The organism is Neisseria sp. HMSC070A01 (assembly GCF_001810165.1).
In the GTDB taxonomy this organism is placed as follows: Bacteria; Pseudomonadota; Gammaproteobacteria; order Burkholderiales; family Neisseriaceae; genus Neisseria.
This window is the reverse complement of record NZ_KV800126.1, coordinates 226,638-270,346: the sequence shown is the minus strand read 5'-3', so window position 1 is coordinate 270,346 and position 43,709 is coordinate 226,638. Positions and strand designations below refer to the sequence as shown.

General features: G+C 48.6%; 56 protein-coding genes. 31 read left to right on the top strand and 25 right to left on the bottom strand.

The window, feature by feature from the left end:
- Window positions 1–135: 135 nt before the first annotated feature.
- The 13 genes from HMPREF2711_RS09830 (at window position 136) to HMPREF2711_RS11350 (ending at window position 7,613) form a co-directional block, all read left to right on the top strand.
- On the top strand, window positions 136–615 hold the full coding sequence (locus HMPREF2711_RS09830) for a gp16 family protein (RefSeq protein WP_070616085.1): 480 nt from the start codon (window positions 136–138) through the stop codon (window positions 613–615).
- Window positions 608–952 (top strand): Mor transcription activator family protein, encoded by a 345-nt coding sequence (locus HMPREF2711_RS09825; RefSeq protein ID WP_079453739.1) that lies wholly within the window; start codon window positions 608–610, stop codon window positions 950–952. Before HMPREF2711_RS09830 ends, HMPREF2711_RS09825 begins: the two co-directional genes overlap by 8 nt.
- Window positions 953–1,226: 274 nt before the next feature.
- Window positions 1,227–2,300, top strand: coding sequence for a 2-oxoacid:acceptor oxidoreductase (locus HMPREF2711_RS09820; protein WP_283118266.1), 1,074 nt, complete (start codon window positions 1,227–1,229; stop codon window positions 2,298–2,300).
- Window positions 2,301–2,346: 46 nt separating this feature from the next.
- Complete coding sequence (locus HMPREF2711_RS09815) at window positions 2,347–3,282, top strand: major capsid protein (RefSeq protein ID WP_070616081.1); 936 nt, start codon at window positions 2,347–2,349, stop codon at window positions 3,280–3,282.
- Window positions 3,283–3,327: 45 nt separating this feature from the next.
- Entirely contained in the window at window positions 3,328–3,594 is a 267-nt protein-coding gene (locus HMPREF2711_RS09810; RefSeq protein WP_070616079.1) for a Gp49 family protein, read from the top strand.
- A complete protein-coding gene (locus HMPREF2711_RS09805) occupies window positions 3,595–3,927 on the top strand; it encodes a capsid cement protein (protein ID WP_063068500.1) in 333 nt (110 codons plus the stop codon).
- A 2-nt stretch (window positions 3,928–3,929) separates the two neighbouring features.
- Window positions 3,930–4,196, top strand: coding sequence for a hypothetical protein (locus HMPREF2711_RS09800; protein ID WP_070616077.1), 267 nt, complete (start codon window positions 3,930–3,932; stop codon window positions 4,194–4,196).
- Window positions 4,196–4,624, top strand: coding sequence for a gp436 family protein (locus tag HMPREF2711_RS09795; protein WP_070616075.1), 429 nt, complete (start codon window positions 4,196–4,198; stop codon window positions 4,622–4,624). The genes HMPREF2711_RS09800 and HMPREF2711_RS09795 overlap by 1 nt, the downstream gene beginning before the upstream one ends.
- 2 nt (window positions 4,625–4,626) lie before the next feature.
- Entirely contained in the window at window positions 4,627–5,130 is a 504-nt protein-coding gene (locus HMPREF2711_RS09790) for a Gp37 family protein (RefSeq protein WP_063068638.1), read from the top strand.
- Complete coding sequence (locus tag HMPREF2711_RS09785; RefSeq protein WP_070616073.1) at window positions 5,130–6,524, top strand: phage tail sheath family protein; 1,395 nt, start codon at window positions 5,130–5,132, stop codon at window positions 6,522–6,524. Before HMPREF2711_RS09790 ends, HMPREF2711_RS09785 begins: the two co-directional genes overlap by 1 nt.
- An 11-nt stretch (window positions 6,525–6,535) precedes the next feature.
- The gene (locus HMPREF2711_RS09780) at window positions 6,536–7,051 is read left to right on the top strand and encodes a phage major tail tube protein (protein ID WP_063068503.1); all 516 of its coding nucleotides are present in this window, start codon (window positions 6,536–6,538) and stop codon (window positions 7,049–7,051) included.
- 102 nt (window positions 7,052–7,153) lie between these two features.
- Window positions 7,154–7,450 (top strand): phage tail assembly protein, encoded by a 297-nt coding sequence (locus HMPREF2711_RS09775; protein ID WP_070616071.1) that lies wholly within the window; start codon window positions 7,154–7,156, stop codon window positions 7,448–7,450.
- A 22-nt stretch (window positions 7,451–7,472) separates the two neighbouring features.
- Entirely contained in the window at window positions 7,473–7,613 is a 141-nt protein-coding gene (locus tag HMPREF2711_RS11350; protein ID WP_232445004.1) for a GpE family phage tail protein, read from the top strand.
- On the opposite strand, the gene HMPREF2711_RS09765 is transcribed toward HMPREF2711_RS11350, so the two are convergent.
- Entirely contained in the window at window positions 7,610–7,816 is a 207-nt protein-coding gene (locus tag HMPREF2711_RS09765; RefSeq protein WP_049322395.1) for a hypothetical protein, read from the bottom strand. The genes HMPREF2711_RS11350 and HMPREF2711_RS09765 overlap by 4 nt on opposite strands.
- 37 nt (window positions 7,817–7,853) lie before the next feature.
- On the opposite strand from HMPREF2711_RS09765, the gene HMPREF2711_RS09760 reads away from it, so the two are divergent.
- The 14 genes from HMPREF2711_RS09760 to HMPREF2711_RS09700 all read left to right on the top strand — a co-directional run bounded on the left by HMPREF2711_RS09760 (window position 7,854) and on the right by HMPREF2711_RS09700 (window position 20,398).
- Window positions 7,854–10,124 carry a phage tail tape measure protein gene (locus HMPREF2711_RS09760; RefSeq protein WP_070616069.1) on the top strand — a complete coding sequence of 757 codons (2,271 nt, stop codon included), beginning with the start codon at window positions 7,854–7,856 and terminating at the stop codon, window positions 10,122–10,124.
- On the top strand, window positions 10,124–11,020 hold the full coding sequence (locus HMPREF2711_RS09755; protein ID WP_070616067.1) for a phage tail protein: 897 nt from the start codon (window positions 10,124–10,126) through the stop codon (window positions 11,018–11,020). Before HMPREF2711_RS09760 ends, HMPREF2711_RS09755 begins: the two co-directional genes overlap by 1 nt.
- Window positions 11,017–11,235 carry a tail protein X gene (locus HMPREF2711_RS09750; RefSeq protein ID WP_049332801.1) on the top strand — a complete coding sequence of 73 codons (219 nt, stop codon included), beginning with the start codon at window positions 11,017–11,019 and terminating at the stop codon, window positions 11,233–11,235. The genes HMPREF2711_RS09755 and HMPREF2711_RS09750 overlap by 4 nt, the downstream gene beginning before the upstream one ends.
- Window positions 11,236–11,245: 10 nt before the next feature.
- The gene (locus tag HMPREF2711_RS09745) at window positions 11,246–12,346 is read left to right on the top strand and encodes a phage late control D family protein (protein WP_070616064.1); all 1,101 of its coding nucleotides are present in this window, start codon (window positions 11,246–11,248) and stop codon (window positions 12,344–12,346) included.
- Window positions 12,330–12,938, top strand: coding sequence for a phage baseplate assembly protein V (locus HMPREF2711_RS09740; RefSeq protein ID WP_070616062.1), 609 nt, complete (start codon window positions 12,330–12,332; stop codon window positions 12,936–12,938). The genes HMPREF2711_RS09745 and HMPREF2711_RS09740 overlap by 17 nt, the downstream gene beginning before the upstream one ends.
- 78 nt (window positions 12,939–13,016) lie before the next feature.
- On the top strand, window positions 13,017–13,394 hold the full coding sequence (locus tag HMPREF2711_RS09735) for a GPW/gp25 family protein (protein WP_049322400.1): 378 nt from the start codon (window positions 13,017–13,019) through the stop codon (window positions 13,392–13,394).
- Entirely contained in the window at window positions 13,385–14,551 is a 1,167-nt protein-coding gene (locus HMPREF2711_RS09730) for a baseplate assembly protein (protein WP_070616060.1), read from the top strand. The genes HMPREF2711_RS09735 and HMPREF2711_RS09730 overlap by 10 nt, the downstream gene beginning before the upstream one ends.
- Entirely contained in the window at window positions 14,544–15,122 is a 579-nt protein-coding gene (locus tag HMPREF2711_RS09725; protein WP_049332806.1) for a phage tail protein, read from the top strand. Before HMPREF2711_RS09730 ends, HMPREF2711_RS09725 begins: the two co-directional genes overlap by 8 nt.
- 2 nt (window positions 15,123–15,124) lie before the next feature.
- A complete protein-coding gene (locus HMPREF2711_RS09720; protein WP_070616058.1) occupies window positions 15,125–17,005 on the top strand; it encodes a phosphodiester glycosidase family protein in 1,881 nt (626 codons plus the stop codon).
- 18 nt (window positions 17,006–17,023) lie between these two features.
- Complete coding sequence (locus tag HMPREF2711_RS11345; protein ID WP_283118260.1) at window positions 17,024–17,626, top strand: hypothetical protein; 603 nt, start codon at window positions 17,024–17,026, stop codon at window positions 17,624–17,626.
- 2 nt (window positions 17,627–17,628) lie between these two features.
- Window positions 17,629–18,117, top strand: a complete 489-nt coding sequence (locus HMPREF2711_RS09710) for a hypothetical protein (protein WP_070616056.1) — start codon at window positions 17,629–17,631, stop codon at window positions 18,115–18,117.
- 1 nt (window position 18,118) lies between these two features.
- The gene (locus HMPREF2711_RS11070) at window positions 18,119–19,330 is read left to right on the top strand and encodes a hypothetical protein (RefSeq protein ID WP_070616055.1); all 1,212 of its coding nucleotides are present in this window, start codon (window positions 18,119–18,121) and stop codon (window positions 19,328–19,330) included.
- Window positions 19,331–19,469: 139 nt separating this feature from the next.
- Window positions 19,470–19,577 carry a Com family DNA-binding transcriptional regulator gene (locus tag HMPREF2711_RS11065; protein ID WP_107831888.1) on the top strand — a complete coding sequence of 36 codons (108 nt, stop codon included), beginning with the start codon at window positions 19,470–19,472 and terminating at the stop codon, window positions 19,575–19,577.
- 50 nt (window positions 19,578–19,627) lie between these two features.
- Window positions 19,628–20,398 carry a DNA adenine methylase gene (locus tag HMPREF2711_RS09700; RefSeq protein ID WP_070616054.1) on the top strand — a complete coding sequence of 257 codons (771 nt, stop codon included), beginning with the start codon at window positions 19,628–19,630 and terminating at the stop codon, window positions 20,396–20,398.
- Window positions 20,399–20,565: 167 nt separating this feature from the next.
- Here HMPREF2711_RS09700 and HMPREF2711_RS09695 read toward each other — a convergent pair whose 3' ends face one another.
- Window positions 20,566–21,192 (bottom strand): PAQR family membrane homeostasis protein TrhA, encoded by a 627-nt coding sequence (locus HMPREF2711_RS09695; RefSeq protein WP_036491861.1) that lies wholly within the window; start codon window positions 21,190–21,192, stop codon window positions 20,566–20,568.
- A gap of 197 nt (window positions 21,193–21,389) precedes the next feature.
- On the opposite strand from HMPREF2711_RS09695, the gene cysD reads away from it, so the two are divergent.
- Both cysD and HMPREF2711_RS09685 read left to right on the top strand, forming a co-directional pair.
- Entirely contained in the window at window positions 21,390–22,322 is a 933-nt protein-coding gene (cysD, locus tag HMPREF2711_RS09690; protein ID WP_269208297.1) for a sulfate adenylyltransferase subunit CysD, read from the top strand.
- Between the two features lie 232 nt (window positions 22,323–22,554).
- A complete protein-coding gene (locus HMPREF2711_RS09685) occupies window positions 22,555–23,118 on the top strand; it encodes an RBBP9/YdeN family alpha/beta hydrolase (protein ID WP_049322739.1) in 564 nt (187 codons plus the stop codon).
- 133 nt (window positions 23,119–23,251) lie between these two features.
- On the opposite strand, the gene pyrC is transcribed toward HMPREF2711_RS09685, so the two are convergent.
- From pyrC to HMPREF2711_RS09665, 4 genes are all read right to left on the bottom strand, one after another.
- Window positions 23,252–24,286 (bottom strand): dihydroorotase, encoded by a 1,035-nt coding sequence (gene pyrC / locus HMPREF2711_RS09680; RefSeq protein ID WP_070616052.1) that lies wholly within the window; start codon window positions 24,284–24,286, stop codon window positions 23,252–23,254.
- 96 nt (window positions 24,287–24,382) lie between these two features.
- On the bottom strand, window positions 24,383–24,976 hold the full coding sequence (locus tag HMPREF2711_RS09675; protein WP_003745940.1) for an NMCC_0638 family (lipo)protein: 594 nt from the start codon (window positions 24,974–24,976) through the stop codon (window positions 24,383–24,385).
- A 12-nt stretch (window positions 24,977–24,988) separates the two neighbouring features.
- Entirely contained in the window at window positions 24,989–25,213 is a 225-nt protein-coding gene (locus tag HMPREF2711_RS09670; RefSeq protein ID WP_003745938.1) for a sulfurtransferase TusA family protein, read from the bottom strand.
- Between the two features lie 124 nt (window positions 25,214–25,337).
- On the bottom strand, window positions 25,338–25,892 hold the full coding sequence (locus tag HMPREF2711_RS09665; RefSeq protein ID WP_036493555.1) for a hypothetical protein: 555 nt from the start codon (window positions 25,890–25,892) through the stop codon (window positions 25,338–25,340).
- Between the two features lie 209 nt (window positions 25,893–26,101).
- Here HMPREF2711_RS09665 and HMPREF2711_RS09660 point away from each other — a divergent pair, with 209 nt between their 5' ends.
- Window positions 26,102–26,713 (top strand): CNP1-like family protein, encoded by a 612-nt coding sequence (locus HMPREF2711_RS09660; RefSeq protein ID WP_003745936.1) that lies wholly within the window; start codon window positions 26,102–26,104, stop codon window positions 26,711–26,713.
- 63 nt (window positions 26,714–26,776) lie between these two features.
- Here HMPREF2711_RS09660 and HMPREF2711_RS09655 read toward each other — a convergent pair whose 3' ends face one another.
- The gene (locus HMPREF2711_RS09655; RefSeq protein ID WP_003745934.1) at window positions 26,777–27,892 is read right to left on the bottom strand and encodes a porin; all 1,116 of its coding nucleotides are present in this window, start codon (window positions 27,890–27,892) and stop codon (window positions 26,777–26,779) included.
- A 388-nt stretch (window positions 27,893–28,280) separates the two neighbouring features.
- On the opposite strand from HMPREF2711_RS09655, the gene HMPREF2711_RS09650 reads away from it, so the two are divergent.
- Complete coding sequence (locus tag HMPREF2711_RS09650; protein WP_003745932.1) at window positions 28,281–29,027, top strand: carbonic anhydrase; 747 nt, start codon at window positions 28,281–28,283, stop codon at window positions 29,025–29,027.
- A 62-nt stretch (window positions 29,028–29,089) separates the two neighbouring features.
- Here HMPREF2711_RS09650 and HMPREF2711_RS09645 read toward each other — a convergent pair whose 3' ends face one another.
- The 18 genes from HMPREF2711_RS09645 to HMPREF2711_RS11205 all read right to left on the bottom strand — a co-directional run.
- Window positions 29,090–30,724: a CTP synthase gene (locus HMPREF2711_RS09645; protein ID WP_003745931.1), complete on the bottom strand. Its 1,635-nt coding sequence runs from the start codon at window positions 30,722–30,724 to the stop codon at window positions 29,090–29,092.
- A gap of 124 nt (window positions 30,725–30,848) precedes the next feature.
- Window positions 30,849–32,504, bottom strand: a complete 1,656-nt coding sequence (locus tag HMPREF2711_RS09640) for an AMP-binding protein (RefSeq protein ID WP_003745929.1) — start codon at window positions 32,502–32,504, stop codon at window positions 30,849–30,851.
- A gap of 93 nt (window positions 32,505–32,597) precedes the next feature.
- On the bottom strand, window positions 32,598–33,701 hold the full coding sequence (mnmA, locus tag HMPREF2711_RS09635; RefSeq protein ID WP_070616050.1) for a tRNA 2-thiouridine(34) synthase MnmA: 1,104 nt from the start codon (window positions 33,699–33,701) through the stop codon (window positions 32,598–32,600).
- Between the two features lie 126 nt (window positions 33,702–33,827).
- Window positions 33,828–34,304, bottom strand: a complete 477-nt coding sequence (locus HMPREF2711_RS09630; RefSeq protein WP_003745926.1) for a copper chaperone PCu(A)C — start codon at window positions 34,302–34,304, stop codon at window positions 33,828–33,830.
- A 131-nt stretch (window positions 34,305–34,435) separates the two neighbouring features.
- Window positions 34,436–34,819, bottom strand: a complete 384-nt coding sequence (locus HMPREF2711_RS09625) for a diacylglycerol kinase (RefSeq protein WP_049322731.1) — start codon at window positions 34,817–34,819, stop codon at window positions 34,436–34,438.
- Between the two features lie 68 nt (window positions 34,820–34,887).
- On the bottom strand, window positions 34,888–35,844 hold the full coding sequence (gene gshB, locus HMPREF2711_RS09620; protein ID WP_003745922.1) for a glutathione synthase: 957 nt from the start codon (window positions 35,842–35,844) through the stop codon (window positions 34,888–34,890).
- A 114-nt stretch (window positions 35,845–35,958) separates the two neighbouring features.
- The gene (recN, locus tag HMPREF2711_RS09615) at window positions 35,959–37,620 is read right to left on the bottom strand and encodes a DNA repair protein RecN (protein ID WP_003745920.1); all 1,662 of its coding nucleotides are present in this window, start codon (window positions 37,618–37,620) and stop codon (window positions 35,959–35,961) included.
- 288 nt (window positions 37,621–37,908) lie between these two features.
- The gene (locus tag HMPREF2711_RS09610; protein ID WP_003745916.1) at window positions 37,909–38,517 is read right to left on the bottom strand and encodes an SMC-Scp complex subunit ScpB; all 609 of its coding nucleotides are present in this window, start codon (window positions 38,515–38,517) and stop codon (window positions 37,909–37,911) included.
- 69 nt (window positions 38,518–38,586) lie between these two features.
- Window positions 38,587–38,820: a glutaredoxin family protein gene (locus HMPREF2711_RS09605; RefSeq protein WP_050787142.1), complete on the bottom strand. Its 234-nt coding sequence runs from the start codon at window positions 38,818–38,820 to the stop codon at window positions 38,587–38,589.
- A 130-nt stretch (window positions 38,821–38,950) separates the two neighbouring features.
- On the bottom strand, window positions 38,951–39,151 hold the full coding sequence (locus tag HMPREF2711_RS09600) for a (2Fe-2S)-binding protein (protein ID WP_003681978.1): 201 nt from the start codon (window positions 39,149–39,151) through the stop codon (window positions 38,951–38,953).
- Window positions 39,152–39,378: 227 nt separating this feature from the next.
- Window positions 39,379–40,251 (bottom strand): site-specific tyrosine recombinase XerD, encoded by an 873-nt coding sequence (gene xerD / locus HMPREF2711_RS09595; RefSeq protein WP_049322725.1) that lies wholly within the window; start codon window positions 40,249–40,251, stop codon window positions 39,379–39,381.
- An 80-nt stretch (window positions 40,252–40,331) separates the two neighbouring features.
- On the bottom strand, window positions 40,332–40,775 hold the full coding sequence (locus HMPREF2711_RS09590) for a peroxiredoxin (RefSeq protein WP_003745910.1): 444 nt from the start codon (window positions 40,773–40,775) through the stop codon (window positions 40,332–40,334).
- A gap of 36 nt (window positions 40,776–40,811) precedes the next feature.
- Complete coding sequence (locus HMPREF2711_RS09585) at window positions 40,812–41,447, bottom strand: deoxynucleoside kinase (protein ID WP_003745909.1); 636 nt, start codon at window positions 41,445–41,447, stop codon at window positions 40,812–40,814.
- A gap of 97 nt (window positions 41,448–41,544) precedes the next feature.
- Window positions 41,545–42,033, bottom strand: coding sequence for a 2-amino-4-hydroxy-6-hydroxymethyldihydropteridine diphosphokinase (folK, locus tag HMPREF2711_RS09580; RefSeq protein ID WP_003745907.1), 489 nt, complete (start codon window positions 42,031–42,033; stop codon window positions 41,545–41,547).
- A 15-nt stretch (window positions 42,034–42,048) separates the two neighbouring features.
- A complete protein-coding gene (locus HMPREF2711_RS09575; RefSeq protein ID WP_003745905.1) occupies window positions 42,049–42,423 on the bottom strand; it encodes a SirB2 family protein in 375 nt (124 codons plus the stop codon).
- Between the two features lie 52 nt (window positions 42,424–42,475).
- On the bottom strand, window positions 42,476–43,045 hold the full coding sequence (locus HMPREF2711_RS09570; protein WP_003745903.1) for a tRNA 5-(aminomethyl)-2-thiouridylate-methyltransferase MnmM: 570 nt from the start codon (window positions 43,043–43,045) through the stop codon (window positions 42,476–42,478).
- Window positions 43,046–43,123: 78 nt separating this feature from the next.
- Complete coding sequence (gene hfq, locus HMPREF2711_RS09565) at window positions 43,124–43,420, bottom strand: RNA chaperone Hfq (RefSeq protein ID WP_036493792.1); 297 nt, start codon at window positions 43,418–43,420, stop codon at window positions 43,124–43,126.
- Window positions 43,421–43,518: 98 nt separating this feature from the next.
- The coding region (locus HMPREF2711_RS11205; RefSeq protein WP_210396694.1) for a hypothetical protein at window positions 43,519–43,709 on the bottom strand (191 nt) is incomplete at its 5' end.

Below are 43,709 nucleotides of genomic sequence, written 5' to 3'. Positions count from 1 at the left end.
AAAGGCCGTCTGAAACTTTCAGACGGCCTTTTTTATTTGCCAAATGACTACCGGCAAATGTAGAATCAGGCATAATATATTGATTTATTTAAATATATGAAACAGCGTTTCAGTATGTGAAAAGAAAGGATTAGCATGGAAACGGCAAAAGCGAAAAAACAGCGTTTAATCCGTCTGATTCACGTCGGTAAAACGCAGTTGATGATGGCCGATAGCGAGTACCGTACGCTATTGGCCAATATTTCGCGCGGGAAAACGAGCAGCACTAAGTTGTCGGTCGATGAGTTAGAACTGGTGGTAACGGCTCTGAAGGCGCGTGGTTTTGTAGTAACGACAAAAGCGCAGGCTAAAAGTGACAAGCCGGATATTAAAATCCGGCCTGCCCATCCTGCGGTTGATGGCCAAATTAAAAAAATACGTGCGTTATGGCTTGAGCTACACGATATCGGTGCAGTAAGAAATCCGTCCGAGCTGGCTTTGGGCAGGTTTGTAAAGCGTATGGTCGGCGTTGATTATCATGGCTGGCTTGATATTGATAATGCACAGAAGGTTATTGAACACTTGAAACAATGGTTGTTACGCGAGGAAAGAAAACTGGAGGTGCTAAGTGGCTGATGAACGCGTACCCGAGCTGGTGACCGATTTGGAAGACCAAATGTCTGCCTGTTTATGTTCTGAGCTGCCGATGTTGGATAAAACTCAGGCGAAGGTGGTAAGTAAGAAGGTGGCAAGATTCATTACGGACAACTGGGGAGGTCAATTGATTTATATCCCGAAGAACCATATCGGCAAGGTATCGGAAAGAGACCAACAGGTATATCGGGAATTTAATGGTAAGAATCATGCAGCATTAAGTAAGAAATTTGATTTAACTGTTCAACAAATCTATCGCATTGTGAAGGCAGTCGGAGATGCGGAAAGGTCGAAAAGACAGACTGATTTGTTTGGATAAGTCTTGTAATAAAACGGAATGGCGGTCAGGTTTTATCCTGACCGCTTTTATATTGCGTTTCTCATCTTGGTCGGGGGTTTGCCTACCCTGAGCCATAAACTCGCTAAAAATGCCGTTTTTGCGCATTTTGAGGAAAACATGTTTTAAACCGCATTAAAAGCCGTTTCAGACGGCCTTTGTCAAAATAGCCTCATCAATCCGATGGGGCTTTTTTGTGAAAAAGTTGTTTGAAATTTTTAAATCCGGCACGCGTACTGACAATAACGGCCGAAAAGTGACGATTACCGATGCGGATGTGGCTCAGGCAGCTGCTGCATATGATCCAAAGCTGCATGAAGCACCACTGGTTATCGGCCATCCGAAGACCGATGCTCCGGCCTATGGCTGGGTGGGCAGTCTGCAAGCCGATGGTGGTGTGCTGTCGGCCGATTTTGCGCAAATGGACGATGATTTTGTCAGTCTTGTACAAAGCGGCCGTTACAAAAAAGTGTCGGCCAGTTTCTATCCGCCCGACAGCCCGAGCAATCCGAAGCCAGGCTCTTGGTATCTGCGCCATGTCGGTTTTCTCGGTGCGCAACCACCTGCGGTAAAAGGTTTATCCGCCATTAATTTTGCTGAAGACGATGAGTATGTCGAGTTTTCCGAATATGCACACCGCCGCACGGCCTCGATTTTCCGCCGTCTGCGTGAGTGGCTGATTGAGCAGTACGACGCGGCCACCGCCGATAAAGTAGTTGCCGATTGGGAAATTCGCGACATTGAAGAATCGGCAGACTGGCAGCCCGAACCGCCCACACCGGCATTTGCCGACCCTGTAACCCAAAACGAATCTCAAACCCATGAAAACAAGGAGACCTCTATGTCGCCCGAAGAACAACTGGCAGCCGAAAAAACCGCCCGTGAACAAGCCGAAGCTAAGGCAGCCGCTGCGGAAGCAGAGCTGAAACGCTTGCAAGACGAGCAAGACCAAGCCTTGCGTGAAGGTCAACATGATCAGAATGCCGAATTTGCCGAAGCCTTGGTAAAAGAAGGCCGTCTGAAACCTGCCGATAAGGATTTGGTGGTGCAGGTATTGGACTTCGCAGAATACCCCGAACATACCAGCGTCGATTTTGGCGAAGGCAGCACCATTGGCGAAGCGTTGCGCCAATTCTTGCGCAACCTGCCGGAAGTATTGCCAAGCGGCCACTATACCAAAGGGACTACTCCTATGGCTGCCGCTGGACTGCCGGCCGATTTTGCCGAAGCGGCTAATCCTGATGCGCTGAGCCATCACGAACGTGCTGTGGCTTTGGCAGCTAAAGAAGGCATCAGCTACGAAGAAGCGGCACGCCGTACCGCCGTTTAACCCAAAAGCGACGATGTCGTCGCATTTCAATTTGAAAGGATGAACGATGAGTTCTCATTTGCGCCGCCTTCGCGGTCAGGTCGATCCAGTTTTAACCAATCTGGCAGTCGGTTATAAAAACGCGGAATTTATTGCCGAGAAAATTTTCCCTCAAGTATTCACTGATAAAGAAGGCGTACAGGTGCCGGTGTTCGGTAAAGGCTCTTTTGTCGAATACGACACCAAGCGTGCCGTCGGTGCGGCGTCTAATGTGATTACGTTGGATGCGCCGAACTATCTGCCGATTGTGTTGGAAGAACACGATTTAGCGGCTGGTGTGGATTACCGTGAGCAAGCGGAATCGCTGTTTAACGAGCAAGCCAAAGCTACCCGTCGCGCTACCAAGGGTGTGCAACTGCGCCAAGAAATCGAAACGGCTGCTTTGCTGCAGGCGAAATCTGCTTATCAGAGTGGCCACACTAAAGATTTGGCGGCCACGAAAAAGTGGAGTGCCGATAATTCAGACCCGCTGGCCGATATTGAAAGTGCACGTGAAACCGTCCGTGCAGCTTGCGGTGTGCGCCCCGGCGTATTGGTAGTAGGTGCCAGCGTATTGTCTCAACTCAAGCGCAATAAGACTCTCCTCGCCTCCCTGTCCGCCAATGACCGTAAATCTCTGTTGACTGTCGAGCAGTTGAAAAACCTGCTGGAACTGGATGACATCATTGTCGGTCAGGCTGTTTCATCTGTTGCAACCGGCAAACCCACCAAGGATGTTTGGGGTAAATTTGCCAGCCTGATTGTTCGACCCGATTTGGTTTCAGACGGCAATGACGAAGGCGAACCTGCATTCGGCTATACCTTCCGCCGCCGCGGCATGCCGGTGGTCGACCGTTATGAAGAAGTTGGCGGCAAAGTCGAATATGCTCGTTATACCGATATCCGCAAAGCGGCTGTGGTGGGTAGTGCGTGCGGTTTCTTGTTTGAAAACGCAGTAGATTAATTGACAAGGCCGTCTGGAGTGCCTAGACGGCTAGGGAGAAAAAATATGAGCTTAAAGATTACACCTCAAGAAATCGAAAACAAGATTGATAAGGCTGATTATCACCGTGTGGGTGAGACAACTGCAATCGTTTGCTCGTTGACCCTGAAATCGGGTTTTGTCGTGATTGGTAAGGCGGCTTGTCTTAGCCACGATATTTTTGATGAACAGATGGGCTGTGAATTGGCATACCAAGATGCTATTCGCCATCTGTGGGAATTGGAAGCTTATCGTTTGAAAGAAAATGCAGTTATGCAGAAAGTAGAGGTTTAAATGGCTCAAACCAAACAAGTGGTACTGGTAACTACCATTACCGCGACAGGCGCAATTGTGAAAAACCGCTTTGTTAATTTTAAAGGTGCACAGGCTAAAGCCGGCGAGGCCGTTTTGGGTGTCGCTCCATATGATGTTGAAACTGGTGATACTGCTGCAGTCGACGTGGTCGGTATTGCTGTTGTCGAATCAGGTGGCGCAGTGGCTATCGGTGCCGAAGTAGGTGCAGACGCACAAGGCTGTGCAGTATCCGGTGCAGCAAAAATTGCCGGTACGGCTCTGACTGCTGCAACCGCCGCAGGTGAAACTGTTCGTGTATTGTTGAAAGGTTAATCATGGCTAAGGTTTATATCGCAAACACTGCATTGATTCTTGAAGACGAAGCCGGTAAGCAATTCCGTGTGGAAGCAGGTGAAGCAGTTGAGTTGACACCTGAACAATACGAATCAGTGGCCGCTCATGTGACGCCGACGGCAACTACAGGCGAAGAGCTGGATGCACAACAGGCAGAAGTTCAAGAGAAAACGCCGTCTGAATCTAATCCGACTGAAGATCCTGAGTCCAAAACCAAAACGCAACGCAAAGCAAAGGCGGACGCGTAATGTACTACATCAACGCCGAGAATATGCTCAAGGCTATGAGTAAGCCGGAATTGGTGCAGTTGACCAACGATGAGCCGCGCGCGACTGACCCTGACTGGGATGTGGTCGATGAAGCGATTCGGTATGCCTGTGATTTGGTTGACGGCTACTTGCGCGGACGCTACCCGCTGCCGCTCAAGTCAGTGCCGACGGTGTTGCCGCCATTGTGTATCAACATTGCCCGCCATTTCCTGCACTCGCGCCGCATCAATCGGGCGGATTTTCCGAAGACGTTGGAGACTGCCTACAACGCGACTCTGAAAACGTTGGAAGCCATCCGCGACGGCAAAATCCATATCGGCGTTGATACTTTGGATAAAGAGGCTCAACCGGAGCCAGGTGCGTATCACACGCGTGGCGGTTCGCGTATTGACATGACGGGGTATTGATTGTGAGTGCGACACGTCCTGTTATTGACGCGGTAGTTGAGCATTTGCAGACGGCCATTCCATGGGTCATCGTGGAAGCGTTCCCCGAAAGGCCGTCTGAATACCAGTTTATCCACCCGACCGGTGCGATTTTGGTTGGCTACGGTGGCAGTAAGTTCACTAATTTGGAACATTTGGGCAACATTGCCCAGCAGCGAGACATGACGCTAGTGTTAACCGTTATCGGCAGCAATCTGCACGGCGATGAAGGCACACTGGCAATTTTAGACGAAGCTCGGTTGGCGATTGTCGGCTTCCGCCCTCCAAACTGTCTTCCGTGTCATTTATTGCAAGAGCGTTTTTTAAACGAAGATGCCGGTGCATGGCAGTATGAGCTGACCGTTCAGACGGAAACTCAACAAGTCGAAGTTTGTAAGCCCAATACCAATCCCTTGCTCATTAAGGTGCATGGCCGCTTGAATGGAAATGCATTAAACCCTGATTTAAAAACTAAGGAGAATTCATAATGGCAGCAGCCTATCATCATGGTACGGAGACCATCCGTATTGACGGTGGTTCTAATCCTGTCTATACCGTTGACGGTGCGATTACGGCTATTGTCGGTACTGCACCAGTCGGTGCGGTCAACGAATTGACTGTGTGTCAAACCAAGAAAGACTTTGCACAATTTGGCGGTGAGCTGACCGGTAAAGGCTTTACATTGCCTGACGCGGCCAATATTTGGACACGTTATGCTTCTGGTGTGGCTTATGTGATTAACGTGTGCGATCCCGCACGCCATAAGACCCAAGTACAGGACGAAGTATTGACCGTCGACAGCAATACCTTGACGGCCTATACCGACAAACCTGCACTTCTGATCGGTTATGCCCTGACTGACGGCGCAGCCGCACTGATCGAAGGCCAGCACTACACCATCAACGCGCTAACCGGCGAGATTGTGTATAAAACCAAACCGACCGCCCCGAAAATCAGTTACAGCTACGTAGACCCGACCAAAGTAACAGAGGCCGACATCATCGGTGCATATGTCGCGGCTACCGGACAGCGCACGGGCTTGGAGCTGCTCTCAGAAGGCTACAATCGCCAAGGCGCAGATGCCAAAATCATTATTGTGCCGAATTACGACGAAACGGCTACCGTCGCCGCCAAAATGATTACCGTGGCCGACAACCTGAATGCAATTGCCTATATCAACGCACCTAAAGGCACGACCTTGAGCAAAGCTCTCGAAGGCCGTGGGCCATTGGGTACGATTAATTTTCAGACATCAAGCGACCGTGCCGAGCTGTTTTTCCCGCATGTGATCGGTCTGCTGGGTATGGAATCACTGGCTACCCACGCTGCCGGTCTGCGCATGAAGACTGATGTTGAGCAGGGTTATTGGTTTAGCAAATCCAACCGCGAACTCTTGGGTGTAACCGGCGTGGAAATCGGTCTGACTGCTCGCGCCGACGACCCGCAGTCCGAAACCAACCGCCTCAATGAAAAAGGCATTACTACCGTCTTCAATAGCTATGGTACTGGGTATCGTATGTGGGGCAACCGTCTTGCCTGTTTCCCAACTACTTCTCACATCAAGAACTTTGAGGTAGCCCAACGTACCGGCGACTTGATTGACGAGTCCATCCGTCGCGCTGAGCTGCAATATGTCGACCGCCCGATTGACGAAGCCTTGCTCGACAGCCTGCTGGAAACCGTCCGTACCTACATGAGTACGTTGCCATCCATCGTCGGCTTCTCTCTGAGCTTGGACTACGACTACGATTTAGTCGACGCATTCAGCAAAGGCCAAGTCCCCATCGTATATTCCTACACACCGAAAATCCCGGCCGAACGTCTGACCAATACCTCGGTCATGACCCGAAAATATCTGGCCAACTTGGTCAGCGGCAATTAAGGAGCTGAAACATGGCGCAATTAAATGCAATCTACAATGCCAACGTCTATATCGACGGCAATAATCTGTTGGGCAAGGCCTCTGAAATTACCGCGCCCGAAGTCGAGTACACCATGGATGAAGTCACCGGCTTGGGTCTTTTCGGCACCATCAAGCTGCCTAGCGGCATGGAAGCATTGGAATCCGAAATTAAATGGAACAGCTTCTATCCCGAAGTAGCCGCACGCAGCAAGAATCCGTTTAAAGCGGTGCAGCTGATGATTCGTTCTAACCTGCAAACATTCGACGCAGCAGGTTTGCAGAAAGAAGTGCCGATGGTCACTACTATGACCGGCACATTCGGCAAAGATGCGTTGGGTGGCTTTAAACCAAAAGAAAAGGCAGAGTTTTCCAGCACCTTCCATGTAAATGAAGTCCGCCAAGTCGCTGATGGCCGAGAGCTCTTCTACTACAACTCCTTCAATAATATTCTGCGCGTGGACGGCGTAGATGTATTGGCACAGATGCGTAAAAACATCGGCGCATAAGTATTAAAACACATTAAAAGCCGGTTCAGACGGCCTTTGGCAGAATTGCTGTATCTTTCTTGGGTACAGCAATTTTTTATTGATTTTCAAAAGGATTAAATGATGACTGAAGCGCAAAAACTGCAAGACAACTTGGGTGCAACTAAAACTGTAAAGCTGAAATATCCTGTACGTTTGGCGACGGGCGAAACCCTGACCGAACTGAAACTGCGCCGTCCGCGTGTGGGTGATTTGCGTGCTGTGGCGCACTTGAGCAGCGATGCCGAACAGGAGTTGACGATTTTCGCGCGCATCACAGGTTTGGTGCCTGAAGATTTGGACGAGCTGGATTTGTATGACTACAAACAGGTGCAAGACTGGTTTCGTCGCTCACAAGAAGACGAAGCCGCTGCTGAGTAATAAAGAAGCCGATGAGCAGCTTTTGAATGCTGTTGCTGATTTGGCTTGGTGGTTTGGCTGGAGTGTTCAAGAAGTGTATGCCATGCCGCTTGATGAGTTTGAAGACTGGCAAAAAGAAGCAGCCCGCCAAATCAAGGCGGGCTACAGGAAGTCTTCAATTTAGTTTCGGGTAAAAAATTTATAGAGAATACCCAAAAAGGCGATGAGTAATATTACTGGGATTAAAGTGAGCGGAGCGAAAATGCCGTAAGCAATCCCCATCGCCCAATTTCCTTTAATGCTACCGATTATGAATCCTAGAAGGATTGCTGCTGAAACCAGTTTTTCAGCTGGGAAATCGATAGCAAAATCAAAAAATTTATTCATTTTTAAATCCCTCAATATCTACTTAGGATAATAAATCATGTCCGCAGATTTGGCAATCGGTGTAAAGGTCGGTTTTGCTGCCGGTGCAGCGATTTCAGGTCTGAAAAGTCTTAAAGGTTCAATCAAAAGTCTGAATGACGAACAACAACGCTTGTCTGCACGGCAACGTTTGATTGGTCAGACTTTGCAAAATCCGCTGCGGATGTCACGGCAACGCGTAAATGAATTACGGCGTGAATATACCCAACTTGGCACAGCTATCGATAAAGTTCGTAAAAAACAACTCAAACTTTCCAATATTGATACAAAACTTGGTCATCTGAAAGAACAGCGTGGAAAAATGCGCGAACAGGTAATGTCAGTTGTATCAATTGGTGCGACGGCTGTTGTCCCGGTCAAATTGGCCATGGACTTTGAATCTTCAATGGCTGATGTGAAAAAAGTCGTGGACTTTGATACACCACAGCAATTCAAGCAAATGGGCAATGATATTCTCGCCCTAACCCGCAAAATTCCAATGGCGGCAGAGGAATTGGCCGCTATTGCTGCTTCGGGCGGTCAACTTGGTATAGCTCGGAACGATATTATTGGCTTTACGGAAACGATTGCCAAGATGTCGGTTGCTTTTGATATGTCCGCAGATCAGGCCGGTGAAAGTATGGCTAAGCTGGCCAATGTCTATAAGATTCCTATTGAGCAGATTGGTAAGCTTGGCGATGCAATTAACCATTTATCCAATAATAGCCCCGCAAAAGCTTCAGATATTGTCAATGCATTAGGACGTGTCGGTGGTGTGGCCAAACAGTTTGGATTGACTGAGCTACAGACTGCCTCTTTAGCAAATACTTTTATCAGTTTGGGTAAGTCTCCCGAGGTTGCCGGTACGGCAATTAATGGGATGCTGACCAAGTTGATGACTGCCGACAAACAAGGGAAAAAATTTCAAGCAACCTTGCAGATGATGGGCCTGGAATCAAAAGATTTGAAAAAAGCGATTTCCGAAAATGGGGAGCAAGCTTTACAGGATTTTTTGAAGACGTTGAATAAGCTGCCCAAAGAACAACAAATGGGTGCATTGGTTGATTTATTCGGATTGGAGTACGCGGATGACATCGCAGTCTTGGCTGGTAATGTAGATCTTTACGAGAAATCAATCAGAGCTTTAAAGGATACAGGAAAAGATGGCAAGTTGAGTTTCGAAGGTTCGATGAGTAAAGAGTTTGCTGCTCGCTCAGAGACTACAGCTGCCAATTGGGAAATCTTTAAAAACAGCTTGAAAGAGTTGGGGATTGTTATTGGCTCGACATTACTACCAGCGATTAATTCTTTAATGTCATCTATCGCGCCCATTATTCATAGTATTTCTGATTGGGCGGCTGCCAATCCTACATTGACCCGTACACTGATTGGTTTTATAGGTGGTTTGGCCTTATTTAAAACCACGCTCCTTGGCGGTATGTTTATCGTCAATATCTTCCGCACGGGGATTTTACAGATTACCGGCCTGTTCATGCGTTTAGGCATGTTATTGATGGCCAATCCTATTGGTATTGCTATAGGCTTGTTAGCTGTGGCTGCATATTTGCTTTATGACAATTGGTCTGCTGTCGTTGGTGGTGCAAAGGCATTATGGCAAAGCTTAGTAACATTTTTCAGTGGACTTTGGGCAAAAATCACAGCCTTCTTCAGTAGTGGCATAGGCAATATTGCAGAAACCATTCTCAATTTTTCACCACTCGGTTTGTTCTATCAGGCATTTGCTGGTGTGATGAGCTGGTTTGGAGTAACCCTACCGTCAACCTTTTCCGGCTTTGGTCGGATGCTGATTCAGGGATTGATCAATGGCATTAAATCAGCGGCGGCAGCTGTATATAACACAATTGCATCTATCGGTAATTCGATTAAGGCAAAATTCCAGGCGGTAATGGATATCCATTCTCCAAGTCGTGAATTCCGCCGTTTTGGTGGCTTTATCACTCAAGGTTTGGACATCGGTATCCGTCGCACGGCCAGTCGGCCAATCGGTACTATCGGCACATGGGCTGGCCGTCTGAAAGACAGTTTTACGAACCGTGTCGGTCAGTTACGTGCTGATGTCGCTGCGCGTGTATCCGGTCATCGTGCAGATTTCGAGCAGGCGCGGCAGGCTGCGTCCGCCCCTGGCGGTGTGACCATCCATTTTAATCCGACCATCAACGCGCCAGGTGGTAACCCTGCACAAATTCAAACGGCCTTGCAAATGGGTTTGCGCGAATTTGAAATGCTGTTTCAACGTATGATGGCCGACCGTGAACGGAGGGCTTTCTGATGTATGCAATGTTGGGCGATGTACGGTTTGAAACCTTGCAAAGTTTTTCCAGCTTGGAAGCGCAGCACTCGGCCAAGTTTGCCAAGCATGAAGTGCTTAAGGGAAGACCACGCCTGCAAGCGATGGAAAATGAGCTGACCACGCTGAGATTTGGGTTAAAGCTGCATTGGATGTTGGGGAATCCCGACACGGCCTACAAGGGCTTACTGGCTGCTCTGGAGGCGCAGCAGGCAGTGTCGTTGGTTTATGGTTCAGGGCGATTTGTCGGTTGGTTTGTAATTGAAAGCCTGACCGAGCGCACATTGATTCAGGATAGCAAAGGCCGTACCGCCGCGCGTGAGCTGGATGTGGAGCTGACCGAGTTTGTCGGCGACCCAAATAATCCGCTGCCAACACCAGCGATTATCAGCGGCAAACAAAATCCATTACTGTCCTTGCTGCCCGAGTCGGTTCAGGCACAGGCGTCTGAGGTAATCAAAGCGGTTGAGACAGGAGTAAAAATTTATAGGGCTGCAGAAAGTGGCATTGAACAAGTACGAGGCATTATTACAGCGGCGAAAGAGCTAAAAAATGATCCTACCGGGCTTTTGCACTTGGTCGGTGATGCACTTGGTGTTGCTGCGCCGGTTCTACAAAACTTAAACGGCATTGGAGAAGTGACGGCTGTTGTTGGTGACTTGACGAGCGCAACAAAACTGGCAGAGCAGCTCGGTATGGCTGGAAATGCGCTTGGTAATACGGTTGCAAGCCTAAGATCGGGTTATGAGAGCGGTTCAGTCGGAGGTTGGTTGGATGCCGCCGGCGCATCCATTATGACGGCAACAGAGGCGATGGCGAATGGAGCGTCAGCAGTTGAAACTTTGACTGGATGGCTTGCAACACGGAGTGATTCATGAGTGCAGTTTTACGTTATATAACTAAAGACGGTGACCGCTGGGATTTGATTGCCCATAAGCACTACGGCAACGCGCTACTGATTGACGGCCTTATTGCGGCAAATCCGCATTTGCCGTTGGCGGAAGAGTTTGTCAGCGGCTTGACGGTGTTTGTACCGGTGCTGGAAAGCAAACCAAAAAACAGTCAGGCCGATTTGCCGCCTTGGATGCGCTGAAGGGGTTGAGATGGATATTAAAGGTTTTTTGTCCGGCTTGGCCGCTCAGGGTGGTACGGGTGGCACTCATCCGGTAACCAAGCCGGATTTCACACTGAGCTACGAAAACAAAGACATCACCGGCGACATTGCACCGTATCTGATTTCCTTTGTTTATACAGATTATCTTGAGGGGCAATCTGATGAGCTACAGGTAGAATTTGAAGATACCGACGGCCGCTGGCTGCGTGGCTGGTATCCTGAGCAAGGCGATGCACTTGCGTTGAGTTTGGGCGACCAATTTACCGGTTTGGTGGCATTGGGCAGCTTTGAGATAGCTGAAATTGAGTATAACCATCCTCCGTCAACGGTAAGCATGAAGGCTTTGTCTGCAGGTATCAGTAAAGCAAGCCGTACCTTAAAAGGTCGTGCGTATGAAAATACCACGCTTGCAGAGATTGTTCGTCAAGTGGCAGGCCGTTTGAAATTGCAGCTTACCGGGCAAGTTAAAGACATCAAAATAAAACGCGTAACTCAGTATCAGGAACGCGACGTTGAGTTTTTAAGCCGGTTGGCCAAAGAGTATGGCCACACCTTCAAAATTGTCGGGGATAAGCTGGTGTTTACCGATAATGCTACCCTGAAAGAGCGTGAAGCCGTGGTAGTGTTGAGTCCAGAAGATATGATGAGAATTCGTCTACGTGACTTGATTAAAGGCGTGCCAACCCAGGTTGAGATGCGCGGTTATGACCCGAAAACCAAAAAAACGGTGTCTGCTAAGCGGAAAACAAAACCTTTACGCCCCAAATCTAAACGTGACCACACTGGTGACACCTTGAAAATAGTGCCGAATAAAGGAGAGAGCCAAGCGCAGCTTAATGCTCGTGCCGATGCCAAACTGGCTGACGCACAAGACGATCAATGTGCCGGAAACATCACCTTGTTCGGCAACGCGCTGCTGGTTGCAGGGCAAACCGTTCGGCTGAAAAACATAGGTAAGTTTTCCGGTAAGTATCTGGTGAAGCAAGCGCGGCATGAATATCGCAGCAACAGTGGCTACACGACAGAGCTGGAGATTAAGATGATTGAGTATATTGATGACGAGGAGCAGCAGGATGCAACAAACCCATGATTTCGGGGCAACCCTACAATTCGGCGTGGTATCGGCGGTAGATGAAGCCGGTCACAATCTGCGCGTCAAAATCCCTGCTCTGGAAGACATGGAAACTGACTGGCTGCCGATGGTTACACCGGCTGCTGGTGGCAATCAGTTTTACAGCCTGCCCGACGAAGGTGAGCAAGTTGTCTGCTTGCTGGACGCTCGCGGCGAAAACGGCTGTGTGATTGGCGCAATTTACAGCACGGCCGACAAGCCTCCTGCAAGCAGTAAAGACAAATGGATACGCCGATTTAAAAATGGCACTGTGATTGAGCATGACCGTGCCAGCGGGGATGTTTCTGTTCAGACTGACGGAGTGGTTAAAATTAAAGCTGGAGCCAAAGTGTCTATCGAAACTCCAGAAACGATGGTTAGCGGAAATACGACAGTCAATGGATTGTTGACTTATACAGCTGGTCTGTCAGCAGTTAATTCAGGTGGTGGTGATGCTGCAAATATTGAGGGTACTATGGTAGTGAATGGTGAGATTATCCTCAATGGGATTCCTTTGTCCCAACATAAACATCCCGGGGACTCTGGTGGTAAAACTGGTTTACCTGAATAGTCTTTAATCCGTTTTAAAATCAGTTTTCGACGGCCTTTCATAAAATCCCTGTATTCATTACGGATACAGGGATTTCTTATGCAATTCGACACGCCGATTTCCAAACACTGGCAGCTCGCCCCCGGCGACAGCGGCTTGGCTCAGGGCGTGGACGATATTGATCTGTGTATTCATAACATTTTGTCTACGAGAAAAGGCTCGGATGTAACTCGTCCGGACTTTGGCAGCAACCATTTCGATTACATCGACACGCCGGAAGACGTGTTTGTGCCAAATATCGTACGTGAAGTCGTATTGGCTATTCAGACATGGGAAAAACGCGCCGACGTCGAAGACGTAACCTTTAGCGGCCACGCCCCACACATCACCATGACCGTCCGCTGGCGTGTGGCCGATGATGTATCGGGCGAGGTCTATAGCACGGCTGTGAATTTGGAGAATGCAACGTGGATTTAAGCAATTTAAAGCGTGAAGACGTCAAGGTCGTAGATGATGATTTGCAGACGATTTTGGCCGATACCATTGCTAGATATGAGCGCGACAGTGGCAAAACCTTGCAACCGGCTCATATCGAACGTTTGCTGATTAATGTGTACGCCTACCGTGAAGCATTGACTCGTCAGCAGGTGAATGAAGCCTACCGCCAACAGCACGTGCGCTTTGCGACCGGTTTGATGTTGGATTTGTGTGGCGACGATGTGGCCACGCCACGATTGGAGGCACAACCTGCTCTGACAACATTGCGATTTTCGTGTGATGCCAACTTGTCTGCAGAACAGGTTTTTATACCGGTTGGTACTCAAGTCAGCGTAGGTGAACTGACTTTTAAAACGACCACATCGGCAACTTTGTCATCCAGCCGTAATACGGTCGATTTACCGGCGCAATGCACAATAACCGGAACAGCCGGAAATGGCTGGACAATCGGTCAAATCAATACTTTGGTCAAGCCACTGCATGATGAGATTGACGTTGAGGTCAGCAATATTACTGTATCGTCCGGCGGAGTTGTTATTGAGAGTGACGACTCCTACCGAGAGCGTATTTTGCTTGCCTTTGAAGCATTCTCAGTCGGAGGACCAAGAAAGGCTTACGAGTATTACGCACGCAGGGTTTCACAAGCGATTGTTGGTGTCCACGTCGGCAACGATGTTGATTCTGCCGGAAACGCGATTGGCGGCACGGTAGCCGTTACGTTGCTGACGACTGACGGACTGCCCGGCCAAGAATTGATTGACAAGGTGTCAGCGGCATTGAGCGATGAGACGGTACGTCCACTCTGTGACACTGTGATCGTGCGTGCGCCAGAAGTGGTGGAATACAAAATTGATGCCCGCTTGGTGCTGTTCAAAGGAGCTGATTCAAAATCGGTCTTAGCTGCTGCCAGCGCGGCTTGGTCAGACTATGAAACCGCCCGCTATTCCAAGCTCGGCAAAGATGTTGTGCCTTTAGATATTCAGACGGCCTTGAAGGTAAGCGGCGTGTACAACGTCATTTTGTCCAATCAGTATGGCGAATTGCGCGACAGCGATGTCATTTTGATTGCACCTAATCAATGGGCGCGGTGCGTGTCATTTGGGCTGTCCGTCGATATGGAGCAGCAGGATGGCTAAGCTCAAATATGCCTTAATTATCGACCAAGACCCACGCTTTACGCGTTTGGCTAATCTCAGTAATGGTTACAGACGACTCACACTCACTAAGCTCATGCCACGTTTGCTTGAGCAAGTAGATGATAAACACCTTGAGCTGTTGGCCGAGAGCCGAAGCATGGTTGGCTCAGACGGTTATTGGTTGGCCAAAGACAATAAAACCCGTCGCAAGCTCATTAAAGATGCCGTATTTTTGCACCGCCGCAAAGGTACACCTTGGGCAGTACGTGAAATTTGCCGCCGTTTGGGTTTCGGCGAAATCGGTCTGATTGAAGGGCTAGGTGGCCAAATCTACGACGGCAGTATTAATCACAAAGGCATTTATATGTATGGCGACCACCGTTTGTGGGCGCATTACTCAATTACTTTCAGTCGACCTATTACCAATACAGAAGCCCGTCTGTTGCGGGAAACACTTCCGGCCTTTGCGCCAGCACGCTGCGTGTTGGTGCGTTTGGACTATCAGGACACGCCGCTTTATTACAACGGCAAAGTCAATTTTGACGGCGATTACAATTTCGGAGCAGCTTAAAGATGGCAACAATACAAGAAAATAAAGTCACCCCAGAATGGGTGGACGACTTATATCAAATCGAAATGACCGACCCAGTTATGGGAGGGGCAGATGGTGTAGCGAATCGCCAGGCTAAACAGTTGGGGGCGCGAACACAGTGGTTGAAGAAGAAGTATGAAAATCAAGAAGATGAATTTAATAAATATAAAAAATCCGTTGAATCAGCTACAGAGCTCAACGCAGGGGTTACTAAACTAACTTCTGACATCGTGAGACATAAGGATGATGGTGGTTATGCAGTCACTCCTCAAGCTGTTGTGGATTACCTCGCTTCCCAAAGTGCATCAGTCAAAGATGTAAATGAATTAAGAAACTACGAAAGTAACAGTTTATATGTCAATGTGAGTGGTTATTACGCGTCTACCCCTGGTATTGGTGGTGGGCTGTTTGTCGCAGATAAATCCGACAAAACGAGTACTGACAATGGAGGAACCATTATTGTCAGTAAAAATGGCATACGCTGGAAGCGCGTATCGTCGATGCGAAATTTGGATATTGCTGATTTTGGTGGGCAGTCCGGAGCAGACAAATTTAAATCTTTTTTGGCAGAACATTATATTAATTTACCGTCTTTTAAAACGCGTCAAGACTTTTTAATTAGCCAGCACAATTTAGTTTGGGTGCCGGATGGGCATGTGATTATTGCCCAAGGCTTGCTTTACCGTCGGCATGCCGAAAGCCGGTACATCCCCGACCTGCCCGGCTGGTTGCCGATCAACGAGTCATTCGGGCATTTCGATGATACTTATACTGAATCTAACCTGCCGACAGTTGTTCGATGCCGTTACCGTACTGAGGGTGGGAAGCGTTGGAATATCACGGAAGTCATCAACCCACGCCCGGGTTGTGTGAAGAAAATTCTGCTTGGTGCTCCAGATGAACAGAAAAAAATTAAATTGGAAAAGCTACATGAGTATGTGGGGAGTAGTCGGTCTCGTATTCTGTTGAGTTGCGATGGCTGGACGACTCCGCCGGTTGATGGGATGGCGGCTTTACAAGGCTTGCAGATTGTTGATGGCAAAGTACATCGTGACTGGGATACCTCAGATTATGACACTAATGCAGCAGCAGTTTGGCTGCGCAACGGCAAGTTGAAGGCGGCGAAAAGTAAGGATGGAAAAAGTGCGGCAAAATGGGTTGAAGAAGGTGCAGAGTGGACTGCCAGTTTTGCCCGTGGCCCCGTGCTGGTAGAGGATGGGCGTGTTGTTCCAAATACAGACACTTATTTAAGTGCTCGTGCAGCAATCGGTCAGCGAGCCGACCGCAGCCTTGTATTTCTGAATCTTGAAGGCATTAGTGGCTCTTATGGTGCGACCCTGCAAGAGTCTGCTCAAATTATGGTAGATGAGAAATGTGTTATTGCAATTGCTTTGGATGCAGGCGGCTCATCACAGGTTTGGTATGAGGCTGCTTATGCCTGTCCTTCTTCTGATGGGAGCTTTCAGGAAGGTCGCGCCATCCCATCAGCTATCGAAATTATTGCCGATATTGTTGAGCCATACGATACAGGATGGGTTCCAATCCCCGTTATTGATGGCGTTAAATCGGGTAGTAAAGGGCAAGGAGGTGCCGCCATCGCCTACCGTCAACGAGGCGGCGATGTGGAATTGAGACTTGATACGGTCTATTCATTCAAAGCGAACATCGAAACAATCATTACGACAGAGGAACTCCCGAAGCGTTTCCGTAATCAGGATTACCGGCCGATTCGTGCAATTGCCTGCGGCTTTGGTGGTGCAGTCGTTCCGTGGTGGAGTGGCACATATATCAGTATTCAGCCGCATAAGGATACTCCGTACACATACGGATATACGGAATGGCACATGCCAAACAGCAAATAACAAATAAAGAGAGAAATCATGTTTTATATTTTTAGTCGTGATGGCCATTTTGCCGAGAAAATGAGTGTCGAGCCACCGATTTTGCCGACCGGATACTTTTATTTAGAAGTAGCTGATTCAGAAGAGATGGGAGAGTACCTATTCTCAGATGGCAGCGTCGTCTTGTCGACAGATGTCCCGCCTCCTTCCGGGGATTACATTATCCAAAATGGAGAATGGGTATTGCCTGAAAATCATACCGAGATGATTTTATCGGCTGCAAAAAAACAAAAACTACAAGACCTAAATGATTCTGCTCAAGCTTTTATCGACACAAATTCAGGAGCAAACCTAGTTCCAGACTTTGAGTTTGCAAGCTGGGCAATTCAAGCCGCTGAAGCGAAGGCTTGGCAGGCAGATAAAGCCGCGTCAACGCCGGTGCTTGACGGTATTGCCACAGCCCGTGGTATCCCGGCTGATACGCTTAAGTCTGCTGCTTTACGTAAAACGCTGGCCTATGAGCAACTTGCCGCCCATGTGGCAGGCCAGCGCCAAGCACTGCAAAGCAAGATTGAGGCTGCTAAAAAACAATCTGATTTAAACAAAATCGAGATTACATTCTCCTTGCCGGAGGCTGTCTGAAAATGGCAAAAGTCTATTTGTCTTTATATAAAGGCCGCAAGACGATAAAAACACCCAAGGACTTAGCTTTCCGCATTGTCGAATGGGTAATACGCAAAGTTACCGGCGGTCAATATTCTCACTGTGAAATTGCGGTGCCGGTAGCGTTTTCAGACGGCCTTTTTGACTGCTATTCATCATCTTTTCGTGATGGCGGTGTGCGCTGTAAACGTATGCCGTTGCCTGCTGAAAAATGGGATTTGATTGCGCTGGATAATCAACAAATTGTACTAGAGCGTCTGTTTTCTTTGTGGGGCAACACTAAGGGAAAACGCTATGATTTATTGGGTGTGTTATGCGTGACATCATTTTTCCGTCGTTTTTTGAGGCAGTCTGCAGATAAGTGGTTCTGCTCAGAATGGTGTGGGAAGGCAATTGGAGTAGCGGAGCCGTCATTATGTTCACCGGTTGACTTGGCAGAGTTGTCACAAGGGAAAAGAAAGGCCGTCTGAAATGCAGCCGAAAACGAAAAACTTCACTCTTTATCGCGGCGACACGCACTTGTTTAAAGTGCGGTTGACCGCTGAAGCAACTCCGTTGGATTTATCTCAGACGCATTTTCAAATGGATATCGTGGCTGGGGATGGTTCAGTAGTTCGCCCTGAAATCAAGGTTGCGGACAATTTGGTTGTACTACTATTTCCGGCCGCCTTAACCCGTAGTTTAACCTGGCTCCGTGCATCTTATGACTTACGTGCGGTTTGCGGAAATGTGGTTAAAACCTATCTGCAAGGCGAGATTCAAGTTAAACCGAGTGTAACGAATGTTGTTGTTGATTTGTCGGATGATGAGCCGGCTGCAGAGACAGTTAATGTTGATGTCAGCGGTCAGGCAATCATTGTGTTGCCGTCAGCTGGTAGCACAACTGATTCTGCGGTTATTGACGGTTTGTTGGCCAAAATTCAGCAGCTTGAGGTAGCCGTTAAGGAAGCCGATGAAAGCTCTGAAATCGCAGCATTGTCCGAACAATTGGCCGTTGCTCAAGCGGCAATTAAGTCTGCTGGTTCATTAGAAGGCCGTCTGAAGTTATTGGAAAGTAGCAGTGCGAATATTTCTGAACAGGCGGTGGAACTGGCGAAACAAAAGGCTGAGCTGGATAAGGCATTGAATAAACTGGTTGAGTCTGATGCAACAGTTTCTGCTTTGAAGAGTCAATTGGAGATCTTGCGTATCCAGTTTGATTCAGCCAAGGGCAGTGATGAGATTGAAGCCCTACATCTGAAAATTTCTAAAGTAATGGCCGACTTGGAAGTTGCAAAGCAGTCCGCCGCCGCAGCTGAAGAAAGTGAGGAGTTGGCTGCGTTACAAAAGAAAATCGAAGACCTACAGACATTATCGGAAACACAGAGCAATATTACTGCTGAAATTGCAGAACTCAGAAGACTTCTCGGTTTACGTAAATGTGAAAAGATTCATTTGACCCAAGATTTATGGGCAGATGGCGGATATACATGGTTGGAGGCTAAGTTCAAGAATACTTACAATGATCCAAAGGTATATCTGGCTCTTGAACATAAAACGATGGTCGTCTTGTTCCTCAATCATAACTTTGGGGCAAAAACTGACCGTAGCGTCAGAATTCGCACTAATTATGACAAGCCTAAGATTGACGTTGATTACTCTGTCTTCTTATATGTAGAAGAATGGAGCGATTCAATTAGTTAAAAGAGAAACGGCTGCGCGGCGGTGTCCTACCACCGTTCTCCGCGCCAGCCTCAGCAGTCCAGACCTGCGTTAGCCTTTTTTACCGTACCTCGCGCGAGGCACGGTGATTCTATCACTAACGATAAGGGAACTGTGAAAAATGAAATGCCGTTGCAAAAATTGTTTTAAACTTTTGGCTGTTGGCCGTGGCTGCTTTGAAATTAAGTGCCCACGCTGTAAATTGCTGAATCAATTTAAAACGGAGTAATCCAAATCTGAGTGCCTTTGAGTACCTATACTTATATATAAGGAGTAGTTATGACTCAAAAGCCTCTGCCTATCGTCCCATGGATGGGTGGCAAACGCCGTTTGGCAAAACATTTGTTACCCATGTTCCCCGAGCATACTTGTTACGTTGAGCTGTTTGCCGGTGGTGCAGCATTATTCTTTATGCGACCGCAACCAGCAAAGGTTGAAGTATTGAATGACTTGAATGGTCAACTTATCAATCTATATCGTGTTGTACAGCACCATTTTGATGAATTTGTGCGCCAATTCCAATGGACACTAACCAGCCGAGAAGTATTTGCAAGACTCCAATCAACACCTCCTGACTGCATGACCGATATTCAGCGTGCCGCACGTTTTTTCTATCTGCAACATAATGCCTTTGGAGGCAAAATTTGCGATCAGCACTTTGGAACAGCTACAACTAGTAAGGCATGGAATGCAGCTCAAATTGCAGATAAACTTCAAGTTGCTCGTAATCGGTTGAGTGGCGTATATGTGGAAAATGAATCATGGGAGCGTTGTTTTCAACGGTACGACCGAGAGCATACATTTTTCTACGCAGACCCACCGTATTGGCAAACTGCAGGTTATGATCGTTCATTTGATTGGTCTCAGTATGAGCTGCTGGCCAAAATGATGCGCGAATGCAAGGGTAAAGTCATGCTCTCTATCAACGACCATCCAGATATCCGTGAATTGTTTAAAGGCTTCCGGATAACCGAACTTAACCTGGCATATTCTATTAGCCGAGAAAAGACACAAAAAACAAGTGGAGAACTGGTTATCTGTAATTGGTAAAAAGCGACGGTGTCGGCGCGTATGGGAAAAAATCCTGCCTAAGATTGGCAGGATTTGAAAATAGCTTTCACATTATGAAATAAAACAGCACTTCATTTTTCTCAAAAAATCGTCTTATTTATCTCGGCGCGCTTCATGAGAGGTTTTTTATTTCAGGCCGTCTGAATCTACAACACATAAAAATAAATGCTGATAAATTGCGTCAAACTGCCTGCCAAGACAAACAAGTGCCAAATACCGTGGCCATGGCGGATTTTCGTATCGTTGATAAACCAATAAATCCCCGCGCTATACAATACGCCGCCCAACACCAGCCAAAATAATCCGCCCGCCGAAAGCGATTTTATCAGCGGCCACACCGCCACCACAATCAGCCAGCCCATCAACACATAAATCACCATCGACAGCAGCCGCTTCTCGCTTTTGCGCCCGATCGTCAGCTCCTGAACAATGCCCAGCAAAGCCAGCCCCCACGACACGCCGAAAAGCGACCAGCCCCAGCCGCCCTGCAGGGTAATCAGCGTAAACGGCGTATAGCTGCCTGCAATCAAAAGATAAATCATGCAATGATCGACCTTTTGCAAAATCGCCTTGGCTTTCGGCTGCGGAATACTGTGGTATAAGGTTGAACCCAAATACAGGAGCAGCAGGCAGATTCCGTAAGTCAGTGCACCGGCAATCCGATAGCCGTCCGCCGATTCCACCGCTTTCACCAGCATCAGCACCAACGCCGCCACTGCCAATAAGAAACCGGCCAAATGGCTGTACGCATTAAATCTCTCGCCGTGATACATAAACCATTCTCATTTCTAAAAAACCAAAGTGTACGCGAAGACAGACGCTTCGTCAGAGAAATCGGGTTAAAAATAAGTTAAAGCGCAAAGGCCGTCTGAAAACACACTCGGGCAATATAACAAAAACATCTTTGCAACAAACAAACCATTCTTTCCCTTTTTCAGACGGCCTCACTAAAGTATCGGCTATCGCCAAGATTGCAAAGAGAGAAAAAATGTCCATCCAAAACCACCACCTCGACTGGCTCGAAGCCGAGTCCATCTACATCATCCGCGAAGTGATTGCCAACGCCCAAAACCCGGCCCTGCTGTTTTCCGGCGGCAAAGACTCCGTCGTCCTGCTGGCGCTTGCCGTCAAAGCCTTCCAAATCGAAGGCCGCCCGCTGAAACTGCCTTTCAAACTCCTGCACGTCGATACCGGCCACAACTACCCCGAAGTCATCCAGTTCCGCGACGACACGGTCGCACGCACCGGCGTACAACTTGTGGTCGGCAGCGTAGAAGAGTCCATCCGCAAAGGCAGCGTCGTCTTACGCCGCGAAACCGATTCGCGCAATGCCGCCCAAGCCGTTACACTGGTTGAAACTATCGAAGAACAAGGCTTTGATGCACTGATGGGCGGCGCGCGCCGCGATGAAGAAAAAGCGCGCGCCAAAGAACGCATCTTCTCTTTCCGCGACGAGTTCGGCCAATGGGATCCTAAAAACCAACGTCCTGAATTATGGTCGCTCTACAACACACGCCTGTTCCAAGGCGAAAACATGCGCGTGTTCCCGATTTCCAACTGGACGGAATTAGACATCTGGCAATACATCGCACGCGAAAAACTCGCCCTGCCGCCGATTTATTACACCCATAAGCGCGAAGTTGTCGAACGAAACGGCCTGCTCGTTCCCGTTACCCCGTTGACCCCCAAACGCGAAGGCGAAGTTGCCCAAATCCGCGATGTCCGCTTCCGTACCGTCGGCGATATTTCCTGCACCTGCCCGGTCGCCAGCACCGCCGCCACACCGGAAGACATCATTGCTGAAACCGCCGCCGCGACCATTTCCGAACGCAGTGCCACACGCATGGACGACCGCGTATCTGAAGCGGCAATGGAAGAGCGCAAAAAACAAGGCTATTTCTAAACCGTTTTTTCAGACGGCCCCTATATATTTCAAACCCGAACAACACGGCAAAGCCATCCGCCCCTGCCGTGTTGTTTGCTTTATTATTCTTGCAAATATCATTTAACAACAAAAGCTTAATCAAAAATCCTGACAAAGCGACAAACAATAAAACATAAACAAACATGGTATAATAAACACTTGCAGGCAGAGATTTAGACAAAAGTCTCAGGCCGTCTGAAGGAGGAGAAACATGAACCGACGCGTTTATATCGTACATGGCTTTGAAGGCAACCCGCACGGCAACTGGTTTGACTGGCTTTGCGCCCAAATCAAAAGCACCGGCGCACAAGCAATCTCCCTCGCCATGCCTAATCCCGACAAACCAAGCACGACCGCGTGGCAGTTTACCCTTGACCAGCACATCGGTAAGCCCGATGCCCATACCTTCCTAGTCGGCCACAGCCTCGGTTGCATTACCCTCCTTCACTTCCTCAGCCGCCAACAGCCGCAAAAAATCGGCGGCCTGCTGCTTGCCGCCGGTTTTGCCGATACGCTGCCGCCCTTACCTGCGCTTGATGCCTACATTAAAGCAGCGTCCCCCGATTTCGACATCCTGCGCAAAATCGATATGCCCAAACACTGTCTGGTTTCCGACAATGACACCCATGTTCCGCCCGAACTGACTTTGGACATGGCGGCCAAACTCAAAAGCCCTGTTACCCATATTCCCGAAGGCGGCCATTTGATGGCTTCGGACGGCTTTACCCAACTGCCGCAGGCTTGGGAAGCGCTGAAACCCATGTTGACCGAATAAACACACACTCTAATCCGGTTTTCAGACGGCCTCGTCTGTCTTTCCTCCCCATAACAGGCCGTCTGAACAACCATAAAAAACAACCTGCCCTTTCAAGCAGGTTGTTTCTTTTTATGCCTCATTGACGGCAAATTTAATATTGCACCGTCCATTCAATCTCGCCGCCGGCCCTCATCGGTACAAGTTCGCCATTGCCGTAAGGCACGCTGGCAGGAACGGTTTGCGTTTTTTTGACCAATGTAATGGTATCGGAATTTTCAGGCAGACCGTAGAAACGCGGGCCATTTTTAGAAGCAAAGGCTTCCAGTTTGTCCAACGCGCCTGCTTTCTCAAACACTTCGGCATAAAGCTCGATGGCGGTCATCGCGCTGAACATACCGGCACAACCGCAAGCATTTTCTTTGGCAGTTTTGGCATGTGGCGCAGAGTCCGTACCGAGGAAGAATTTGTGCGCCTTATCGCCGGTAACGGCGGCAACCAAAGCCTGACGGTGGGTTTCGCGTTTGAGTACGGGCAGGCAGAAATGATGAGGGCGCACGCCGCCGACCAAGAGGTCGTTGCGGTTGAGCAGCAAGTGTTGCGGCGTCACGGAGGCGGCAACGTTGTCGCCTGCTTCCAAAACCAGGCGGGCGGCTTCGGCAGTGGTGATGTGTTCGAACACGACTTTAAGATTCGGTACTTGCGCCAAAATGGGCTTCATCACGCGCTCGATAAAGGCGGCTTCGCGGTCGAAAATATCGATTTCAGGATCGGTGACTTCGCCGTGAACCAAGAACAAAATGCCCTGTTTCGCCATTTCTTCCAACAGGGGAATCAGTTTGAACAAGTCGGTCACGCCGGAATCAGAATTGGTGGTCGCGCCTGCAGGATAGAGTTTAAAAGCCACGATACCGGCAGCCTTGGCCTCGCGCACGAGTTCGGGCGTGGCGTTGTCGGTCAAATAAAGCGTCATCAACGGCTCAAACGCGCTGCCTTCAGGCAGGGCGGCCATAATGCGCGCTTTGTAGGCTTGGGCATCGGCAACGCTGACGACGGGCAGTTTGAGGTTGGGCATGATAACCGCGCGGCCCATTTGTCGGGCGGTATAGGGGGCTACGGCTTTGAGCGCGTCGCCGTCGCGCAGGTGCAGGTGCATATCGTCGGGGCGGATGATGGTCAGGGTTTGCATAGCTTACTTTCGAGTGGTTTGGTTTGATAATGTTTCAGACGGCCTTTATTCGGCGGAATGGTTTGTATTGATTTGATATTCCAATCGTCAACCGGTCTAAGGTAAAACGGCGGCCTTATTGTCGTAAGAATGATGGGTCAAATAAAAAACAGCCTGTACCGGAAAATGCTCGGACGACGTTGTTTTGACGGTCAGCAAGGTTTCTTTCGGACTGCCGGACGCGCGCCATGCGTAGGAAATCTGACGCATAGGCAACGGGGCTTCCGACAAATTATCGGCACGCAATTCAGCGTTCAAACCTTGCGGCGGATTTTCTGCTAAAGCCAAAAATTGTTTGAAAATCAGATGATCGTCGGCTTTAGCCGTACGCACGCTACAACTGTCTTCAGTCAGGCTTAAATAATAATCTGCGCCGTTTACCGTTTTCTTCCAAATACTTAATGCCTCCAAATCCATCATTCCGGCAGGCAAATCGGCAATATCTTTTTTCGACAATAAAATCAATTTGTTGGCATTGGCGAACTCGCCGACAAGGGCGGTATCGCCGTCTGCGGCCACACAGCTTTGGCGGAATAAGTCGGTTACATTTTGAGCATAATCGGCAGCGTTCTGCGGCGAAACGCCTTCATTGCCGCATGCACTCAGGCAAACAGCCAATACGACGGCAGACAACGCGACGGCTTTAGACATTTCAGACGGCCTTTATTTGTGTTTCAACACCAGCTTGAACACGCCGTCGGCCTCGCTCGATTCCAACAAAACATGTCCGGTCTGACGGCAAAACGCTTCAAAATCGCTGGGCGCACCGCCATCGGTGGCCAATACGGTCAGCACTTCACCCTCCTGCATTTGCGCCAAAGCTTTTTTGGCACGCAAAATCGGCAGCGGGCATTTCAAACCGATGACATCCAGAGTTTGTGTATTCATAAGGCTCCATAGGTGTATTGGGGTTAGGTTTTATTGCCGCGTTACCAACAGCGGCACAACTATTCAGCTATAACTAACGCAATGATAAATTTAACTTTTAACTATTTTATGGAATTCAGCATTTTTAATGTAAAAGAAATTTTTTTGCTGTATTTTGTGAATTTTCAGAAATATATTTTTCAATCAATATGGCTGTTTCCGCAAAATACTCAGTAGATTTTTCAAATTCTCTTTCTTGTTGCATCTTTGTGAAAGCAATGTAAAACATAAAAAATTCTGTCAGGCTATTACTCAACTGATAAAAATCCGGATCTCCTGGTCTTCCTGCATATACAGGAGACATTGAATGAGTTATATCGCAAAAAATAATGGCATCACTATCTGTACAAGCAAAAATTTGATATTTCCCATCTATAAATTCTTCATAATCTTGCAAAGCCCAATGTTCGACTGTTGTAAATTCGGAATATAAAGGCAGCAATATTAAATTGAAATTACTATTTCCAAAATAACAATCTCCCTTCATTTGGACATGCTGATAATAATATAAAAGCTCCCCTTGAAAAGATGAGGATGAAATATCCAGCTCTTCAAATGAAAATTCTAATTTATTTGAAGGAAATGGGGTTGTTCTTGAATATAGTTCTACTAACTCACTTAGTACATTGTCTAATTTCATATTTTCCCCTTAGCATTTATCTTATTATCGATTTAATCGCTGTTTCAAAGCTGCTTTGCGATCGATTAACCTTCCTGTATTTTTACCGCTATGTCCTTAGTATGAAAACTCGTCATATTAATCAGAATTAACGTCAATTATACCGCACTTACTTGCACCCCACCCTGCAAGCCCATAAAATAAAGCCGTTTTTCACTTTGGAGCTGTCTATGCGCCGTTTTGCCCTTCTCGCTCTCAGCCTTGCCGCGACTCAAGCATTTGCTTTGGGTTTCAGCCAAAAAGATACGCTGACCAACACGCGTTATCAGGAAAGCCCTGAAGAAGTTGCCGCACGAGAATTTAAAGAACACAAAGCCGAGTTGCCGCCCCTGCCCGATACCCAATCGGGCGATTGGTTCGACCTCTATGTCAACGAAACCTACGGCAAGCAGCCCAAAATCCTGCTCAGCAGCCTGCAAATCATGCCTGCGCCGGACAACAGTATCCGCTACGTCTTGAACGTTCGCTCCGACAAAGGCTACGACAACCTCTCCGTCGAAGGCCTCTATTGCGCCCGCACATCCTTTACTTACAGCAACGACAAGCGTTCGTCTTACAAAGTATTCGCTTACGGCGATACAGTAAACCGCCGCTGGATTGAGCCGCGCAAAGGCGATTGGAAGCTGATCGGCAATGCGTTCAGCCGCAACGATGCCCTGCACACTGCGCTGTATCAGGCATTCTGTATCGACGGCATGCCGACAACGGTCGAAGGCTTGGTGCAACGTTTGAAAGAACGCGGCGGCCGTCACGGTACCACGCTGAGCAACCACGACAAATAAACCTGTTTAATCAACAAAAAGGCCGTCTGAAATTTTTCAGACGGCCTTGTCTTTCTAGACGGCCTAGAATTTGTGATACAGGCCCACAGAAGCGGCTTTTTGTTCAATACCGCCTTTGTTGGCTGCAGTCAGACGGGTTTTGTTGCCGACTTTCAGATACGCCAGTTGGGCGACTACGCCGGTGCGTTTGCTGAAGGTGTATTGGCCGCCGACAACGACTTGGTCGAATTTATCCACCAATTTTTCGCCACTGTTCACGCCCTTGGCAGGCCAGCCGTGCGCGTAAGTAATGCGTGGGGTCACGTTGCCGAATTTGTAGCCGACAGTTACCGCTGCATCAACCACTTTCACGGCTTCCTCTTTACCTGAGTCGGCAGTAATGTCACTACCCTTGTACTGATTAAAACCATCGGTGAAATAACCTAAATATTCGTTGCCTGTCTCATGACCTTTGGCATAGTGTACGCCGCCACCGACAAAGAGATTGTCTTTATCGTAATAAGTTTCGACTTTGGCGATTTGCGCCGCTTTGACTTTGCCTGATTTGTCGGTGTACGCACCGTTGTAGTGGCCGTAAGCCGCATTGGCGGTAAAGCCGTTTTTAGAGAAACTCACGCCGCCGGTGTATTGGTCTTTGGCCGGTTTGGAGTGCGTGTATTTGTCTGAAGGATTGCGGTTGTCGCGCGGTGCGTAAGACACGTTGAATTTGAATCCGCCGAAATCCGGGCTGTCGTAGCGTACGGCGGCGTTACGATTGCCGGTACGGGTAAAGATGCCCAAGCCTGCGGCATTGGTTTTGTACATCCATGGATCGATGGTGTCCATTTCGTTCAACATATTGCTGAGTTTACCGGCGCGAATCTTACCGAAGTTACCTTGCAGGCCGATGAAGGAGTCACGAGTGGCAAAACCTTGGGAACCGCCGGTAATGGCCGTTTTTTGTTCAACTTGCCAAATGGCTTTTAAATCGCCGCCCAAGTTCTCGCTGCCTTTGAAACCGATGCGGGAGGTATTGTCATTGATGCTGGTTGCGGTAGAGCTGGTTTCAGAACCTGCGTCACCTTTGATTTTGACCTGACCGACGGTCACGCTGCTTTTGATTTGACCATACAGAATCACTTCTGCAGATGCAGCCAGCGGCAAACCGGCAATAACCAAAGCGATAATCGATTTTTTCATTATTCTCTCCAAAACAAAGTTAAAATCTCGTGAAAACACGTTCAGCAATATTAATGTTTTCTAATGCTACAAACAACTACTTTCATCTTGAGAAACACTTTTATTCATTAGAGTTTAGACTTTTTACAACATAATCAAATAAAACAGGCCGTCTGAAAGAAATTTCAGACGGCCTCCCTTATTCAAAGTGACAACAAAGACAATCAACCCTCTTATTGAAATCATTTAATCAAAAATGATTGTTCGATAAATGTTTGTCATATATCAACCCAACATTCTCCGATTGCCACTATCATTAACTTTCTTCTTACGAATAAGTTTTTTTATATCAATAATTTATTTGGTATAAATTTTTCCTTTTACCTAATGTAAATAAACAGGAACCCTTATGTTGAAAAAACATCTCTTTTTATCTTTGCTAATGGCTGTCTCTACTGCAACGGTATCCGCCGAAACCCATCATGCACATTGGTCTTACACAGGTGAAAACGATGCTGCACACTGGGGCGATTTGAGTGAAGACTTTGCTGTCTGCAAAACAGGCAAACAGCAATCTCCAGTGGACTTCTCCACGACAAAAACAGTAAAAGGCAAACAACTGGCATACCGTTACAACGTCGCCGACTACAAAGTAGAAAATAACGGCCATACTCTTCAAGCCACGCCGCAAGGGAAGGCGCAAACCATCGTGATCAATGGTAAAACCTATACCTTCAAACAATTCCACTTCCATACGCCGAGCGAACATACTTTCAAAGGCAAACATTTCCCGATGGAAGCGCATTTCGTCCATCAAGCCGAAGACGGTACTTTGGCGGTCATCGGCTCTGTATTCAAACCGGGCAAAAACAACCCTGCCTTGTCCGCGCTTACTGCCAAAAAACTGAAAGCAGGCGAATCCGTAACGTTGAAAAACTTGAATATCCAAGCCCTGCTGCCTAAAGATAGCAAGTCATTCCAACTAAAAGGCTCGCTGACAACGCCGCCTTGCAGCGAAAACGTGACTTGGGTTGTCTTAAAAACTCCGGTTCAGGCAGATGCGGCGCAGTTTAAAGCCATGCGCGACATTATCGGCGGCGAAAACAACCGTCCCGTACAACCTTTGAACGACCGCGAAGTCAATGAAGACAAATAACTTCTAAGGCCGTCTGAAAACAAAAAAGCACCCGGAAACGGGTGCTTTTTCAATCACATCAATCAGGCTTTTTTGTTACCCAACGCGGCTTTCACAAACGCAGTAAACAAAGGGTGGCCTTTGCGCGGATTGGAAGTAAATTCCGGATGGAACTGACACGCGAAGAACCAAGGATGATTCGGCAATTCGATGGTTTCAACCAAACGCTCTCGGCCTGCGGATACGCCGCCGATGACCAAACCGGCTTTTTCCAACTGAGGAACATAATTGTTGTTGACCTCGTAGCGGTGGCGATGGCGTTCGCGGATGTGTTCGCTGCCGTAGATTTTTGCGGCAAGGCTGCCCGGTTTGAGGTCAACTTCTTGCGCACCCAAACGCATGGTGCCGCCCAAATCGGCAGATTCGTCACGGGTTTCTACGCTGCCGTCGGCAGTTTGCCATTCGTCAATCAGGGCGACGACAGGCGCGGCGCATTTCAAGTCAAACTCGGTAGAGTTCGCACCCTTCAAGCCTGCCACGTCGCGGGCGTATTCGATCAGGGCGATTTGCATGCCCAGGCAGATGCCCAAGTATGGTACGTTGTTTTCACGCGCATAGCGTACGGCGGCAATTTTGCCTTCTACGCCGCGTGAACCGAAGCCGCCCGGCACCAAAATCGCATCCATGTCTTTGAGCATGGAAACGTCGCCATTGCTCTTCTCGATGCTTTCGCTGTCGACAAAGGTAATTTGTACGTCGGTTTCAGTATGAATACCGGCATGTTTCAGGGCTTCGATCAGCGATTTGTAGGACTCGGTCAAATCAACGTATTTGCCGACCATCGCGATTTTGACGGTGTGTTTCGGATTTTGAATCGCGTGAACGATTTTCTTCCATTCGGTCAAATCAGCTTGTTTGACATTCAGTTGGAGCTGCTCGGTAATGATGCTGTCGATGCCTTGGTTGTGCAGCATTTCAGGGCATTCGTAAATGCTGTCCACATCGTAGCTGCCCACGATGGCGCGTTCTTCAACGTTACAGAACAGGGCAATCTTACGGCGCTCGTCCGCAGGCATTTCTCTGTCCATACGGCAGATCAGGATGTCGGGTTGCAAACCGATGCTCAACATTTCTTTAACGGTATGCTGGGTCGGCTTGGTTTTGATTTCGCCGGCGGCGGCAATGTAAGGAACATAGCTCAGGTGGGCAAACAATGTATTGTTGCGGCCGAGCTGGCTGCGCATTTGGCGGATGGCTTCCAAGAAAGGCAAAGATTCGATATCGCCGACTGTACCGCCGATTTCGACAATCGCCACATCATAACCGGCCGCGCCTTCGTGGATGCGGCGTTTGATTTCATCGGTAATATGCGGAATCACTTGTACGGTACCGCCCAAATAGTCGCCGCGACGCTCTTTGGCAATCACGTTTTCATAGACTTGGCCGGTACTGAAGCTGTTGCGGCGGGTCATGGTAGCGTTGATGAAACGCTCGTAGTGACCGAGGTCAAGGTCGGTTTCCGCGCCGTCATCGGTCACGAATACTTCGCCGTGTTGAAACGGGCTCATGGTACCCGGGTCAACATTGATATACGGGTCGAGCTTAAGCATGGTCACGTTCAAACCACGCGACTCGAGAATAGTAGCAATAGAAGCGGCGGCGATACCTTTACCCAAAGAAGATACAACGCCGCCGGTTACGAAAATAAATTTAGTCATGATGTGATACCCATGTTGGAATGTGTGATTTTAACTTGAAGCAGCATATTCTGGCAAACGGCAAAAGCTTCAGGCCGTCTGAATACAGCGTTTTCAGACGGCCTTATCATGCTGATTCTGTATATCAGCGCAGCTCGCGGCGCAGGATTTTGCCGACGTTGGATTTTGGCAACTCGTCGCGGAATTCGATGTCTTTCGGCACTTTATACGCCGTCAGTTCTTTGCGGCAGAAATCGATCAGTTCTTCCTTGGTCAAAGACGGGTCTTTGCGCACGACGAAAACTTTAATCGCTTCGCCGGTTTTTTCGCTTGCCACGCCGATACAGGCGACTTCCAAGACTTTGTCGTTGCTGGCCACCACTTCTTCGATTTCGTTCGGATATACATTGAAACCGGATACCACAATCAAATCTTTTTTGCGGTCCACCAGCTTCAGCCAGCCTTTTTCATCCATCACGGCAATATCGCCGGTCTCCAAAAAGCCGCGTGCATCGATTGCTTTGGCGGTTTCTTCCGGACGGTTCCAATAGCCTTTCATCACTTGCGGGCCGCGCACCCACAATTCGCCCGGCTGTCCGATAGGCACTTCTTTGCCGTCCGCATCGCGCAATTCGACTTCGGTCGAAGGAACCGGCAAACCGATACCGCCGCTGTAAGCCTCGATATTCAAAGGATTGCAACATACGCCCGGGCTGGCTTCGGTCAAACCGTAAGCTTCCACAATCGGCGTACCGGTGATTTTTTTCCATTTTTCCGCCACGGCTTTTTGCGTTGCCATACCGCCGCCCAAAGTCAGCTTCAAACGGGAAAAATCGACTTCGGCAAAATCCGGACGGTTGACCATCGCATTAAACAGGGTATTCACACCGATGAACACGCTGATCGGCTCTTTTTTCAATTCGCCGATAAACCCCTTCATGTCGCGCGGGTTGGTAATCAGGATGATTTTGGAACCGGTATTCGCAAAAATCATCAGGTTTACCGTCAAGGCAAAGATATGATAAAGCGGCAACGCGGCAATAACCGTTTCTTCGCCTTCGCGCAGGCTGTTTCTAATCCATTCTTTTGCCTGCAACATATTGGCGCAGATATTGCCGTGGCTGAGGACGGCGCCTTTCGCCAAACCGGTCGTACCGCCTGTATATTGCAGCAAGGCTGTGTCATCGCGCGTCAATTCGACGGGCTTGAACGTATTTGCCGCACCTTGCTTCAAGGCCGTCTGAAAAGTCACGGTATTGGGAATGCGGTATTCCGGCACCATTTTTTTCACTTTGCGGATGACGAAGTTCATCAACGCACCTTTAATCATGCCGAACATCTCACCGACCGATGCGACAATCACATGTTTGATTTGCGTACGCGGCAACACCAGCTCCAGCGTATTGGCAAAGTTTTCCAACACGACAATCGTGGTCGCGCCGCTGTCTTTCAACTGATGCTCCAACTCGCGCGGCGTATAAAGCGGATTGGTATTCACTGCCACCAAACCGGCCTGCAAAATACCGAAAAGCGCAATCGGATATTGCAAAACGTTCGGCATCATAATCGCCACGCGCTCACCGCGCGGCAGTTTCAATACGTTTTGCAGGTAAGACGCAAAATCCGTCGCCAACTTGCCCACTTCGGCGTAAGTCAGCGTTTTGCCCATGTTTTGAAAAGCAGGTTTATCTGAGAATTTCTCAACACTTTGACGGAATACGTCGCTGATGGAGCTGTATTGCGTGATGTCGATTTCGGCATTGACGCCTTGTTCGTAGCTTTTGAGCCAGAGTTTTTCCATGTTGATTCAGTCTTTGTTTTAGTCGTTTTTAGAATGGAGGCCGTCTGAAAGGCTTGATTTAATCCGCCGCTTCGTTTTCAAACGGCCCTTGTGTTAAGCAGTAATGATGACAGGCTTGTCGGTGGACATGATGATACCGCCGCCCAAGCACACATCGCCGTCGTACAGTACCGCAGATTGGCCGGGGGTTACTGCCCACTGCGGCTCATCAAAAACAAGCTCGATGGTTTCATCATCCAAGTAACGCAACGTACAAGGCGCGTCAGCCATACGGTAGCGCGTTTTGCAGGTATAGCGGCCTTCTTTCGGGCGTTCGGGCAATGTAAAACTCAAATCGTTCATAACCAGGCTTTGCGTATAAAGCAAAGGATGGTCATGGCCTTGTACGACAATCAGTTCGTTTTTGGTCAAATCCTTGGCCGCAACAAACCACGGCTCGCCTGCACCGCCGATGCCCAAGCCTTTACGTTGGCCCAGCGTGTAAAACATCAAGCCGACGTGTTCGCCAACCACTTTGCCTTCAGGGGTCACCATTTTGCCATTATTGGTCGGCAGGTATTTTTGCAAAAACTCGCGGAACGGGCGCTCGCCGATAAAGCAAATGCCGGTACTGTCTTTTTTGGTTGCGGTCGGTAACTTGAATTCTTCGGCAAGACGGCGTACTTCAGGCTTCTCCAATTCGCCCAATGGGAAAATCGCGCGCTCGAGTTGGAAAGGCTTGAGACGGTATAGGAAATAGCTTTGGTCTTTATTTTGATCCAAGCCTTTGAGCAGATAATGCACGCCGTTGCGAACTTCTTTACGGGCATAGTGTCCGGTGGCAATGGTATCGGCGCCCTGCTCTATGGCGTAGTCCAAAAAACATTTGAATTTGATTTCGGCATTGCACAATACATCCGGATTCGGCGTGCGGCCTGCGCTGTATTCTTTGAGGAAATAGGCAAATACGTTGTCTTTATATTGTGCGGCGAAATTGACGATGTCGATGTCGATGCCGATGATATCGGCGACGGCAATGGCATCGAAGGAATCTTGTTTGATGCTGCAATATTCGTCGTTGTCGTCATCTTCCCAGTTCTGCATGAACACGCCGCTGATTTGATGGCCTTGCTGTTTGAGCAGGGCCGCGGTAACGGATGAATCGACGCCGCCGGAGAGGCCGACGATGATGTTTGCTGGTGTGTTGTGAGTATTCATGAGCGGAATGTGGGTTTCAAATACATTTTTTAAAGCGTGATTTTAGCACATTTTGATTTGACGACAGAAAAGGCCGTCTGCAAGCCCAATGACTTTCAGACGGCCTTTATATGCAAATTCAAGCAATTAGTGCTGATGTGCGCCACCGTGTGCGCCGTGGTCGTGCTGCATTTCGGTTTTAGGCGCGGTTTTCACTTCCAGCTCGACAGTTTGAGGTTTGGCGTTTTTGAATTTCAGGGTTACAGGCACTTTTTCGCCTTCTTTCAATTGTTTTTTTAGACCCATGAACATAACGTGGTAGCTGCCCGGTTTCAGCTCGGTTACGCCTTTTGCAGCCAAAGGCACGCCGCCTTTAACTTCGCGCATACGCATAACGCCGTTGTCGTTAATATGGGTATGTACTTCAACGCGTTCTGCAACAGGGCTGCTGCCGCCTACCAAGAAGTCTTGTTTGGCTTCATCGTTTTGGATTTTCATGAATGCGCCACCCATTTTCATACCTTCGACAGTGGCACGCGCCCAACCGTCTTCAATATGGATACCGGCTGCAGATACGGAAGTTGCCAAGCCTGCCAGAATCAGGGTTGCCATTAATTTTTTCATGTTTTGCTCCTTGTGTTTGCCAAATGGCTGGGATATACGGCCTTCATCTTACAACCAAAGGCCGTCTGAAAACTTTGATATAGATTAATTAATACTATCTAATCCTAACGAATTACCATATTACCACATTTTTAAGCAGTTAATGCAATAATCCAAACAATAAATAACATGAACAAAGCCATCAGTTGCGCGGCCGAGCCGGCATCTTTGGCACGCTTGGCCAGCTCGTGTTTTTCAGTAGAGGTATGGTCAACGGCTGCTTCGACGGCGGTATTAAACAATTCGGTAATCAATGAAATAAACGATGCGGCAACAAGCACCATTTTGATGGCCGGCCCGAAATCAAGGAATAAGGCCAAGACAATTAAAATCAGGTTCAGCCAAAAAACTTGGCGAAATGCGCTTTCATAACGGTACGCGGCAGCCAGTCCGTCTTTGGAATAACCAAACGCATTGATGATGCGTTTGATGCCGTTTTTACCTTTTTTTTCAGATGCGTAGGAAGATGGTTCCATCATATTCTCAACATAAAAAGGCCGTCTGAAAAGAAACGGTCGGGTCAATTTTCAGACGGCCTTTGAGTTTATTGTTTTGCCCAAGATGCCACGGCATCTGCGAACATGGCGGCAACGTCGAAATCTTTTTGCTTCATGATTTCTTGGAAACCGGTCGGGCTGGTTACGTTGACTTCGGTCAGGTTGCTGCCGATGACATCCAAACCTGCCAGCAAAATACCGCGGCGCTTCAATTCAGGCGCCAGGGTTTCTGCAATTTCACGGTCGCGCTCGCTCAATTCCTGCGCCACACCACGGCCGCCGGCAGCCAAGTTGCCGCGCGTTTCGCCGTTTTGCGGAATACGCGCCAAAGCATACGGAACAACTTCCCCGCCGATAATCAAAATGCGCTTGTCGCCATGTACGATTTCAGGAATATAGCGTTGCGCCATGATGGTGCGTGAATCAAGCTGCATCAGGGTTTCAAGGATACTGCCGATATTGGGGTCGGATTCGGTCAGGCGGAAAATGCCCATACCGCCCATGCCGTCCAAAGGTTTGATGATGATGTCGCCGTGTTCTTTCAAAAAGGCACGAACATCGGCAGAACGTGTGGTCACCAAAGTGGGGGCGGTGAACTGGCTGAAGTTCAAAATAGCCAATTTCTCATTGAAATCGCGCATTGCTTGTCCGCTGTTAAATACTTTTGCGCCCTGCTGCTGTGCCAACGTTAAAAACTGGGTTGCGTACAAATATTGCATATCAAACGGCGGATCAGTGCGCATAATGACCGCATCGAAATCTTTTAAGGCCGTCTGAACTTTTGCCTCTGCTTTAAACCATTCATGATCGTCATCGTTCTTCGCACCGACAAACTCAAATGCCGCTGCCTGAGCCACCACCCAGCCTTCACGGACGGACAATTCTCCGCTCAAGGTATGAAAAAGCTGCCAACCGCGCTTTGCCATTTCACGCATCATGGCGTAAGTAGTGTCTTTATAGGTTTTAAAACTTGCCATCGGATCGGCGATAAACAGGACTTTCATCAAAATTTCCTTGTAAACAGACGCTATAATCATACCTTGTATTCTGCTTGTCTGAAAGGGCGCAAAATATGGGAAAGGCCGTCTGAATTTCATTTTCAGACGGCCTTAAGGCTTTTAGGCGGCGGCCAGATGCAAGAGTTCGGCGGCATGGCTGCGTGTGGTATCGGTAATGATTTCGCCGCCCAGCATACGCGCGATTTCCTCAATGCGCTGATGATGATCCAATACGCTGATTTCGCTGACGGTTTGTTCGCCTTCGCTATGTTTGCGTACCTGCCAATGGTTTTCACCGCAAGAGGCGACTTGGGGAAGATGGGTTACCGCCAAAACTTGATGTTTTTTACCCAAGGCACGCAAAGCTTTACCGACCATTTCGGCGACGCCGCCACCGATACCGGTATCCACTTCGTCAAAAATCAATGTCGGCACTTGCGTGTATTGGCTGGCAACCACTTGCAAAGCCAAGCTGATACGCGCCAACTCGCCGCCGGAAGCCACTTTGTTCAAAGGACGGGACGGATTGCCTTTATTTGCCGCCACTTGGAATTGCACCTGCTCCAGACCATGCGCAGTCGGCGAAGACGGCAACAAGACGATGTCAAAACGTGCGCCCTTCATGGCCAAATGCTGCATATGCTCGGTGGTCTCTTCGCCCAAACGGCCGGCCGCCTGATGGCGCATGGCGGAGAGAACGTGAGCGGCTTCATGGTATTCGGCAAGATTGCGTGCGACTGCATTTTCCAAGGCTTCCAAATCGGCAGCTGCTTGCAGGTTTTGCAGGCGCTCGTCAATTTCCGCCAACTTTTGCGGTAACTCTTCCGGCTCAATGCGGTATTTGCGCGCCATGCTCATCAATTCGCCCATCCGGCTTTCTTGTGCGGCCAATTCATTCGGATCGATATCGCTGCGGCCGGCCACATCGCGCATATTGGCACTGATTTCCCCCAACTCGGCTTCAATACTTGCCAACATATTCAGGCTTTCGGCAAAGCGCGGTTCAATGTTTTGCAGATTGCCCAGCAGTTTTTGGCATTGGTAGATTTGACGTTGGATGCCGTTGTCGCCGTCTATGCTTTCGCCCACCTGCTCGGCGGTTTGCAGCAACTCGGCCGAATGCGCCAGGCTGTCGTGGCTTTGGCTTAAGGTTTCCCATTCGTTGGGTTTGAGCTCTAATTGGTTTAATTCATTAAACTGCCATTCCAAACGCTCACGCTCGATGGCCATGGTTTCTGCCTGCTCTTGTGCTTCTTGCAGGGCTTTTTTCGCATTAACCCAATTTTGATAAAGCTGTTTGACCGTTTCCGCCTGCTCTTTGCTGCCGGCAAATGCGTCCAACAACTCGCGTTGCGCGGATTCTTGATTCAACGAATGATGGGCATTTTGTCCGTGAATATCGATTAACTGCTCGCCGATGGCTTTCAGCTGCGCCAGCGTTGCTGCCTGATTATTGATATAACTGCGGCTTTTGCCCTTGGCATCGATAATACGGCGGATGCTGAGCTCTTCGGCATCTTCTTCCAAAAGGCCTTGCTCCTGTAGCTGCGCTTTCAGTTCGGGCAAACCGCTGATGTCAAACAAAGCCGACAACTGTGCCTCTTTGGCGCCGTTGCGCACTTGGCTGTAATCGGCTTTATCGCCCAGCAACAGGCCGATTGCATCCAGGGTAATCGATTTGCCTGCGCCGGTTTCGCCCGTTAAAACGGTAAAGCCGTTTTGAAAATCAAGATTCAGGTTTTCAACAATGACAAAATCACGCAAAGAAAGTGCCAACAGCATTGTAGTATTCCTTAGTAAATCACCCGCAACTATGCGGAATAGCTTTAGATAAACTGATTATAACTAAGATTTTTTATAGTTTAAATCAGATTTTTCTTATGATTTATCTAAGATATTTATTTTAAACAAATTATTTTTTAAGAAACTGCTAAACGCACCACGCCATATTGTTACCCTGGCTGGCTTATTCAATGATATAAAGCGTTCATTTAATGCTATAAAACGCTAGAATAACTAACATAAAGGCCGTCTGAAACACGATTGTTTCAGACGGCCTTTACATTCAAATCAGTTAATCAGTCTGCTTCCTGATTCAACTGCTTCTTCAGCTTCCTCATCGCCTGTCGGCAGCGTTTCCATTAAATCAGGCAACACCAGCTCGCCCAATTCAGTCAGCGGCGGCAATTCTTCCAAACTTTCCAAACGCAAATCGCTTAGGAATGTTGCTGTTGTCGCCCACAAAGCCGGACGGCCGACAGAATCACGGTGGCCGATGACTTCAATCCAGCCCCTATCCTGCAAGGTTTGCATGACATTTTGCGACACCGCCACACCGCGTATGCCTTCAATATCGCCACGCGTTACCGGTTGCTGATAGGCAATAATCGCCAGCGTTTCCATCACGGCACGGGAATAACGCGGCGCGCGCTGCTCTTGCAGGCTGCCCAGTCGTTCAAAGGCGGCTTGGGCGATTTGGAAACGCCAGCCCTCATGGGTATGCACCAGTTGCAAAGCCCTGCCCTGCCAGCGGGCCTTCAGTTGCGCCAACACGTCAATCAGCTTGTCTTGCGACAACGGCGGCACGCACAATTCGCGCATGGCTTTTTCGTTTAAGGGTTCGACTTGCGTCAACAGCGCCGCTTCAATCAACGCATCGGGAGAAAGTTTTTCAGTCATAATAAAATCAATGTTCAGACGGCATAAACAGCCGAAGGCCGTCTGAAAGATAATATGGTCAACGGTTTGTTACGCGCTCAAATGCGCTTTCAGTTTTTCTTCGTCCAAAAACCAATGGCAGATTTCGGTATCGCCATCCAGCAAAACAGGCACCAGCTCATTGTACTTTTCTTCTAAAACCGGATCTTCATCAACATCGACAACATCCAGCCCAAATCCAAACTGCTCCTGATAAGGCTTTAATTGTTCGCGCATTTTGTGGCACAAGCTGCAATATTCCCGAAACATCAAGGTCAGTTTCATGGCGGTTACTCTCGGAGGGACAAAAGCGGCCATTGTATAGCAAAATGCCGCCAAACCATACAGGCATGACAAAGGCCGTCTGAACAGGCGCGAAACTACGCCTTCAGACGGCCTTTATGTGTATTCTGAATTAAGACTGAACGTTGATACCGGCAGTCACGGTATTTTGGGCACTGCTTGCAGTCAAAAATGACGCTGCCAATTCGCCGCAGCAACCGCAACAAGTCGCCACGCCTAATTGAGCCTGCAAATCGCTCATGGTGGTTGCACCGGCGGCGATGGTCTCTTTGATGTCGTGGTCAGTAATGGCGTTGCAGATGCAGACAAACATGATGTGCTCCAATAATTTTGTTACCCTCTGTAATTGAGAGTAGGATTTATTCTTGAACGTAAATATAAATAAAAACGGTTTGCATTGCAATATTGGCACTGTCCTTTTGTTTTGAAATTTTTCTATGTAAATTTGTATTTTGATTGTTATTTTATAAATAGTAAACTTTATAACCGTTCAGACGGCCACGATAACAAAAGGCGGCATCTTCGAGATGTCGCCTTTATTTATGAACGTGAATGGTGTTCATCGACCATGTTTTTCAAACGGATATTGGCAACATGGGTATAAATCTGCGTGGTGTTGATATCGGAATGTCCCAACATCATCTGGACTGAGCGCAAATCGACGCCGTGATTGACCAAATGCGTGGCAAAAGCATGGCGCAAACCGTGCGGACTGAGCGAAGCAATACCGGCCGCTTCGGCATATTCTTTGACTATCATCCATGCAAGCTGACGGCTGATGCCGCTGCGTTTCTGGCTGACAAACACTTCGTCGCAAATTTTGTTTTTCAACAACAACGGACGCGATTCGTTGCAATAGCGTTCCACCCAGTACGCCGCTTCCTGCCCCAGTGGAACCAGACGCAATTTGTCGCCCTTGCCTATGGTGCGGATACTGCCGCGATGCAAATCGATATCGCTGAGCGTCAATTTGACGGCCTCGGTTACACGCAAACCTGTTGCATACATGACTTCAAGCAAGGCCTTATCGCGCAGTCCGTGCGGCGTTTCCACATCCGGCGCAGCCAGCAGCGCGTCGATTTGGGCTTCGGTAATCAGCGTGGGCAATTTGCGTTCCGATTTCGGTGCTTTGAGAAAACGGGTGGGATTGTCTGCCCTTTGGCCCGTTTCTTCCAACCAGCCGTACATGCGCTTGCAAGCCGACAATGCCCGCGCTTGGGACGTGTTTTTTTCCCCCTCCGCATACACGGCATCAGACAGGGCAAACTCATCGGCACTCAACCAATCCTGCCCGCCCTCGGCCAAACGCGCAGCGATTTTGACCAAATCACGGCGGTAACTTTGCAGCGTATTGTGGCTGAGTCGGTCTTGCAGCCAAAGGGATTCAAGCAGCTTGTCTATTAAATCGTCCATATTCATCAAACTGATTGAAAGGCCGTCTGAACGGCATGGCTTTACATCCGTTCAGACGGCCTTAGGTTTTCAAAGCCCTATTAAGAGGCTTGAGAGATTGTATCCAAAACTTCCTGCGCGTGCCCGGCCACTTTGACTTTGCGCCACTCATGGGCGATTTCGCCGTTTTTGTCCAGCACAAAGGTGCTGCGCTCGATGCCGAGGGATTCTTTGCCGTAAAGCTTTTTCAGCTTGATCACGTCAAACAGTTTGCAGACGGTTTCTTCTTTGTCGCTCAACAATTCAAACTGGAAGCCTTGTTTGGCGCAGAAATTCTGATGCGATTTGACACCATCGCGCGAAATGCCGACAACGGTATAGCCCAATGCTTTGAATTGTTCCAATCGGGCATTGAAATCCAAGCCTTCAGTAGTACAGCCGGGCGTGCTGTCTTTAGGATAAAAATAGACAACCAACGGCAAATGTTCGGCGGAGTTAAAATCGCTGCCGGAAGAAGATGGGAGTGTGAATTGATATTTTGACATATTATTCCTTTCAGACGGCCTAAACCTAGCCTGCATTTATTTTTCGCTTAAATTCAAATAACTTCGCGTACCTTGAAAATCTTCCAATGCGCGCAACAAAAGCTGGAAGTGGTCGTCATTGCCGGCCAAATCCAACTCATCGGCATTGACGGTCAGCAAAGGCGCGCTTTGATACAAATGGAAGAAATGGCTGTATTCGTCATGCACCCGTCCCAAATAGCCTTCGGGAAACAAGCTGATGATGCCTTCGTGACGTTTTTGCAGGCGTTTGCGGTTGTTTTCGACAGCGGTTTGCAGATAAATCACCACATCGGGTTCCGCGTATTGCGGCAGAATGCGTTGCTTTATATCGGCAAAAAGCTGTCGCTCGTCATCATTCAAAACGATGGGCGTAAAAATGCGGTCTTTCTCCGGCAGAAAATCAGCCACAACCATTCCACCTTGCGCACAATGGTCTTCAATAATATTCACGCTTTCAGCGCGGCGCGTTAGGAAGAAAAGCTCGGCGGCCAAGCCATTATTGGAAACATTGCTGTAAAACTTCATGAGAAACGGATTGTGATCCGGATTCTCCGACAACAGCAACGCGCTGAAATGCTCTGCCAAGCGGCGGCTCAAAGCGGTCTTGCCGCTACCGATTGCGCCTTCGACAACAATATAACGAGGATTCATAGTAACTCTTTGTAATGTGTTTTCCAACAATATTTTATAGCAAAAAAGGCGTGTCCAACACGCCCTTTCTTGTTTCAGCCTGTTTTTCAGACGGCCCTTATTCTTTCAACAGGCGAATACCCTGCCCGCCCAAAGCCTGAGCCAAATCAGCCGCACGGCCATGCTCGCCCAACTCGAAATCCGGAAGGATTTCGGCCAGCGGCAACATCACGAAACTGCGCTCATGCGCACGCGGATGCGGCAAGGTCAGATGCGGGTCATCGCTGCGGATACCGTCAAAATCGATGATGTCCAAATCCAAGGTGCGCGGCGCATTACGGAAGCTACGCTCACGCCCAAATTCGGCCTCGATACGGTTTAACTCTGCCAACAACGCTACGCCGTCCAATGAAGTTCTCACCGCACAAACGGCGTTTACAAAATCGGGCTGATCGTCATAGCCGACCGGCTCAGTCAGATACAGGGAAGAAGCCTTTTCGAGCCTGATCTCCGGATGCGCGTCCAATTCGGCCAAAGCGGCGCGAACCTGTTCGGCAGGATTGGCGAGATTGCTGCCTAAAGCGATAACGGAAAAATGCGGATACATTTCAGACGGCCTCTTTTAAAACGGCAGCGTTTTGGTTTTGGCAAGGAAAACAATCGTGGCAACACACGACATGGCCAAAACATAGACGATATAGAATTTCGGCGAACGCGGACGCGAACGCATCATAATCATGCCCAACACAATATAAACCAGCAACAGCAGGATTTTCATGCCGAGCCACGGCGCATTGAACGGCGAAAAATGGGTAATCTTCATCAGCCACAAGCCGGTAAACAGCAACATGGTGTCGTTCAAATGCGGCATGGCTTTCCAAATGCCTGCCAACGGTTTTTCAGGATGACGCCAAAGCATGAAAAAGCGGATGTTAAACAGCAAAATGGTAATGGTTACAAAAATCTGGTGGCTGTATTTGACGAACAGGTATTGCATAACAGTTTCTTGTCGTTAGAAGGAATTAAAGCGGCTATTTTACCGCAAACATCTATTTCTGACGCAACTTTTCAACCGCCAGCAGATAGGGAGGCGCATTGCGGCGGTTGACAAAGCCATAGCGTAACACGGCAAAGGCTTCCTGCGGCAAAGTTTCCGCCCATTGCACAATCGCTTCAGCCTCTATTCGGCCGGCTTCATGCCCCGGATACAATACCGCCACGGCAAGGCCGCTCTCTTTCAGCAAACCCAAAGTATCCGTCAACGCACGGATGCTGCTTGCCGCTTCAGTCGTACAGCTTTTATCGCCGCCCGGCAGCCAACCGAAATTAAATACCGCGGCATCTAAAGGCTCGTCGATATAAGACGAAAGGTTTTCATGGCCGTCATGTATTAGGGCTACCCGACCATCTACGCCGTTTTCTTTCAGACGGCCTTGAGTCTGCGCCAGTGCTTTAGATTGCACATCAAAAGCCCACACCTTACCCGTCTCGCCAACCAATTGCGCCAACAGCAAAGTATCATGCCCGTTTCCGGCCGTCGCATCTAAAGCGCGGCCGCCTGCTTTTAAGGCTTGTCGTAACAGGGAGTGGGCAAAGGGAAGAATGTTTTCAAGCAGCATGATAAAGGTCGTCTGAAAATAAAAATACCCTACCGCAAAAGCGGTAAGGTATTGAAAAACAGGAATGCGTTACATCATTTATTCGGCAGGTTGCTGCACAGTCTCAACTTGAACCGGAGCAGCTGCGGCAGCGGCTTGAGGTTGTTTGTTTTCGTGTTGCAGGCTGACTGCGCGTGCAGGAACGATTGTTGAGATAGCGTGTTTGTAAACCATTTGAGTGACGGAAGTATTACGCAGCAGAACAACGTACTGGTCGAATGATTCCACTTGGCCTTGCAGCTTGATGCCGTTTACCAAGTAGATTGAAACCGGAACGTGCTCTTTACGCAACGCATTCAAAAAAGGATCTTGTAACATTTGTCCTTTAGCTGTCATATTCTTGAGCTCCATTATTATGATTGTAAAGACGCCAAAATCGGCGTTTGATTGGATTGTAGCCCCGAATAGAATAAATTACCAACTATTTTTTTCTATCACACCGTTTTGAATTCCAGCAATAAGGGAAATTCCCGACAAACCGACTGTTTCATTTTCATCTTCACGTCCCTTCCCAATCCTGATTTTATGTATTTTGATTCCGGCAAATCCAATCGATAAATATCATGAAACATGAATAACTTACATTCCATCATAAAAGGCCGTCTGAAATCGTTCAGACGGCCTT

Bases quoted from the DNA above. Each gene is read 5' to 3' on its own strand.
- HMPREF2711_RS09830 (WP_070616085.1), top strand. From the start codon at position 136: ATGGAAACGGCAAAAGCGAAAAAACAGCGTTTAATCCGTCTGATTCAC.
- HMPREF2711_RS09815 (WP_070616081.1), top strand. From the start codon at position 2,347: ATGAGTTCTCATTTGCGCCGCCTTCGCGGTCAGGTCGATCCAGTTTTA.
- HMPREF2711_RS09810 (WP_070616079.1), top strand. From the start codon at position 3,328: ATGAGCTTAAAGATTACACCTCAAGAAATCGAAAACAAGATTGATAAG.
- HMPREF2711_RS09805 (WP_063068500.1), top strand. From the start codon at position 3,595: ATGGCTCAAACCAAACAAGTGGTACTGGTAACTACCATTACCGCGACA.
- HMPREF2711_RS09800 (WP_070616077.1), top strand. From the start codon at position 3,930: ATGGCTAAGGTTTATATCGCAAACACTGCATTGATTCTTGAAGACGAA.
- HMPREF2711_RS09795 (WP_070616075.1), top strand. From the start codon at position 4,196: ATGTACTACATCAACGCCGAGAATATGCTCAAGGCTATGAGTAAGCCG.
- HMPREF2711_RS09785 (WP_070616073.1), top strand. From the start codon at position 5,130: ATGGCAGCAGCCTATCATCATGGTACGGAGACCATCCGTATTGACGGT.
- HMPREF2711_RS09780 (WP_063068503.1), top strand. From the start codon at position 6,536: ATGGCGCAATTAAATGCAATCTACAATGCCAACGTCTATATCGACGGC.
- HMPREF2711_RS09775 (WP_070616071.1), top strand. From the start codon at position 7,154: ATGACTGAAGCGCAAAAACTGCAAGACAACTTGGGTGCAACTAAAACT.
- HMPREF2711_RS09765 (WP_049322395.1), bottom strand. From the start codon at position 7,816: ATGAATAAATTTTTTGATTTTGCTATCGATTTCCCAGCTGAAAAACTG.
- HMPREF2711_RS09760 (WP_070616069.1), top strand. From the start codon at position 7,854: ATGTCCGCAGATTTGGCAATCGGTGTAAAGGTCGGTTTTGCTGCCGGT.
- HMPREF2711_RS09755 (WP_070616067.1), top strand. From the start codon at position 10,124: ATGTATGCAATGTTGGGCGATGTACGGTTTGAAACCTTGCAAAGTTTT.
- HMPREF2711_RS09750 (WP_049332801.1), top strand. From the start codon at position 11,017: ATGAGTGCAGTTTTACGTTATATAACTAAAGACGGTGACCGCTGGGAT.
- HMPREF2711_RS09745 (WP_070616064.1), top strand. From the start codon at position 11,246: ATGGATATTAAAGGTTTTTTGTCCGGCTTGGCCGCTCAGGGTGGTACG.
- HMPREF2711_RS09740 (WP_070616062.1), top strand. From the start codon at position 12,330: ATGCAACAAACCCATGATTTCGGGGCAACCCTACAATTCGGCGTGGTA.
- HMPREF2711_RS09735 (WP_049322400.1), top strand. From the start codon at position 13,017: ATGCAATTCGACACGCCGATTTCCAAACACTGGCAGCTCGCCCCCGGC.
- HMPREF2711_RS09725 (WP_049332806.1), top strand. From the start codon at position 14,544: ATGGCTAAGCTCAAATATGCCTTAATTATCGACCAAGACCCACGCTTT.
- HMPREF2711_RS09720 (WP_070616058.1), top strand. From the start codon at position 15,125: ATGGCAACAATACAAGAAAATAAAGTCACCCCAGAATGGGTGGACGAC.
- HMPREF2711_RS11345 (WP_283118260.1), top strand. From the start codon at position 17,024: ATGTTTTATATTTTTAGTCGTGATGGCCATTTTGCCGAGAAAATGAGT.
- HMPREF2711_RS09710 (WP_070616056.1), top strand. From the start codon at position 17,629: ATGGCAAAAGTCTATTTGTCTTTATATAAAGGCCGCAAGACGATAAAA.
- HMPREF2711_RS11070 (WP_070616055.1), top strand. From the start codon at position 18,119: ATGCAGCCGAAAACGAAAAACTTCACTCTTTATCGCGGCGACACGCAC.
- HMPREF2711_RS11065 (WP_107831888.1), top strand. From the start codon at position 19,470: ATGAAATGCCGTTGCAAAAATTGTTTTAAACTTTTGGCTGTTGGCCGT.
- HMPREF2711_RS09700 (WP_070616054.1), top strand. From the start codon at position 19,628: ATGACTCAAAAGCCTCTGCCTATCGTCCCATGGATGGGTGGCAAACGC.
- HMPREF2711_RS09695 (WP_036491861.1), bottom strand. From the start codon at position 21,192: ATGTATCACGGCGAGAGATTTAATGCGTACAGCCATTTGGCCGGTTTC.
- HMPREF2711_RS09685 (WP_049322739.1), top strand. From the start codon at position 22,555: ATGAACCGACGCGTTTATATCGTACATGGCTTTGAAGGCAACCCGCAC.
- pyrC (WP_070616052.1), bottom strand. From the start codon at position 24,286: ATGCAAACCCTGACCATCATCCGCCCCGACGATATGCACCTGCACCTG.
- HMPREF2711_RS09675 (WP_003745940.1), bottom strand. From the start codon at position 24,976: ATGTCTAAAGCCGTCGCGTTGTCTGCCGTCGTATTGGCTGTTTGCCTG.
- HMPREF2711_RS09670 (WP_003745938.1), bottom strand. From the start codon at position 25,213: ATGAATACACAAACTCTGGATGTCATCGGTTTGAAATGCCCGCTGCCG.
- HMPREF2711_RS09665 (WP_036493555.1), bottom strand. From the start codon at position 25,892: ATGAAATTAGACAATGTACTAAGTGAGTTAGTAGAACTATATTCAAGA.
- HMPREF2711_RS09660 (WP_003745936.1), top strand. From the start codon at position 26,102: ATGCGCCGTTTTGCCCTTCTCGCTCTCAGCCTTGCCGCGACTCAAGCA.
- HMPREF2711_RS09655 (WP_003745934.1), bottom strand. From the start codon at position 27,892: ATGAAAAAATCGATTATCGCTTTGGTTATTGCCGGTTTGCCGCTGGCT.
- HMPREF2711_RS09650 (WP_003745932.1), top strand. From the start codon at position 28,281: ATGTTGAAAAAACATCTCTTTTTATCTTTGCTAATGGCTGTCTCTACT.
- HMPREF2711_RS09645 (WP_003745931.1), bottom strand. From the start codon at position 30,724: ATGACTAAATTTATTTTCGTAACCGGCGGCGTTGTATCTTCTTTGGGT.
- HMPREF2711_RS09640 (WP_003745929.1), bottom strand. From the start codon at position 32,504: ATGGAAAAACTCTGGCTCAAAAGCTACGAACAAGGCGTCAATGCCGAA.
- mnmA (WP_070616050.1), bottom strand. From the start codon at position 33,701: ATGAATACTCACAACACACCAGCAAACATCATCGTCGGCCTCTCCGGC.
- HMPREF2711_RS09630 (WP_003745926.1), bottom strand. From the start codon at position 34,304: ATGAAAAAATTAATGGCAACCCTGATTCTGGCAGGCTTGGCAACTTCC.
- HMPREF2711_RS09625 (WP_049322731.1), bottom strand. From the start codon at position 34,819: ATGGAACCATCTTCCTACGCATCTGAAAAAAAAGGTAAAAACGGCATC.
- gshB (WP_003745922.1), bottom strand. From the start codon at position 35,844: ATGAAAGTCCTGTTTATCGCCGATCCGATGGCAAGTTTTAAAACCTAT.
- recN (WP_003745920.1), bottom strand. From the start codon at position 37,620: ATGCTGTTGGCACTTTCTTTGCGTGATTTTGTCATTGTTGAAAACCTG.
- HMPREF2711_RS09610 (WP_003745916.1), bottom strand. From the start codon at position 38,517: ATGACTGAAAAACTTTCTCCCGATGCGTTGATTGAAGCGGCGCTGTTG.
- HMPREF2711_RS09605 (WP_050787142.1), bottom strand. From the start codon at position 38,820: ATGAAACTGACCTTGATGTTTCGGGAATATTGCAGCTTGTGCCACAAA.
- HMPREF2711_RS09600 (WP_003681978.1), bottom strand. From the start codon at position 39,151: ATGTTTGTCTGCATCTGCAACGCCATTACTGACCACGACATCAAAGAG.
- xerD (WP_049322725.1), bottom strand. From the start codon at position 40,251: ATGGACGATTTAATAGACAAGCTGCTTGAATCCCTTTGGCTGCAAGAC.
- HMPREF2711_RS09590 (WP_003745910.1), bottom strand. From the start codon at position 40,775: ATGTCAAAATATCAATTCACACTCCCATCTTCTTCCGGCAGCGATTTT.
- HMPREF2711_RS09585 (WP_003745909.1), bottom strand. From the start codon at position 41,447: ATGAATCCTCGTTATATTGTTGTCGAAGGCGCAATCGGTAGCGGCAAG.
- folK (WP_003745907.1), bottom strand. From the start codon at position 42,033: ATGTATCCGCATTTTTCCGTTATCGCTTTAGGCAGCAATCTCGCCAAT.
- HMPREF2711_RS09575 (WP_003745905.1), bottom strand. From the start codon at position 42,423: ATGCAATACCTGTTCGTCAAATACAGCCACCAGATTTTTGTAACCATT.
- HMPREF2711_RS09570 (WP_003745903.1), bottom strand. From the start codon at position 43,045: ATGCTGCTTGAAAACATTCTTCCCTTTGCCCACTCCCTGTTACGACAA.
- hfq (WP_036493792.1), bottom strand. From the start codon at position 43,420: ATGACAGCTAAAGGACAAATGTTACAAGATCCTTTTTTGAATGCGTTG.